Genomic DNA, 57,671 nt, shown 5'->3' on the forward strand with positions numbered 1-57,671 from the left:
GGGGGGGGGGGGGGGGGGGGGGGGGGTGGGGGGGGGGGGGGGGGGGGGGCGGGGGGGGGGGGGGGGGGGGCCCGGGGGGGGGGGGCGGCGGGGGCGGGGCGGGGGGGGGGCGCTGGGGGGGGCGGGGGGGGGGGGGGGGTGAGGGGCTTTTCTCGCCCCCGCCGCCCCTTCCCGTTCCCGACCCCGGGGGCTCTGCCCCCGGGCCCCCGCTCCTCAAACGCCGGAGGGGCTGGATGGTGCGGAGGGGGTCGGGGGGTGCGGCGGGGAACTACAGGCGGACCCTGGCCAGTTGGCGGGACTGGGCCACCAGGCGGTCCTTGCTGTCCCAGACCTCCGCGTCCTCCTCCAGGAAGCCGCCGGCCAGGTTGCGGGTGGTGACCGAGACGCGGAGGGGACCCGGGGCGGGGCGGCTGCGGACGTGGACCGTGAGTTCCACCGTGGGGACCCAGCCGGACAGGCCCAGTTCGAAGGCGGTCGGGGGCAGCGCGTCCACCGCCAGGAGCAGTGCGAACGGGTCCGGGTCCCGGCCGTCGGCGAGGCCGAACCACGCCCGCATCTCCCCCTTGCCCGACGGCTGTCCGAGCGCCCATCCCAGGGTCGACGGGTCGAGCTTGAGCATCAGGCGTTCGGTGATGGCGGAGCTGCCGTCGACGGGGGCGGGACCGTCCTCGGGGCCGAAGCACTGTTCCATCGGCGGTATCGCGGGCGGCTCGGCCGTCGTACGGACGTCGTCGGGGAGGGAGTCCAGGTCGCCGTAGGAGGCGAGGACGCGGATGCGCTCCACCTCGCGGCCTTCCTCGTCCCTCTGGAAGAGCGACGCCTGGCCGGTCGACAGTGTCCGTCCCGTGCGCACGGTCTCGGTGCGGACGACCGCCGGGCCCGGTTGGGAGGCGGTCAGATAGTGCGCCGAGATGGTGAACGGGTCGGAGTGCGGCAGGGCGTCCGCGAGCGCGCGGCCCAGGACGGCCAGCAGATAGCCGCCGTTGACGGCGTTGATGATCGTCCAGCCGGCGGAGAGGTCGATGTCGTAGACGCCGGGCTCGCGCGGGGTGACGGCGGTGTCGCGGTCGAACTCACTGGCGCCGATGGAGGCCCGGGTGGGCTGGGCGGAGGCTGCTTCTGGCATGACTGAACAGTACAAGAGGATAATACTAAGCGGTAGCTTTCCTCCTGTGGTCCGGCGGACTACTCCTCACTGACCGTCGAACGGCGGTGCCAGGCCCGAGGGGCCCGCCAGTGGTAGCGCATCGCGAGCAGCCGCAGCATGAACGCCGTGACCACGGCGACGGTGCTGGTCGCGGCGTTCAGCACGTCGAGACGGATGCACAGCGCGGTCAGGGTGGCGCCGACGATGGCCGGTACGGCGTACAGGTCGCGGTCCCAGCGCAGCAGCGACGGCACCTCGTTGGCGAGCACGTCCCGCAGCACACCGCCGCCGACCGCCGTGGCCAGGCCGAGGCAGACGGAGGCGGTCAGGCCGAGGCCGTAGTCGTACGCCTTGGTCGTGCCGACGACGCAGAACAGGCCGAGGCCGGCCGCGTCGAACACGTTGACACCGGTCTGGATGCGCTCCACGTGCGGATGGAGGAAGAAGACCAGGACCGTGGCGAACAGCGGGGTGATGAAGTACCCCAGGTCCGTGAAGGCGGCCGGCGGTACGGCGCCGATGACCAGGTCACGGAAGAGCCCGCCGCCGAGCGCGGTGACCTCCGCGAGTACGGCGATGCCGAAGACGTCGAAGTTCTTGCGGACGGCCAGCAGGGCGCCCGAGATCGCGAAGACGAAGATGCCGATCAGGTCGAGCGTATGCAGGACGGACGGACTGAACAGTTGCTGGAGCACCCTTACATTCTCACCCAACAAGAACCCCTCGCCTTGCAAAGCAAGGCGAGGGGTGAGGGGGACATGCTGCCCTCGGACCGATCAGCGGAGCCGTCCGAAGGCCCGGGAAGTACGGCGGCCGGTCAGGCGGTCTCGCCCGCACCCTTGCCGGACTCGTCCGGCGCCGCGGCGTCGAGGTCCTTCGCGGCGGCATCGGCCGTTCGGTCGCCCGGGGCGTCGGCCTCCGTCGGCATCTTCTCCTTGACCACCGCGGCGTCCGGCTTGGTCGTCGAGTCGGCCGGCAGGAGTGCCGAGGGAACCTCGGCCTCGGCCTCGGTCGGCTCGACCACCACGTCTTCTCCCGCCGTGACGGCCTCGATGCCCGTGGGCCGGGTCAGTTCCAGCGCCCCGGACGCGATCTCCTCGGCGAAGTGGCAGGCCACCCGGTGGCCGCCGCCGATCTCCCGCAGTTCCGGCCGCTCCGTCGCGCAGCGCGAGGCCTGTGCCCACGGGCAGCGCGTGTGGAAGCGGCAGCCGCTCGGCGGGTTGGCCGGCGAGGGCAGGTCGCCGGTGAGGAGGATGCGCTCGCGCTTGTCCTCCACCTCGGGGTCCGGCACCGGCACGGCCGACATCAGGGCCTTGGTGTACGGGTGCTTCGGCTCGGCGTACAGCGCGTCGCTCGGCGCCTCCTCGACCAGCGAACCCAGGTACATCACACCGATGGTGTCGGAGATGTGCCGGACGACGGCGAGGTCGTGGGCGATCACCACATAGGTGAGGCCCAGCTCCTCCTGGAGATCGTCCAGCAGGTTGATGACCTGCGCCTGCACCGACACGTCGAGCGCGGAGACCGGCTCGTCGCAGATGATCACGTCGGGTTCGAGGACGAGGGCGCGGGCGATGCCGATGCGCTGGCGCTGGCCACCGGAGAACTCGTGCGGGTAGCGCGCGAGCGCGTTGGAGGGCAGGCCGACCTTGTCCAGGATCGACTTGATCTTCTCCCGGCGCTCTTCCTGGTCCTTGCCGATGCCGTGGGCGACCATGCCCTCGGACAGGATCGACTCGATGTTCTGCCGGGGGTTGAGCGAGCCCAGCGGGTCCTGGAAGACCATCTGGAGCCGGCGCCGGAACCGGCGCATCTCCTCGCCCGGCAGCTTCGCCAGGTCGGTGCCGTCGAGGACGACGGACCCCTCGGTGATGTCCACCAGCCGCAGCACGGACCGCCCGAGGGTGGTCTTGCCGCAGCCGGACTCGCCGACCAGACCGTAGGTCTCGCCGGCCTCGACCTTGAGGGACACCCCGTCCACGGCGTAGACGTGACCGACCGTGCGGTCGACGAAGACGCCCTTCTTGATGGGGAAGTGGACCTTGACGCCGTCCAGTTCGAGCAGGCTCATGCGCTGACCTCCTCGGCCTTCGCGTCGTCGAGTACGGGGTTGACACACCGCACCTGGTGGCCGGCCGCGCGCGGCTCGGTCAGCTGCGGGGTGCCGGTCAGGCAGCCCATCTCGTACCGGTCGCAGCGGGGGGCGAAGGCGCAGCCGTCGGCCCAGGCGATGCGGTCGTTGATGGAGCCGCGGATGGGGGTGAGGGGTTCGCCCCGGGGCGCGTCCAGCCGCGGGATGGAGCCCAGCAGTCCGTGCGCGTAGGGGTGGGTCGGGTGACCGAACAGCTCGCGGCGCCCGGCGGACTCCACGGTCTTGCCCGCGTAGAGCACGTTGACCTGGTCGCAGAGACCGGCGACCACACCCAGGTCGTGGGTGATCATCAGCAGGGCGGTGCCCTCCTGGTCCACGAGTTCCTTGAGCAGCTCCAGGATCTGCGCCTGGATGGTCACGTCGAGGGCGGTGGTGGGCTCGTCGGCGATGAGCATGCGGGGGGCACAGGCCACCGCCATGGCGATCAGCGCGCGCTGGCGCATACCGCCGGAGAGCTGGTGCGGGTACTCCTTGAGCCGCCGGGTCGGGTCGGGGATGCCGACCCGGTCCAGCAGCTGCGCGGCCTCCTTGCGGGCGGCCTCGCCCTTGAGCCCGCGGTGGCGCTCCAGGATCTCGGTGACCTGCACGCCGATCGGCACGACCGGGTTGAGCGAGGACAGCGGGTCCTGGAAGATCATCGCCATTTCGCTGCCGCGCAGGTCGCGGCGGGCGGACGAGCTCATCGTGAACAGGTCCGTACCGTCGAACTCGGCGCGGCCGCCGATGGTGACGCCCTTGTGCGGGAGCAGGCCCATCAGGGCCAGGGAGGTGACGGACTTACCGCAGCCGGACTCGCCGACCAGGCCCACGACCTGGCCCTGGTCGACCTCGAAGGAGACGCCGTCGACCGCCCGGGACTCCTTGCGGCCACGGCCGCCGAAGGTGATGGTCAGTTCGTCGACAGTGAGCAGAGACATGGTGGTTCAGCCCCTCAGCTTCGGGTCGAGGGCTTCCCGCATGGCCTCGCCGAGGAGGGTGAAGCCGAGGGCGGTGATGATGATGCCGACGGCGGGGTAGACCGCCATCATCGGCGCGTTGTCGAAGAACCGCTGCGCCTGCGTGAGCATGACGCCCCACTCGGGGATTGCCGGGTCGGGGTTGCCGAGGCCCAGGTAGGACAGGGCGGCCGCCTCGATGATCGCGGTGGCCAGGGAGAGCGTGGCCTGCACGATCACCGGGCTGAGCGAGTTGGGGATGATCTGCGAGAGGACGATGCGCCGCTTGCGTACACCCAGGGACCTGGCCGCGAGCACGTACTCCGCACTGCCCTGCGCCAGCATGGAGCCGCGCAGCAGCCGGGCGAACACCGGGATCTGGACCACACCCACCGCGATCATCACGGTGGTCAGCGACTGCCCCATCACCGCGGCGATGGACACCGCGAGGAGCAGTGACGGCATGGCCAGCATGATGTCGATGAAGCGCATGATGACGGAGTCGATCCGCCTGCCGGTGTCGCCGCCGAGGGTGGCGAAGGCGCCGGCGAGACCGCCGATGACGAAGCCGATGACCAGGCCGATCAGGGTGGCGACGACGCCGACGAGCAGCGTCTGACGGGCGCCGACCAGCATGCGGGAGAACATGTCCCGGCCGAGGTGGTCGAGCCCGAACCAGTTGTCGGCGCGCATGTTGACAAACTCGCCCCGGTTGGGGAAGACCTCGTTGCGCCAGGTCTGGGCGGTCGGCGAGTACGGGGCGATGTACGGCCCGACGATCGCGAGAACGACGAACAGGGCGATGACGACCGCGCCGATGATCGCCATCTTGCTGCGCTTGAGGCGTCGGAACGCCTCACGCCAGAGGCTGGCGCCGGTGCTGGTCTCCTTGGTGGCGGCCAGTTCCGCGAGCCGCTGGATCTTGTCGGTCTTGGTGGCGACGCTCATTAGTGCACCCGCACTCTCGGGTCGATGAGGCTGTACGCCAGGTCCACCAGCAAGTTGATCAGGACGTAAATCAGCGCGATGAACATGATGAAACCGACGAGCACGGGGTAGTCACGGCCGTCGATCGCGGTCCGGATGAAGGAGCCGATGCCTCCGAAGGAGAACACCGACTCGGTCAGGACCGCGCCGGACAGCAGGGAGCCGGTGAGCAGACCGACCGCGGTCACCACGGGGAGCATCGCGTTACGCAGCACGTGCCGGCTCCGGATGACGCTCCGCTTGAGACCCTTGGCCTCGGCGGTGCGGACGTAGTCCTCGTCCTGCACCTCGAGAACGCTGGCGCGGGTCATGCGCACGATGACGGCGAGCGGGATGGACGCCAGCGCGACGGACGGCAGGATCAAGTGCATGATCGCGTCCCAGGAGGCGTCCAACTCCCCGGTGAGGACGCCGTCCAGGACGGCGAAGCCGGTCACGTCGGTGGCGTTGATACCGGTGTCCTGGCGCCCGAAGGCGGGGAAGATGCCGAGGTTGACGGCGAAGACCTGCTTCAGCAGCAGGGCCAGGAAGAAGACCGGGATGCAGATGCCGATGAGTGAGCCCGAGACGGACGTGACGTCGAGCCAGCCACCGCGGTTGCGGGCCGCGAAGTAGCCGAGGGGCACACCGACGGCGACCGCGATGAGGATCGCGAGAAGGGACAGCTCCACGGTCGCGGGGAAGCGCAGGACGAACTCGTCCCACACCGGCTGACCTGTCTGGGTGGAGGTGCCCAGGTCCAGCTGGAAGATGCGCTTCAGGAAGCGCCAGTACTGGACGTAAACGGGCTGGTCGAGCCCGAGCGCACGGTTGATGCGCACCACTTCGGCCTCGGTGGCCTTCTCCCCCAGGATCGCTGAGGCGGGCCCACCGGGCAGACGGTCGAGCCACAGGAAGAGCAGAACCGACAGGCCGAGCAGCGTGGGTATGAGCTGGAGCAGTCTTCGTACGACGAGACGCAGCACCCCGCATGCCCCTTTCTTGCGTGATCTCTTACATGAATGGACCCGCCCGGTCGCCGAGTTGCGACGACCGGGCGGACCCCCCGTTTCTGGATTCCTACCGCTGTTCGCTTACTTGAAGGAGGTCTCCGCGAAGACTTCCTGCGTCAGCGGCGAGACGTTCGGCGGGTTCACGTTCTTGGCGAACGCGATGGCCGGCGGGGACGACGAGATCGGCACACCCGGGATGTACGCCATGATGGCCTCGTTGGCCTTCTCGTACGCGGCGGTGCGCTCCTCGGCCTTGCCGAGCTTCGAGCCGGCGTTCACCGCGTCGAAGACCTTCTTGTCCTTGAAGCCCCACTGCTTGTCGTACCCGGCGAACCAGGTGCCGATGAAGTTGTAGCCGTCGTTGAAGTCACCGGTCCAGCCGAGCATGTGCAGGGCGCAGGAGCCCGCCTCGGTGGCGTCGATGTAGTCCGGGGCCCACTTCATGGCCTTGGCCTTGACGGTGATGCCGGCCTTCTCCAGGTCGGCCTTCATCAGCTCGAACAGGTCCTGCGGGGCAGGCATGTACGGGCGGGTGACCTCGGTCGGGTAGCAGAACTCGATCTCGAGCTTCTCCTCACCGGCCTTCTTCAGGAGACCCTTCGCGGCGGTGGTGTCGAAGGGGTACTGCTTCACGTTCTTGGAGTAGCCCGCGATGGTGTCCGGCATGAACTGGTCGGCGACCTTGCCACCCTCGGGCAGCTGGGTCTTGACCAGGTTCTCCTTGTCGATCGCCTGCGCGATCGCCTGGCGGACGTCCTTCTTCTTGAGGGCCTTGTTGGCCTCCTGGCTCATGCCCACGTAGAAGAGGTTGAAGACGCCACGGGTCGGGACAACGTAGCCCTGGTCCTCGAGGGTCTTGACGTCGGCCGGGGCGACCAGGTCGTAACCGTCGATGTCACCGGCCTGGAGCGCCTGGCGGCGGCCCTCTTCGGTGTCGATGGTGCGGAAGACCAGGTTCTTGATCTTGGCCTTCTCACCCCAGTAGTCGTCGAAGCGCTCAAGGGAGACTTCCTTGTTGCCCTTGTTCCACTTCGTGATCTTGTACGGGCCGGTACCGGCGACCGTGCCGGCCTCCTGGCTGTACTTGGGGTAGGTGATGGCGTCGCCCTTGGCGGTCGCCTCTTCCTTCGCGTACGCCTCGAGGGCCTTCGGCGAGTGGATCGCCAGGGCCTGGAGGGAGAAGCCGCCGGGAAGGTTGGCGGAGGGCTCCTTGACCTCGATGACGGCGGTGTTGTCGTCCTTCGCGGTGCAGGACTTGTAGTTCGCCTTCGGCGTCTCCTTGTCCTCGTTCTTCGCGAAGCCACCCATGATGGTCTGCCAGTAGTACGAGACCGCGCTGGACTGGTACGTGCCCGTCCAGTTGAACCAGTGGTCGTAGTTGGCGCAGACCGCCGCGGCGTTGAACGCCTCGCCGTCGTGGAACTTCACGCCCTTGCGGAGGTTGAAGGTCCAGACGGTGCCCTTGTCGTTGCTCGACCAGGTCTCGGCGAGACCGCCGACGAGCTTGGTGCCGCCGGACTCGTGCTCGAGCAGGGCCTCGAACGCCTGGCGCGTCACGCGGAAGGTTTCACCGTCGCTCGCGAGGGCAGGGTCCAGGGAGCCGGGGTCACCGGCGCCGGCGAAGACGAAGGTGTCCTTGTCGCCGCTGCCTTCGTTGTCAGCGTCCCGTTCGCTGGAGCAGCCCGTGGCGATCAGACCGACCGCGACCGCGGCCGTGATCGCCCGAGCGGTTCGGGACTTGAATATGCGCATACTGGGGCCACTCCGGGTCCGCTATGTGGATGCATCTTGACCGGCCGAACACTACAGACGTTCGCAGTCGGTCAGGAACAGTCCGGATACCGGTGATACAGACCTGAGATCTGAACAGTTGACATATGGGGCGGTTCAGGCATCCCCCCGTGAAGATTTAACCCTTCGGTTACATAGATCGTGTGCAGGTCGCGCCCGGGAGCGTGAAGAACGGGTGAAACCGCAGGTGACGGGCGGTCATCGGGTGGTCGCGGGGCGCGCACGGCCGAAAACGTGGCCGGAAGGCGCCGGTTCACGCAGAGTGACCAAGGTCGTGGATCCCGGTCGGGTCACTGTCCACCTGATGGACAGTGACGGACCGTCAGCAGGGTGTCGTACGGGCTGATCAGCCCCGGTGCGCCGGCGGGTAGCCGTAGGCACCCGCGGGGGGCGCGGCGCCGTGCGCCTCACGGTCGTAGAACGGGCGGGAGTTGGCGCGCAGCCACATCGCGACCGGATCGTGCGCGTCGGACATCGCGACGGTCGACACGGGCAGTCCGTCCGGGACCGCGCCGACGGACTGCTGCATCATCGCCCGTACGGCGTCGACCGCGGGCGGGGAGGTGTCGTACACGTCCAGGCCGATGGCGAGGTAAGGGGCGCCCAGGGCGGGTTGCACCCAGGCGCGGCGCAGGGCGCGGACGGCGGGGGTGCGGTGCGCGTTCTGTGCGAGGAGGGCGTAGAACTGCGGGATCTCGATGGCCGGTTCGGACAGCCGCAGCGGTCCGGCGGGCCTGCGGTCCAGGCCGCCGGCGATCCGGCGCAGATCCAGCCAGGGGATGCCGACGCCGCCGCCGGGGGCGTGCGGGTTGAGCCAGAGTCCGAAGTGGTCGGGGTACAGCGCGCGGGCGACTTCGAGGCCCTCGACCACCTCGTACGACCGGTGCCAGCCGCTGGCGGAGAGCTCCTGGGCGGAGGTGACACAGGGGGCGTAGCCGAGGCCGTCGACCTCCATGTTCCCGTACTGGGCGTCGGGGGAGCCGGCCTGGCCGTGCCAGAGCAGCATCCAGACCTGGCCGGACGCGGGGGTCGCGAGGGCGCGCAGCAGGGCCTCGTACGCGTCGTAACGCCCGGGCGTCACCTGGCGCAGCATGTGCTCGACCTGTCCGGTCGCCGCGGTGCCAGCGCTCACTTGTATCGCCCCTCCGTACCTCGCCATCGGATGGGCCTAGCTTAAGCCGATGCCTGTGCGGTGCGGTGCGCGGTGAGTGCCCGAGAGTTCGGGACTTCGGCGCCGTGGCGAGTGCGGGGGGTTGGGGTTGAGCGCGCCCGCGCGGCGGAGCCGCATGTCGATACAGCCCCGCGCCCCTGGGGGGCGTTGTCAGCGCTGGTAGAAGGGGGTGACCCTGGTGCGGAGGTAGTCGGCCACCGGGTCCTGGGTCAGGTCCAGGGCGATGAGGTTGACCGGCCAGGGGGGCGGGGATTGGGCCAGGGCTCGGCCCAGGGCGTTCAGGGGGAGGGTGCGGGGGTCTCCCTCCCAGGAGGAGAGTTGCACGCCGATGAACAGGGCCGGGGTCGCCGTTTCGATCGCGGCGAGGCAGCGGCGGGCCGTGGTGACGACGCCGATCGCGTCGAACTCCGCCGACGCCGCGGCGAGGAAGTCCACCGGGTCGTCCTGCCAGTCGGGTTCGAACAGCCGGACCCGGCCGCCGGCCGCCGTGCCGGCCGGCATGGCGCGTCCGGCGCGGCAGAGTTCGGCCACCGCCGGCGGCGGCAGCGGGATGCCGACCACACCGCCGGGGTTCACGGCGATGCCGACCTGCGGCGGCAGGCCGCGGGCGAACTCCACGGCGGGCGCGATCGTGTACGACAGATGGGAGCCGGCGACCTGGCGGAACTGCTCCTCCGAGCTGAAGACGGGGACGTAGGCCTGGCCGTCGAGTTCCATGGTGGGCAGGTCCAGGTCGGTGCTGTCGCGGCCGCCGCCGTTCGGCAGCGGGATCCAGACGAAGCTGCGGCCCAGCACCTCCACGACCCTGCCGCCCGCCGAGGGGACGCCGAGGGAGGCGGAGAGCACCTCCTCCAGCTCGTTGCCGGGCCATCCGCCGTGCGGGTGGGGGTGTGTCTGCGCCGGGAAGTCCATCTGCCTACCGCCTGCTGCCTGGAACCACTGCTGTGCCCGAAAGGCTATCCGGTCATCCGGTGAAGCCGACCCGGTGCAGCGCGTCGGCCGCGTCCCGGTCGATCAGGACCGCCGATCCGCAGCCCGCGGGCAGGCCGCCGCGCTCCACGTCGCGCAACAGCCGCTCGCTCGCGGAGCGATGGCGCAGGAACGCGTACCGGGAGACACCGCGCCCGCGTTCGCGCTGGCCGGCCAGGGCCTGCTGCGGCGTGACGTCCAGCAGCAGCAGATGCAGGTTCGCGCCCCGGCGGCGGGCCTCGCGGGCCAGCCAGCGGCGCACCCAGGCCTGGGTGCCGCAGTCGTGCACGACGACGGGCGTGCCGGAGCGCAGGGCGCGACGCAGTCCGGCGTAGTGGGCGAGGCGGACCAGCGGGCGGTACACCGCGTACGGCAGGAGGCGCGGCATACGGCGGTCCCAACGGTCGCGGGTGTCCTGGGAGTCGACACGGCCGCCGTGCACCGCGCGCCGCATCAGCGTGGACTTGCCGCTGCCGGGCAGTCCGGTGACCACGACGAGGTCGCGGGGTCCGAAGAGCAGGGCACGCGGGCTCCGGCCGGCCCGGGCGCGCAGATCGCGGACGACGGGCGCCGGCAGCGCGCCGCGGGCCCGGCGGGCCTGCGCGGCCGGCTGCTGGGGCAGCGTGACGCCCGTCGTGGTGGCGCACGCCGTGGTCCTGTTCACCGTGATCGTCCTCCCCTGGGGCCGGTACGGATACCGATCCCCCGCTGAGTGTAAAGAGAAGGTAATGCCGAGGTCTCTCGTTTCCGTCCGTTTCCTGAAACAGGCCTGTCACAGCCCGCCGTGACCGTGCCCGTACGCCCCGTGCACCCCCAGGGAAGGGTCCCCCTGCCGCACCCCGACAATGCGTGCAATGATGTGCGCGCCAACTGCATACCGGCCGTTCGAATCCGCGCGGGAGAGTCCCCGGCACTGTTTGCCGCCGGGGCGCCGAAGGAGCAAGTCCCTCCCTTGAATCTCTCAGGCCCCGTTACCGCGCGGGCGAGGCACATCTGAAAAGCGGGCCGCCCGAGGGCATGCAGCAGTGCTCCGGTGGTCCCACCCAAGGTGCAAGTCAGGACGCCCCGCGTGGGTGGTCATGGCGAACCTCTCAGGTTCCGATGACAGATGGGGAGGAATCGCCCTCGCCCGTCATGCCCTTGGGAGACCCGACCGATGAGCAGTACCGAACCCCGTCGGACCGCGCTCGACGCCCTGCACCGTTCGCTCGGTGCGACGATGACCGACTTCGCCGGCTGGGACATGCCGCTGCGCTACGGCTCCGAACGCGACGAGCACAACGCCGTGCGCACGAAGGCCGGCCTGTTCGACCTCTCGCACATGGGCGAGATCGCCGTCCTGGGACCGGCGGCCGCCGCGCTCCTCGACCACGCCCTGGTCGGCAACATCGGCGGGGTGAAGCCCGGCCGCGCCCGCTACACCATGATCTGCCGCGAGGACGGCGGCATCCTGGACGACCTGATCGTCTACCGGCTCGGCGACACCGAGTATCTGGTGGTCGCCAACGCCTCCAACGCGCAGGTGGTCCTGGACGCGCTCGTCGAGCGGTCGGACGGCTTCGACGCCGAGGTCCGCGACGACCGTGACGCGTACGCGCTGCTCGCCGTGCAGGGCCCCGAGTCCGCCGGCATCCTCGCCTCGCTCACCGACGCCGACCTGGAGGGCCTGAAGTACTACGCCGGCCTGCCGGGCACGGTCGCCGGTGTGCCCGCGCTCGTCGCCCGTACCGGCTACACCGGCGAGGACGGTTTCGAGCTGTTCGTGAAGCCCGAGCACGCGGTGGAGCTGTGGCAGGCGCTGACCAAGGCCGGCGAGGCGGCCGGGCTCGTTCCCTGCGGGCTGTCCTGCCGGGACACGCTCCGTCTGGAGGCGGGCATGCCGCTGTACGGCAATGAGCTGAGCCCCTCCCTCACGCCCTTCGACGCCGGTCTCGGCCGGGTGGTGAAGTTCGAGAAGGAGGGCGACTTCGTGGGCCGTACGGCGCTCGCCGAGGCCGCCGAGCGTGCCGCCGCCGTGCCGCCGCGGGTGCTGGTCGGTCTGGTCGCCGAGGGCCGCCGGGTCCCGCGCGCCGGGTACGCGGTCGTGGCCGGCGGCGAGGTGGTCGGCGAGGTCACCTCGGGCGCCCCCTCCCCCACGCTGGGCAGGCCGATCGCGATGGCGTACGTCGACGCGGCGCACGCGGCGCCGGGCACCGAGGGTGTGGGCGTCGACATCCGGGGCAGCCACGAGCCGTACGAGGTCGTGGCGCTGCCCTTCTACAAGCGGCAGAAGTGACACCGTCGGACGACGGCTTTCCGGACGACGGCGTTCCACGCACGAGGTGAGCGGGCCGTCGTGCCCGCTCACGGGTGCCGTACGCAGTCCCCTCAGTCATCAGCACTCCCCCCGTACAGGAGAATCCAGGCCATGAGCAACCCCACGCAGCTGCGTTACAGCAAGGAGCACGAGTGGCTGTCGGCCGCCGAGGACGGCGTGTCGACGGTCGGCATCACGGAGCACGCGGCCAACGCGCTCGGCGACGTGGTCTTCGTCCAGCTCCCCGAGGTCGGTGACACCGTTTCCGCGGGCGAGACCTGCGGCGAGCTGGAGTCCACCAAGTCGGTCAGCGATCTGTACTCCCCCGTCGGCGGTGAGATCACCGAGATCAACGAGGACGTCGTGAACGACCCGTCGCTGGTGAACTCGGCCCCCTTCGGGGGCGGCTGGCTGTTCAAGGTGCGTGTCACCGACGAGCCGGCCGACCTGCTGTCCGCCGCCGAGTACGACGCCGAAATCGCCGGCTGAGGAGTCGTAGCCGCATGTCCGTTCTGAACACGCCCCTGCACGAGCTCGACCCCGCCGTCGCCGCCGCCGTCGACGCCGAGCTGCACCGCCAGCAGTCCACCCTCGAGATGATCGCCTCGGAGAACTTCGCCCCGGTCGCGGTCATGGAGGCCCAGGGCTCGGTCCTCACCAACAAGTACGCCGAGGGCTACCCCGGCCGCCGCTACTACGGCGGCTGCGAGCACGTCGACGTGATCGAGCAGATCGCCATCGACCGGGTCAAGGACCTCTTCGGCGCCGAGCACGCCAATGTGCAGCCGCACTCCGGCGCGCAGGCCAACGCCGCCGCGATGTTCGCGCTGCTCAAGCCCGGTGACACGATCATGGGTCTGAACCTCGCGCACGGCGGGCACCTGACCCACGGCATGAAGATCAACTTCTCCGGCAAGCTCTACAACGTGGTGCCGTACCACGTCGGCGACGACGGCCAGGTCGACATGGCCGAGGTCGAGCGGCTCGCCAAGGAGAGCAAGCCGAGGCTGATCGTGGCCGGCTGGTCGGCGTACCCGCGTCAGCTGGACTTCGCCGCGTTCCGCCGGATCGCGGACGAGGTCGGCGCGTACCTCATGGTCGACATGGCGCACTTCGCCGGTCTGGTCGCCGCGGGCCTGCACCCGAACCCGGTGCCGCACGCCCATGTGGTGACCACCACCACGCACAAGACCCTCGGCGGTCCGCGCGGCGGTGTGATCCTCTCCACGGCCGAACTGGCCAAGAAGATCAACTCCGCCGTGTTCCCGGGGCAGCAGGGCGGCCCGCTGGAGCACGTGGTCGCCGCGAAGGCGGTCGCCTTCAAGGTGTGCGCCTCGGAGGAGTTCAAGGAGCGCCAGCGCCGTACCCTCGAGGGCGCCCGCATCCTGGCCGAGCGCCTGGTCAAGGACGATGTGAAGGCCGTGGGCGTGGACGTGCTGTCCGGCGGCACGGACGTGCACCTGGTCCTGGTCGACCTGCGGAACTCGGAGCTGGACGGCCAACAGGCCGAGGACCGCCTCCACGAGGTCGGCATCACCGTCAACCGCAACGCGATCCCGAACGACCCGCGCCCGCCGATGGTCACCTCGGGTCTGCGGATCGGCACGCCCGCCCTGGCCACCCGGGGCTTCACGGCCGAGGACTTCACCGAGGTCGCGGACGTGATCGCCGAGACGCTGAAGCCGTCCTACGACGTGGACGCGCTCCGGGCCCGGGTCACGGCACTCGCCGCGAAGCACCCGCTGTACCCCGGTCTGCAGTAATTTCGTACGCTTTTCTTTGTACGGACATCCGGGGCATCGCGCACACTGGGGCAGTGAGCGCGGTGCCCCGCACCATGCACCCGCAGGAACGATCCCTCTTCTCTGTGCACCACCCCTCCCCGGTGGACAGCGTCGTCCGCCGAACCCTTAGGAGTCCCCCCGTGGCCATCTCGGTCTTCGATCTGTTCTCGATCGGCATCGGCCCGTCCAGCTCGCACACGGTCGGCCCGATGCGGGCCGCCCGGATGTTCGCCCGGCGGCTGCGCAACGAGGACCTGCTGGACTCGGTCGCCTCGGTCCGCGCGGAGCTGTACGGCTCCCTGGGCGCCACCGGGCACGGCCACGGCACGCCCAAGGCGGTGCTGCTGGGCCTGGAGGGCGACTCGCCCCGCACGGTGGACGTGGAGTCGGCCGACGAGCGGGTGGAGAAGATCAAGGACGGCGGCCGGATCCGGCTGCTCGGCGAGCACGAGATCACGTTCTCCTTCGACGACGACATGGTGCTGCACCGCCGCAAGGCGCTCCCGTACCACGCCAACGGCATGACCCTGTGGGCGCACGACGCCTCCGGTGCGGAGCTGCTGACGAAGACGTACTACTCGGTGGGCGGCGGTTTCGTCGTCGACGAGGACGCGGTGGGCGCGGACCGCATCGTGCTGGACGACACGGTCCTGAAGTACCCGTTCCGCACCGGCGACGAGCTGCTGCGCCTGACGCGGGAGACCGGCCTGTCCATCTCCGCCCTGATGCTGGAGAACGAGCGGGCGTGGCGCGGCGAGGAGGAGATCCGCGAGGGACTGCTGGAGATCTGGCGGGTGATGCGGGCCTGTGTCGACCGCGGCATGTCCCGCGAGGGCATCCTGCCGGGCGGTCTGAAGGTCCGCCGCCGCGCCGCGAACACCGCGCGCAAGCTGCGCTCCGAGGGCGACCCGAAGGCTCTCGCCATGGAGTGGATCACCCTGTACGCCATGGCCGTGAACGAGGAGAACGCGGCCGGCGGCCGGGTCGTCACCGCGCCGACGAACGGCGCGGCCGGGATCATCCCCGCCGTCCTGCACTACTACATGAACTTCGTCCCCGGCGCCGACGAGGAGGGCGTGGTCCGCTTCCTGCTGGCCGCCGGCGCGATCGGCATGCTCTTCAAGGAGAACGCCTCCATCTCGGGCGCCGAGGTCGGCTGCCAGGGCGAGGTCGGTTCCGCCTGCTCGATGGCGGCGGGCGCCCTAGCGGAGGTACTGGGCGGCTCCCCCGAGCAGGTGGAGAACGCGGCCGAGATCGGTATGGAGCACAATCTCGGCCTGACCTGCGACCCCGTCGGCGGTCTCGTCCAGATCCCGTGCATCGAGCGCAACGGCATGGCCGCGGTGAAGGCGGTCACGGCGGCCCGCATGGCGATGCGCGGCGACGGCTCGCACAAGGTCTCCCTGGACAAGGTCATCAAGACGATGAAGGAGACCGGCGCGGACATGTCGGTCAAGTACAAGGAGACGGCGCGGGGCGGGCTCGCGGTGAACATCATCGAGTGCTGAGGGTCCGGCTCCACGCCGCCGGACCGGCCCGGCGGTGCCCGTGCCTATGCGCCGAGTGCCTCGCGCAGGGCCGGGACGAGCTTCCGCGCCCACGCGTCCGAGGTCTCCCGGGCCGGGTCCGCGGTGATCACCCAAGCGATCATGGGGCCGACACGGACCCAGGTGTAGACGTAGCCGGGCTGAGTGCAGGTGAACGCCTCGTCGCCGATGTCCACCGGTCCCGCGTCCGGCAGACAGCCGTACATGATGCGCAGGGCCGCCATGGAATCGACGGCATCGGCGGTGGCCGTCCGCGTGCCGGACGCCTCGACCGCGGTCAGGTCGATGGCGACCCCCTCCCCTCCCGCGCCGAAGTCGGTGATCTTCCCCGACCCGTGATGCTCGTACGGGTCCGGGTCGTCGAGGTCCCAGCACTGGCGGCGGGCGATGCTGGTGAGGTTCATCCCCTCGGCGGACTCCGTGGCCCATCCACCGTCCGTCCAGCCAGAAGGCATCTCAAGACTGCCGAGAACGTGGTCGATCTCCTCGGCCCCCAACGGTCGTTGGTCCGTGGCCGGGGTGTCGGAGTCCTCGGGTTCCGTCGCGTCGCCGCCGGGCGGCCGGGCGGCCGGTTCGTCCCCGGAACCCGGCGCCCGGCCCGCGACGCCGGGTTCCGTCCGGGACGGCGGGTCGTCGCCCTTGACGGCCCGGGACACTCCGTACACGCCGAAGACGAGCGCCACGACCAGTACGACCGCGAGCGTCACGAGCGTCGCCCGGGCCGCCGGCGTGTTCTGGATCGTGACGGGCCCCAGGGAGATCGTGTTCCCCCGTAACTTCGCGCCCGCCCCGATCTGTATGCCGTTGTTGACCGAGGACTGCGGGCCCTTCACCGCCACTTCGAGCTGGGACCTGAAAGCGGGATCCGCGGCGACATGCGATTGGAGTGCTTCCTCCAGCCGCGCGGCCGTCCCGGGATCGGCGGGATGTTCGTCGAGCGCGGTCAGGGCGGCCTGGCCGTCAGGAGTACCGGCGATCCGGCGCCGCACCATGTCGGTGACCAGCTGGCCCACGCCCGAGCCCACGGCTGACGCGGCTCCACCGGCCACCCCGGTCATCACTCTGACCGCTTCCACCACCACAGCGTCGAACGACACCGCACCCCCAGCGCATGTGCACGACAACAGAAGTCGAGTATGCAGCAACTCGGCGATTCAATCGAGGAGTTGTCGCCGGAAGCGGGTGGCCAGCAGTTCGATGTTCCAGGAGGCCGTGCCCTGCGCCGCCAGAAGGTCGGCCAGGTGGCGGACGGCGGTGCGGTAAGCCTCGCCGGTGCGGCGCCAGTCGGTGAGTACGGCGTCCGGTTCGCCCGGCAGGAGCAGGCCGAGGGCCGTGTGCCATGTCTGCGTGGCGTTCCGGGTCGTGGGCTCGAAGTCCGTGAAGGCCGTGTGCCAGATGCGGCGCGCGGTGGCGGCCAGGGCCGTTTCGAGGGCGGCCGGCCAGGGGGTGGGGCGGGACATCAGCAGGCGGATCTGGTCCGGTGGGGGCAGGGCGCCGGCCCGGACGCCTCCGCCCAGTCCCGCCTCGACCTCCATTCCGGGGGTGATCGGGATGCCCGCGTTCCGTAGTTCGGTGAGGGTGACGGTTTCGGTGAGGGCGGGCAGGTCGGAGGGGGACACCTGTTCCGCGATCCACTGGCGGTGGGACTCCTCGTCGCCGGACGTGATGATGTCGGGGGTGGGGCCCGAGTGCTGTTCCGGGCCGAGGTCGCCGGGGTCGCTCGCGCTCCACTGGCCGAGGGACTCGCTGCCGAAGGCGCGGTCGTCGGTCGCCGCGATGTGATGGTGCCCCGGGTCGGGGTGGGGCTTCGGGGCCGCGTCGCCGCTGTGCGACCACAGGGTGCTGCCCTCCCGTGCCGCCGCCGTGCGGGACGGATCCAGTCCCGGGTCGGCGAGTCGGCGGCGCTGGACCGGGTCGGTGATGTCCCGGTTGCGGTGCTCGAAGGCGACCCGGGGCCGGGGCGGCGAGGGGGCTGGAGGCGCGGCGGAGGCGTCGGGGCCGGACACGTCGGAGGCCGTCAGCCCGCCCGTGCGGGCGGCGTGCAGCAGATGGGCGAGCAGGCCGGGGGTGAGGGTACGGTCCCAGCCGTGCCGGGTGGCGTACTGTCCGGCGATGTGCTGGAGCCCGCCCCAGGTGAGCAGGCCGGGGTCGCTGTTGCCGGCCGCCTGGAAGCGGAGCCGTTCGAGGGCGCCGAAACCCTCGATCAGCCCGTGGAACTCCGCCTCCCGGGCGGGGTCGGAGTCGATGTGCGCGCCGTGGGTGAGCCGCAGGGCCCGTACCCAGTGCAGGGCGCGGTCGGTGCGTCCCGGCAGGCCGTCGGGCAGTCCGCCGAGGTCGGCGAGCGCGTCGAGGGCGACGGTCCTCGGCTCGGGCGGGAACTCCCCTATGTGACCTGCGGGGTTGTCGGGGTCGTCGTACACGATGAGGTGCGGCGGCAGACCGCCGGCGGCCTCGCTCGGGGTGATCTGCCGGTCGACGGTGAAGACGGTGCGGCGGACCTCGTTGGCGACGTACTGGGCGGAGGAGGGGTGGGTGAGGAGGTCCTGGTCGGGGCGGGTCATGGACAGTTCGCAGATCAGCAGCCACACCGGTACGTCGGGGGCCAGCGTCCGGAGGCTCTTGCGCCGTGCCAGGACGCGGCCCAACTGCTTCGGATGCACCGCCTGGTTGGCGCCGGTGCTGCGGCGGGCCAGGGTGGTGCGTCCGCTGTCGCCGTGGCCGACGGCGATGTAGGAGTCGGCAAGACCGCGCGGCAGGGGCAGCGGGCCGCTCTCCTTCCCGGCGTACACACCGGGCAGCCCCTCCATGACGAGGATGTGCTGCTGGATGGCGGACACCACCCGCATGGCCTCGTCGCGCATCGCCATGTCGTGCGCGTCGAGGAACACCCGCCCGGTCAGTGTCTGTCCGTCGACCGTGACCAGCGGATACGAGTGGATGTCGGTGTCCGGGAAGAGGGTGTTGTTCGCCGCCCTGACGGTGGCCTCCGGATCGTCCGGGACCAGTCCCGGGTCGGCGGGGATCCAGGCCCCGGCCGGTTCCCCGGAGGCGGGCGCGGCCAGCACGGGCACCCGGAGGCCGTCCGGGGCCGTCTCCAGCCGCAGATCGCCGTAGCTGAACCAGGCACGCGTTCCGGTCCGGTCGGCGACGATGCGGGCGAGGGTCTCGTTGTGGCCGTCCTCGTCGGCGATCAGGATCACCACGGGCGTGCCGGGCCGCCGCGTGGGGTCGTGCAGCACCAGTTCGGCGAACTCCTCTTCCGACACCGGGATTCCGCCCGCCAGCAGCAGTCCCTCCTCGTTGCGCCGGCCCAGCACCGCGTGGGCGGTCGGCCCCCAGAGCGAGGGGTGGACGCCCGTCGGGTCGGCGACGACGTCCATGTGCAGGCGGATGCCGGTGCGTCCGGTCCAGTTCCTGCCGTACGGCGTGTTGTCGGCGCCGCTGAGGAGGGTCTGCTGCGGGTAGCCGTGCTGCCGGGTCAGCCCGTAGGCGGCGATGGCGGCCAGGCTGCCGACCCGGCCCCTGCGGTGGGCGCTGCTCGCGAGGGTGAAGGCGTCGTAGTGCCGGGCCGCGTCCACCGGTTCGTCCGGTGCCAGATGGAGCAGGGTCCGGGTGATGCCGTCGAGGTCCAGGGCGCCGCCGAAGCGGGGGTGTCCGGCACGCGCCGCCTCGATCACGCGCAGGGAGTGGAACAGTCCGTTGCGCAACTCCTGTGTGAGCGGCTGGGATCCGAAGGTGGCGTCGACGACCGCCCACAGTTCCCGAAGCCGCCGCTGTGCCGCGCCGTCGGTGGGCGGCGGCGCTGCGGCAGGCTCCGTGGGCGGTACGGGGGTGGGGTGCGGCAGCGGCAGCGGCGCGGGGGTGTGCGGCTGGGGTGTATGGGTGCCGGTGGTGCCGTCCCACAGGGCGCGGACGGCCACGTAGGCGTCGTCGCCGTCACCCCGCCGGCCCTCGGCGACGTCCCACAGCGCGCGGGCGCGGGCCAGCGCCTCGTTCTCGACGTCGGTGGCGTCGACGGGGTTGACCTCGGCGGCACGCACTCCGCGCGGCCGGGCGGCCGCGACACTCCGCGGATGGCGGGGGCGGGGTTCGGGACCCTCGCCGTACAGGCGGCGCAGCAACGGGTACAGGTCCGGGTGGTGTTCGCGCACCCACTCCGGGCCGTCGTTGTGGCGCGGCAGCCCGGTGTACGGGTCGAAGCCGCCGTTCGTCATCAGGTAGACGTTGGTGAGCTGGGCGAAGAACTCGCGCTCGTCGCGGCTGCTGTAGTTGGGGGCGCTACGACGGCCGTCGGCGTCCTGGCCGTGGAGGGCGCCGTCCGGCCAGGCGCCCGCCTCGCCGATTCGCCGGGTGGCCTCGTAGGCGTCGGTGACGCGCCGCTGGTCGACGGGGTCCAGGCCGTACAGGTGGATGGTGTGGGCGACCTCGTGCACGGTCGTCGAGTAGCCGTCGGCCTGTGCGTCCTCAGCGTCCGGGACGGTGGTGCGCTCGCCCAGCAGGTTCTCCTCGGTGACGGCAGCGCTGCGCAGGCCCGCGCCGCGCACGGTCTCCCAGGGGCGGCCGTCGTCGGTGAGTCCGCCCCGCAGATGACGGAAGGCGTCCTGGGCCGTCATGACCTCGCTCCTGGGCACCACCACGACCCGCGAACCGCCCTTGAGCAGCCGCGCGGCGACATCCGGGTCCTGGAGCAGCCTGGCCACCTGGGTACGGGCCCGGCCACCGGCGGAGACGGGCTGTTCGACCCCGTCGGGCACCTGTGTCAGCAACTGAGCGGCGACCACAGCGAATTCGGCTGAGGGAAGGGCGTCGCGCAGGGCGTCGACGAGTACGGGGTCGGCGGCCAGCCGCTCACGGTGCGCGGACGGCAGCAGCGCCAGCGCCGCGTCACGGTCGGCGGTGGACAGGCCGGGCAGGCGCGCGGCGAGCGAGCGGACCGGGTCGGTGGTGACCTCCGGGAGGGCTCTCAGTTCGTCGGCCAGGGCGGTCAACTCGGCGCGTATCTTCGCGAGTTCGGATTCGGTGATGCCGAGGGCGCGCCAGGTCCGCTCATGGCGGGCCAGGGCGTCGGGGTCGAGGGCGGCGGAGTCGAGCAGTTCGCTGAGCCGTACGGCGAGGGAGCCGGAGCGGTAGGCGTCCTGGTGCGCGAGGACCGATGTGTCCGTGCGCGAGGCGCTGTCGGCGTGCCGTGCCCACAGCAGGTCGAGGAGGTCGCGGCCGCGCAGGTCGGGGTCGGTGCCGGTGGCCAGGGCGAGGGCGGCGTCGGCCACGGAGTCGGCGGGGGCCGGCAGGGTGAAGCCGTCGACGGTGACCGTGCCGGCGGGCGGGCGGTCCGTCGCCGTGATCGTGATGTCGACGCCGTCCATCGACACGTCGAGGACCCGGGCGCCACCCGTGCCGGGCCTGATCCGTACCGACGCTCCGGGCAGCGCCGCGCGGATCGTGGCGACGGGGGGCGGTGCGGGCAGTTGGAACTCCACGGCGCCCAGCGGCCGGGACTGCCCGAACTGCACCCGGCCGCGGGCGGCTCCGGCCAGTACCACGGGGTGGCCGAGGCCGTGCAGTACGGCGCCGACCCGGCGGGCGGTGTCCAGCTTCCCGGTGTCGTCGGTGGGCGGGGAGGTCTGCGTGGTCGTGCGGGACGAAGGCGGGGGCGGGGCCGCGGGCGGGGGGTCCTTCGGCGGGGGCGGGGCCGTCTTCACCTGGTCGGTCCGTACGACGACGCCCAGCCGGGCGCTGAACAGGGCCGCCACATTGGTCAGCCAGTCGGCGGCCGCCGCCGCGTCCAGGCCCGGGCGGACCGTCTCGCTCATATAGCGGCCCGACTTGTCGTTCACCACCCAGGCCCCCTGCTCCGCGCTCCACCGGAACTCACCGGACACCCGGCTGCGGCCCGGCAGCGTCCGGCCGGCGTCCTCCTCGCCTTCGGTGACGAAACCGGCGGCGATACCGGTGTGGCCGAGCCCGTCCAGCGCCCCGCGCAGCGACTCCGCCGTCAGGTCGGGGTCCTTCTCCCGCATGCCCGCCAGCAGCGCGTCGAACTGCTCCGGCGTGATGATGCCGCTCAGGGCCTCCGTACCGAGGATCACCCTCCCGTCATCGGTCACCGTGTACAGCCACACCGCGTCCCGGTTGCCGGTGATCAGCAGGTTCGGGTCCGCCTCGTCCAGCGGCACCCACAGCGGGTTCAGCCGTACGTCGCCGCCCTGGTCGCGTTCCTCGTCCTTGATCCGCTTCGGGAGGACCGGGTCGCCGAAGCGGTCGCGGGCGCCGGCGTCGCTGCCGTCGTAGTGGTTGACGCCGTTGTAGTAGACCTCCGTCCAGCGGGTGGCGTTGTCGGGTCCGGCGCCGCTGACCCGGCGGGCGCCCTCCGGGAATGACCGCACCACGTCGACCCGCAGGTCGAAGGCGTGCGCGAGGAGAGGCAGGAAGACCTCACCCTCCGGTGTCCCCCAGCGGTGCTCCCAGTTGACGACGGCGTCCATCAGCCGGGCCGACTCGGTGTCGTCCAGCGGGGCGGTGCTCTGGGTGTAGGCGGTGGCGAGGAGGCGGACGAGGGCGGTGTCGTCGAGGTCGCCGGGGGCGGGCAGCAGGCCGTTCCGCTCCAGGTGGTCGAACATCTGGCGCGGGCTCAGGTTCTCGGCGTCCGCCCCCAGGACGGCCCTGGCGTCCTCCGGGGACATCGTCGGGTCGGCGGGGCGGGCGGCCATACGTGCGTCGACGTACCGTCGCGCCAGGTCGGCGGGGTCGAGGGCCTCGGCCACGGGGACGCGCCGGATGCCGTGGTGGGCGAGGAGGGCCAGCATGCCGGGCCGGTCCATGCCCCGGACGCGCGTCTCGAACTCGGTGGCGACCGTCTGCCGGAACTGTCCGACGATCTGCGGGTGCAGCCGGCCGCCGCTGCGGCCCACGTAGCCCTCAATGGAGGACCGCATGGCCCGCAGGGCGACACGGGAGGGGCCGCTCCCGGCGCCGGACGCGGACAGCCTGCGCAGCTCGCCGCGTACGGCGTCGGGGTCGCCGAGCCAGTCGTGGGCGGCGGGGTCGGTGGCGGCGAGACCGGGGAGCCGGGTGCGGATGTGTGCGGGGTCGCCGGCCATGAAGGAGTAGAGCAGACACTCCCCCGTCCCGGGCACGGGCACGCGCCGGCCCCGCGCCGGGGCGGATTCACGCTCCGGCTCGAAGGGCTTCTCGGTGTCCTTCGGGGCGGGGGTGCCGGTCTTCTCCGGGACTTCCGTGCTTGTGGGGACGGAACCCTTGGTGAGGGGTTCCGATTCGCCCTTCGGGAGGGGGTCTGCCGCCTTCGGGAGCGGGATCGTGGGCTCGGTGAGCGTCCCCGTCCCCTTCGGAAGGGGTTCCGTCCCCTTCGGAAGAGGTTCCGTCCCCTTCGGCGCGGGATCCGTCCCCTTCGGCGCGGGATCCGTCCCCTTCGGCGCGGGATCCGTGCCCTTCGGCGCGGGATCCGTGCCCTTCGGCGCGGGATCCGTGCCCTTCGGCGCGGGATCCGTGCCCTTCGGCGCCGGCAGTGGCTTCGGGGGTGGGGGTGTGGTCGGTACCGCCGGCTGGAAGTGGCGGTCGTCCAGGCTCAGGATCACCTGGGCGTCGGGGTGGGGCGACGTGCCCGTGAGGGTCGGGTCCGTCGTCGGGGGTGTCGGGGTGAAGTCCTGGAACGAGCCGTCGGCGGTGACCACCGTGACGCGTACGCCGAAGGTGCGGGCGGCGAGCAGCGGGAGCAGGTCGGAGGCCGCGTGGTTCCAGCCGGACTCGGACGCCGCGTCGCCCCGGCGCAGCAGCTGGGCGACGGCGAGTTCGGCCCGTACCTCGGGCGTCAGGTCGGCGGCGTGCGGCATCAGGCCGCCGAGGCCGTCGAACTCACGGCGTGCCGGGGTGTCCGTGCCGAGGTCCACACCCGCCGCCGCGATCTCCTCGGGGGTGAAGGTGTCGGTGTGGTCGGGGGTGACGGCGGCGAGGAGTTCCGCGTCGGCGTGGTCGGTGAGCCAGGTGGCCATCCTGCGGCGCAGGTCGGCCATCGCCCGTGGGTCGGCGAGGTCGATGCCGTGCGCGGCCAACAGCCCGGGGGCGGCACGTTCGAGGCCCCGCGCGAGCGCGCGGAAGAACGCGTCGCCGTCCCTGGGCACGTCCTGGAGCGTGTACGTCTCCCCGGTCGGGGAGGTGAGACCGGTGGCGGTCCTGGTGTAGCGGGGCGGCGCCGGGGGCTTGACCACCGGGGCCTTCGGCGGGGCCTGGTAGGTCACGGCGGGCGGCTCGGCGAGGCCGTCCAGTTCGGCCCGGCCCTCCGGGGTGGCGGCGAGCCGGTGCCAGCGGGTGAGCTGGTCCGCCCCGGACCGTACCCGGTGGTACTCGGCGGCCGCCTTCTCCGCCGTGTCCCGGAGTGCGTCCAGTTCACCGCGTCGCTTGTCGAAGGCGTCGCGCGCGGTGTCACGGAGGTCGGTGGCCTCGTCCAGGGCCCGGCCGGGCGCGCGGGCCGACAGCAGGGTCGCGTCGAGCCGCGCGTCGGCCGCCGCCTTCTCCGTGCGCGCGGTCTCCAGCCGCAGCTCGGCCGCCGCCCGCAGCGTCCGGGCGGTCTCCTTCGCCTCGGCGAGCCGGACCACGGCGGCGTCCTGTTCGTCCCGCAGAAGCTCCGCCCAGCCGTCGTGGTCGGGTTCGGCGTACATGTCGTCGGCGAAGGCGTCGACCTCGGCCTGTGCGGTGGCCACGGTCGTGTCCGCGATGCCGCGGTCGCGGCGCGCGTCGGACTCCGCCCGGCTCAGCGTGGTGTCCGCGGTGTCGACGTCGGTCCGTGCCAGATCCACGGGCCGATGCGCAGCGCGGGCGATTCGGGCCGCCCGGTCCACGACGGCCTGCGCGGCGTCGAGGTCGGCGCGCAGCCCGCTGGAGGCGCGCCGCTTCTTCCAGTACGCCTTGTCCGCGTCGACCCACGCCTTGCTCGCGCTCTCCACCGCGTCCCACGCCTTGGACACGCTGTCGGGGAAGTCTGCGTCGGTGATCAGCCGCAGGTCACGGGCCACGTCCTCCCGGATCCAGGTGACGACGTACGCCTCGGACTCCATGGCCTGCGGACCCGAGCGGGCCTTGGCGAAGGTGCCGCCCCTGATCCGGTTGGCGAGCCTGGAGTCCACGATGCCGCGGTGCACGTCGCCGACGCTCAGCCAGGTGGCGGGGACGGCGAACAGGAAGGAACGGCCCGTCTTGGGCTTGAGGTTGCGCGAGGTCAGATGGTCGTCGCCGACCGGCAGCACATCGGCGTCGAGGTCGCTCGGGCCGGGGACGAAGACCCCGATCTGGTTGAGGCCGGCGTTGGCGGGCGAGTCGTAGAGGAAGCCGCCGCCGACGTTCGCGGACTGGCTGTGCTCGACGGACGACGATGTGCCGGCGTTCTCCCCGTACCGTCGGAGCACCTCGAGCTTCTTGCCGTCGGCGACCGTGAGCAGCAACGCGCGGCTGAAGTCGGGGGCCGAGCGCAGCGTCAGCCGTCCGGTGTCGGTGCCGACGAGGGACTTCTCGGTCAGCCCCGCCACCTGGTAGCCGCCCGGTTCGGTGGTACGGGGGAAGAACGCGGTGACGGCCGTCGAGCTGGTGCCGTCCTCCAGGGCTTGCGCCGAGCCGGTGCCGAGGCGGGTCAGCCCGGTGTCCCGGGTGGTGCGCAGGAGTTCGGTCAGGGTGTCCTCGTCGGGACCGTCCTCCGCCTCCAGGGCACGCAGGGAGAAGCCGACGTCGTACGCCTTGGTCAGCAGGAGGTCGCCGGCCATGCGGATGTTCTCGATGCCGATGATCCCGCGGGGGTGCATGCCGTTCTCGGGGAACGTGAACGGCCGTACGACGCCGTCCCCGTCCAGGACCGTCAGTGCCTCGCCGTCCTTGGGGACCGGTACCGGCCGGGGCGGGCCGGACAGGGCGGGGTCGGCCGCCGGATCGGGCGCGGGCAGCAGCCGGGCGGCTCCTTCCGTCGTCGCCACGGGCTCCATCAGGCTGAGTGGCAGATGTTCGCGCAGCTCACCGACGTCGTCCTCCTCGACGAGGGTCAGCCGGCCCCGGAAGCGGTCGAGGGCCGTGGACTCCGCTTCCCTGAGGCCCGGTTGGGCCGGTGCGCCGGTGTGGGGGGTGTCGTCGGCCTCCAGGGTGACGCGCATCCGGTACGGGGTGACGATCTCCGCGTGCGGTTCGGTGGACGCCGCCCGGTAGATGGTGACGGTGGTGACCGTGTGGCTGGACGCGACCGTCTTGCGGTTCGACCCGGTCTCGGTGTATGTCGGTCCGGCGCCCGGGACATGGGGGTCGCCGGTGTGCACCATCTGGCTGGTGAGGAATCCCAGGTCCGCCCCGGCGGAGGACTCCGAGTTCCGCTGGGCGGTCTCGATCGCCCGCCGGTTCTCCTCCAGCTCGGCGCTGTGGTCCAGCCCCTCGAACTTCGGTGTTCCGGGCAGCAGTTCGACGCGTACTCGTACCCTCCGGCTGCCGATCCGTACGCTGTCCCAGCCCCAGCCGCCCGCCTTGACCAGGGTCGACGGGCCGGTGGTGGTCATCTCCCCCTTCAGCGCGCGGGTGGCGCGTGCCGTCACCAACTGCCGTATCCGCTCCCGGCTCTGGTCGTCCAGCCCCAGCTTGCCGATCCGTGCGTCGAAGGCGAGCAGGACGTCGGTGGGATCGAGGGCGTTGACGGCGTAGCTGCCGAAGGCGGCGCCACGCATCCAGGGCTGGGGCGTCCAGGGCTGCCGGGTGTAGCGGGGGACGTCGCCGAAGCCGTCGTCGATGAGCCCCATCCGGTGGGCGCTCTTCTCCGGCAGATGACCCAGCAGACCGCCGGGGCTGGTCAGTTCCGTACCGGCCGCCCCGGCGAGGGTGCTCGGCACCAGTGAACTGCCCGCGGCGGCCTTGCCGATCCGGCCCGTGCCCAGCCGGCTCGACGTCAACGCGAACCAGTGCTGGACGTCACCGGCCACCAGCACCTGGTGGGTGAACCCCTTGCGGTTCATGTCCGCGACGACGGTCCGTACGACGCTGAGACTGTGCGTGCCGGTTCTGGAGAACGGGTTGGCGACGATGCCGTATCCGCCCATGATGCCGTGTCCCGGGTTCTGGGCGACGGAGTAGATCAGCTGGCCGCCGAAGACGAAGCTGGTGCCGGCGCTGAGCTTGCCGGCGGCCTGCCGGGTGCCGCCGAGTGTCATCTCGGTGTCCATGGACATCGGCGGAGTGAGAGCGCGCAGGCCGCCGACCGTCGTCGTGTAGCGGAAGGTTCCCCACAGTTGGCCGTACGGCCCCTTGCCGAGCAGGCCGCTGCCCACCATGCCCAGCGGGCCCGAGCTCTGGTCGAAGCTCGACGTCAGATACTGCGGGGTGAAGGTGCGGACGATGGCGTCGCGGGTGGGGGCGCCCTCCTTCACCAGCTGCCAGGCGCCGCCGGACGCGGCCCGCAGGACCCGGTCGACCTCGGCGACGAGGGCGGGCGACAGCACCATGTTCACGATGACGAAGGGGTGTTGGCGGAGTTCCCTGAACTGTGGTGTCCCGCGGTCGGCGAGCCGTACGGTGCCGGTGCCGTCAGGGAGTTCGAGGTCGCCCCTGGCCAGGGCGAGGGCCCGGTCGGTGGGCATGGGGGTGGGGTCGGGCTCGTCGGTCAGATACGGGTTGAGGGCCCCGTCGGCGTACGGGTCGGCGTCGGGGGTGTGCTGGACGGGGACGCCGAGGAGGACCTGGCCGGTCATGGGTCCGCCTCCGCGCAGCCGGCCGAGCGCGTTCCGGCCGAACAGCACATTGACCGGCTCGTCGAGGACCAGCAGTCCCGGCAGTCCGAGGCCCAGGCCGCGGACCAGGCCGCGGGGCCGCCAGTAGCCGCTCAGGCTCGCGGTGAGGGCGAGGTCGTAGCGGTAGAGGTGGGTGGGCTGGTTGCTCACCGACATGGGCTCGTTGGTGACGGTCGAGCCGAAGGTGGTCTCCGCCTCCCACTGCCAGCCCTGTCGGGCGCCCAGGGTCAGCCCGAGGGTGTTGCGGGGCAGGCCCGCCAGTTCGTCGCGTTCGTTGTCCCGGCCCGAGAACGTGCCCTCGAAACCCAGGTCCACGCCCTGCTTGACGCTGATCTGGCCGTCCAGCCGGTCGATGCCCTGAGCACTGAAACGCATGCCCTCGTGGACGTCCTTGCCCTCGTAGCGGCGCCGGGTCAGCGTCCCGTGCACCCGCAGGGTGTAGTAGACCGTGCCGAGGGAGTCGGGGTCCGTGAGCCGGACCGGCAGGCCGACGGTGGTCAGCGCCTCCAGGTTCGCGGTGACGTTCTGCTGGGAGAGCACGCCGAGCACCTGGAGGGTGTTCTGGAGCGCGATCCGGTAGGTGACGGGGTCGGTCCACCGACGCGGCACGGGCAGGCTCTGGGCGGCCTTCAGCACCTGGTCGGGGTCGCGTCGGAGCAGGTCGTCGAAGCGGGCGCGCCAGCCCTTGGGCAGGTTCGGCGGCAGCAGTTGGTCGAGCGGGACCACGAGCCCCTGGTTGAGATCGCCGATGGCCTGGACGACCCCGTCGGCGAACGCGTCCAGCAGGGTGCGGCCGACGCCGTCCGCCGTGTCGGGGGTGACGCGGGTGCGCAGACCGTCGTCGAAGGTGAACTCCTTCACCCGGTGCATGCCCAGGGTGCGCGGGCGGTCCACGGTCAGATAGGCCGGGACGTGCGGCGGGGCGGCGCCGCTCCGCAGGGCGAGCGCGGTGCCGTCGTCCCATCCGGCCAGCCGCCGGGCCTCGGAGCTGGTCATGCGGTCCAGGCTCCAGGTCAGGAAGCGCGTGGGCGGTCCGTTGTCACCGGCCCGGCGCACCCGTACCGACTTCACCACCAGGTAGAGGGCGGTCCTCGGGCCCTTCACCTGTCCGGCGGAGCGCATGGTGCCGGCCGCGCCGAGTCCGACGGACCAGGTCTTCGCGTACGAGTACTGGGCGGTGGGACCGAACTGGAGCCGCAGGTCGAAGGGGGCCGCGCCGGGGTCGTGGACGTTGAAGGCGGGTCCGGCGACGGCCTGCAGCAGCAGGCTCCGGCCCTGGGCCCGGCTGCGTTCGCTGCGGACGGTCGAGGTGTTGATGTCGCGCATCTCGGCCTGGTCGGTCTCGCCGACGAGCACGGCGGCCCGGGGGATCAGCTCCTCCACGACGAAGACGCCCAGCGGTGACTTCCTCCTGTCGTCGGCGAACAGCGGCGGGGTGGTGATCCGGCCGCGCGCCATGGTGCCGGCGTGCCGCTGGAAGCTGTCGCCGGAGAAGAAGATGTCCAGCTCGGTGTAGGCGGAGCTGCCGGGCAGCGCGCCGATCTGCGCGGCCGCCCAGTCGCGGATCGCGGCGACCGGGCCGAAGCCCTCGATACGGACGAAGCGGTACTGGGAGTCGCGGTCGAGGGTGATCGAGCGGGGGATCCTGCCCGGCTCCGGGATCTTCGTCACGCTGTCGGGGAGGCGTACGAGGAGGCCCTTGCGGACGCCGAAGGAGAACCGTGCGGGGGCGTCCGGGTCGGTGCCGGTGCCGGTGACGAGCCGTCCGGCGGTGTCGGTGACGCGTATCTCGTAGTGGACGTCGTCCAGATAGGCCCGGGACTTGTCCAGGGTGCGGGTCTCCATCTGGTTCATCCGCTGGTCGGTGAGCGTGTAGCCGACCTTGTTGATGAAGCCGAACCGCAGGGCGATCCGCCCGAAGCCGCCGAACGCCGCCGCGCCGGCCGGGCCGATCGGACCGCCGAGACCGTACTGGGAGTTGGCCTGCATGTTCTTGGTCAGCCCGAAGGTGGCGGCCGCCCGGTGCATGCTGTCGATCTTCGTGGAGTCGCCGATGCCGTCGTCGAAGGGGGCCCAGGTGCCGTAGTGCCGCGCCCTGATCCACAGGACGCGGGTCCTTCCGTCGGCGTTGACGTACGGGAACGGGCGGCCCTGGCCGTCGGCGAGGGTCTTGGGCTTGTCCTGCAGCGTCTGCCGGATGTCGTCGAGCAGCCGGGTGCCGTCGGCGGGGCGGGCGTCCGGCCTGGCCGCCAGTTCGCGGTCGATGGTGTCCAGGGCATGCTCGGTGCCGCGCAGCACGACCGTGCTCTGGCCGAACGTGCTCGGGTTGGTGAGGAGCTGGTCGACCTCGGCGGCCGTGAGGCCGGTGGGGAGCAGTGACTGGAGGTCGTCGACGTACGCGGGCATCCGCCGGCCGTCGGTGAAGCGGGCCGGGGTGCGGCGGGTGCGCGCGGGTGGCGGGGGCGTCATGGCGGGGTCGAGGAGCGGGCGGTCCGCGGGGAGCGGGTCGGGCTCGGTGGACGGCGGGACGGCGACGGTCGTGGTGGTCTCGGCCGCGAAGGTGGTGTCGGGGGTCGTGGGGTTCGCCGGGGGCGCCTGCCGGGTGACCGTCCAGTCGTCGGCCCGCTGGCGCCGGCCGTCGGCCATGGGGAGCAGGGCGAGGACGTGCGGGTCCGAGGGATCGCTCTGGGCGAGCAGGTCCACCGGGCCCGGTGAGGTCCACACGCCTCGGCCGGTTCCGGCCGTGAGGACGTCCACGGCCCCCGGCGACGCGGACGTCGTGGTGGAGGCGAGGACGACGTCGGCGGCCGGCGGGCGTGCGCCCAGCCCGGGGTCCCTGGCCAGCAGTTCGGCGACCTCCTCGTACGGCACCCGGACGCGTACTCCGCCGGGCAGGGTCATCACCAGGTGGTCGGGCCCGCTCTCGCCCCGCACCAGATACGGCGCCGGCCTCGTGGTGTCGGCGGTCCACGGCAGCTTCGCCCGGCGCAGGGGGCGGTGGCCGCCGTCCGGGGTCGCCGCCATGACGAGGGCGCTGTCGGCGTCCACCGACCGCCCGGACGGGCCCGGCGCCCAATGACGCCCGGCCGGGGCGCCCTTGTCGTCGTACAGCAGGGTCTCCGGGGTGAGGGCGCCCAGCGACTCCAGGTGGTAGGCGCCCAGTTCGGTCAGGTCGTCCAGGTCCACGCCGGCGGCCGCCGCCCGGGTGACGAGGTCGAGCAGGTCGGTGCGCAGGGCCGGGTCCGGCAGGTCCAGGTGGAGCAGGCGGGCCGTGAGGGCGTCCGGGTCGGGGGTGCGGCTCTCCCACTCCAGGGCCTTCACCATCGCCCAGAACAGCTCGGCCCGTTCGGCCCGTCCGACGACCGCCGTGTACGGGTCGAGGCCCAGGACGCGGACGGCCTCGTCGTTCACGTCCTGCTCCGGGATGCCGGCCATCCCCTCGGCCACGGTGGTGATGTGCGGCAGGGTCACGAGGTCGCCGAGGACGGCGCCGGGATCGCGGCGCAGGGCGTCGGCGGCCCCGGCCAGCAGCTGCCGGTAGGCGTCGGGCGTCAACGCGCCGTCCGTGACCCCCTGTTCGGTCGCGCGCATCTCGCGGGCGGCGCGCTCGAACAGGTCCATGGAGAACGGGCCGGCTCCGCGCAGCACCGGGTCGGCGTGCAGCATGGTGTCCAAGGCGCCGATGGCTGCGAGGAGTTCGCCGTAGCGGCTGTCGTCCTCGATGGCCGCCCCGAACGTCAGCCGCAGCGCGCGTACCAGCCGCAGCGTCCGCTCACGGATCTCCCGCGACGCCGGCCCCACCGGGTCGGTGTGCAGTCCGGCGGCTCGGGCGCGGTCGTCCAGCAGGGGCCCGGCGGGTTCCGGCCGGTGCGCCACCCACTTTCCGCGCCGGCCCCGCGAGTCGGTGTGCATGACGTGGACGGGGGCGCCGTCCCGCCGGCTGATGCCGACCGTGTGGGTGCCGCCGTACACGGTGCGTCCGGTCTCGTTGGCGACGTGCTGGCTCTCGCTGACGGCGCCCAGCGGGTCGGGGACGAAGGTGTCGTCGACGCCCCGGCGGGTACGGACCAGGCCCGGCAACGCCCCGCTGGAGCACGCCTCCATCAGCACGGCGTGGTCCTTGGGCAGCCGCGCCAGGCTCGGCCGGCGTCTGAGCATGCCGCCGGTCCGCTCCCGCCGGGTGCTGTGGTCCGGGTTGGCCGCGGTCGGCACCCGGGTCTCGCCCGGCTTGGCGTGCGCGGCGAAGACGTACAGGGGGTTGCCGGTGAACAGGACGGGCTCGGCGTCCTTGTGCCACTCCCCGGTGACCTTGTTGTAGTGGTAGAGGTCCGTCGCCGTCGTCGCGTACCGGAGGTTCCTCATCGTCTGCGGGGGCTCGGTGTCCTTGAAGACACCCCGGCCGATCGGCCCCTGGTCGGTGACGATGGTGTGGGACAGCGTCTCCTGTTCCCAGTAGGGCGCGTTCGCGGCCTGGGCCGGGTCGAGCACCTGGCCCGGGATACTGCGGATCCAGTCGGCGCGGTGCAGCCCCCGGCCGCCGCGCAGGGAGACGACGTACGGCTGGGCCGGATCGTCCCGCGGGGTGACGTCCACGCCGCCGTTGGCCGACCAGACGTCCCTGCCGATCCGGTCGGCCGCCCGGCGCGGCAGGTCCAGGCCGCGGCCGCCGGCGTCGGAGACGAGCAGCACCACGGGCACGTCCGCGGGAAGCCCGGCCGGCTCCGGATCGAGGGCGAGCAGTTCGGCGAACACGTCGAGCGGCACCGCGCGCGGGGCGCCGTCGTGGCCGCGTACGACGATGTGCCGGTGGGTGCCCTCCGCCCGCACGACGTACGGTTCCGGCTCGCCGGGGCGGTGCCAGGGCGCGGTGTGCACATCGGCGCGGTCCAGGCCGCCGTCGGAACGGAGGGTCGACTTCCCGGTGGTCGTGAGATCCAGGTCGGGCACGACGGTGTTCGTCCAGTCGCGGCCGCGGATCCGCCCGTCGGGGGCGGTCATGGTGTGGGTGGGTGACAGCACGCCCTGCCGCTGGAGCTGGAGCGCGGCGAGGCCGGCCAGGCTCGACACCGACGCGGCGGCCTCCGAGGTGACGAGGCCGAGCACCCGGCTGCGCTGTACGTCGGTCACCGGGGCGGTGTGGTCCAGGAGCAGCACCCGGCGGACCACGGCGTCCAGGTCGAACGGGCGGGGCGGGCCGCCGGGCAGCAGGCCGAAGCTCACCTCGGGGTCGTCTCGGCGGAGTCGGTCGAGGCGGGTGAGCCCGTCGCGGAGTTCGGGGTACAGGGGGCCGGTCAGGATGCCGGGGCCGTAGAGGTCCGTCAGCAGTTCCTGCTGCCGGACCTCCTCCGGGCCGATCTCCGTCATCGGGTCGCCGGCCGCCGCGTCCTCCAGGTGGTCCGGCAGCGGTTCACCGAGGTCGGCCAGCAGGCCGTCCAGGTTCGGCAGCGGGGTGCCGAGCCCGCCGGCCGGTCCGGGGTCGAGGAGGCCGACGAGCGCGGCGGGCGGCTCGGGCTCGCGCCGGTCGGCGAAGGTGACGTCGTCGGCCGGCGCGGTCGCGGGCCGGACGGCCGCCCAGTCGGCGGCCACCGGGCGGCCGGGGGCGGCGGGGAGCAGGGTGGGGACGTACGGCCGGTTCGGGCCGGTGCCGGCCAGGGCGACGTTGCCCCGCGAGGCCCATACGGTGCGGCCGGTCCCGGCGCCGATCACGGCGCGCGGATCGGGGGCGGTGCCGGTGGCCGGTGTCGTGGCCGCCTTCGACACCGCCAGGACGATGTCCGTGCCGCTCGCCGGGCGGGCGTTGAGCTCGGGGTCGCGGGCCAGCAGCTCGGCGACCTCGTCGTAGGGCACGCGGGCGCGGAAGCCGCCGGGGAGGTTCAGCTGCAGGTGGTCGTGGCCGCCCCCGGCCCATACCGTGTACGCCGGAGGTCCGCCCGGCGTGCTCCACGGCGGCCGTTCCTGGGCCACCGGCTGGAAGCCGCCGCCCTGCTTCGGGGCGGCGACGACGACCCGGTCGGTCGCCATGGTCGCGTTCGGCGGCGCCTGCGCCCAATGACGGCCGACCGGGGTGCCGTCGGCGCCCCGGAGCTGGGTCGCGGGGTCGAGGGCGCCGAGCGTCTCCAGGTGGAAGGCGCCCAGTTCGGTCAGGTCATCCACGTCCACGCCGACGGCGGCCGCCTGCGCGACCAGGTGGAGCAGGTCGCCGCGCCGGGCCGGGTCGGGCCGGTCCAGGTGCAGGACGCGGGCGGTGAGGGCGTCCGGATCGGGGGTCCGGCTCTCCCACTCCAGGGCCTTCACCATCGCCCAGAACAGCCGCGCCCGCTCGGGCTCCCCGACGGCCTCCGGACGGTCGTCGAGACGCAGGACGCGGACCGCCTCGGCGTCCAGGTCCTGGTCCGAGAGGCCACCCAACCGCTGTGCGGTGGCCGCGACCCTGGGGAGGCCGACGAAGTCGGACAGTACGGTGTCCGGCCGGAGGCGTACGGCCTCGGCGGCGGCGAGAAGCACGTCCCGGTGCGCGTCGCCCCCCTGATGCGCGTGGGCGGCGCGGTCGAACAGGTCCATGGAGAACGGCCCGAGGTCGCGCAGCGCCGGATCGGCCGCCCGCATGGTCTCCAACGCGCCGATTCCGGCGAGGAGTTCGCCGTACCGGCTGTCGTCCTCGATCGCCACGCCGAAGGCGAGCCGCAGGGCGCGCACCAGCCGCAGGGCCTGTTCCCGGGTCGCGTCGGTGACCGGCTGCGCCGGGTCCGTGTGCAGGCCCGCCGCCATGGCGCGGTCGTCGAGAAGCGCGCCGGCGGGTTCCGGCCGGTGCTCCACCCACGTGCCTCGCCGCCCCCGCGAGTCCGTGTAGAGGCGGTGCGCCAGCGACCCGTCCGGCAGCGTCGCGAAGCCGACCATATGGGTGCCGCCGTACGCCGTGCGCCCGGTCTCGTTGGCGACGTGCTGGCTTTCGCTGACGACCGCCAGCGGGTCGGGGACGAAGGTGTCGGCGATGCCCCTGCGGGTGCGGACCACACCGGGCGGCTCCGCGCTGGAGCACGCCTCCATGAGGACGGCGTGGTCCTGCGGCAGCCGGGCCAGGCTCGGCCGCCGCTTGAGCATCCCGCCGGTCTCCTGCCGGCGGGAGTAGTGGCCGGGGTCCGTCGCGGTCGGCGTCCGGGTCGCGCCCGGGACGGCGTGGGCACTGAAGACGTACACGGGCTTGCCGGCGAACGGCACGGGGTCGTCGTCCTTGACCGACGTACCGGTGGCCGGGTCGTAGTGCCACAGTTCGGACGACTCGGTCGCGAGCTTCAGCGCGACGATCCGGCCCGGCGCCTCGGCGTCCTCGAAGACGCCCCGGCCGATGGTCCGGCCCCCGTCGTCGACGACGCTGTGCGACAGCACCTCCCGCTCCCACTCCGGCGCGTTCTCCCGCTCCGCCGGGTCGAGCACCTGACCGGGCTCGCTGCGGATCCACTCGGGGTTCGGCCTGCCGTCCCCGTACAGCAGGGAGGGCAGATGCGGCAGCGAGGGGTCCGGCTGCCGGAACACCAGCACCTTGCCGTTGGCCGACCAGACCTCCCGGCCCACCCGGTCCGCCGCCTGGCGCGGCAGATCCAGGCCCCGCGCGCCGGCGTCGGACACGAGCAGCACCACGGGGGTGTCCGGGGGCAGCCCGGTGAGCCGGGGGTCGCGGGCCAGCAGCTCGGCGAAGACGTCGACCGGGACCTGGCGTGGCGCGCCGTCGTAGCCGCGTACGACGACGTGCCGGTGGTCGCCCTCCGCCATGACGACGTACGGCGCCGGCTCGCCCGGCCGGTGCCAGGGCGCGGGTTCCGGCGCGGCCGGGTGCAGACTGCCGTCGGGCTGCCGGACCGCGCCGCCCGCCTCGGTGAGGCCGGTGTCGGGGGGTGCGGTGTCCGTCCAGTTGCGGCCCCGTACGCCGCCGTCGTCGGCGGTGAGCTCGTGGCTGACGGAGAACACGCCCCGGAGTTCGAGGTGGAAGGCGGCCAGCGAGGCCAGGCTGCCCGCGTGCTCCACCGCCGGGTCCAGCGCCACCCGGAACAGTTCGCCGCGCTGTGCGTCGGTCACCGGGGCTGCGGGGTCCAGGAGCAGCACCTCGCGGGTCACGGCGTCCAGGTCGAGCGGACCGTCGCGCAGCGCGGGGACGGACTGCCGGAGCTGGTCGAGATGGGACAGCGCGTCGTGGAGGGCGGGGTGGAGGGGGTTCGTCGAGATCGCGGGGCCGAACACGTCCGTGAGCAGCCGCTCGTACCGCTCCGCGGTGGACTCCTGGTCCTCCTCCCAGTCCATGATCATGTCGAGCGAGTCGGGGGAACCCGGGTCCGAGTACGTCCCGGTCGGAATCCCGGACGGCGCCGGGGAGCTGAACGGCGTCTCGTCGACGGCCGGCGGCTGCACGGACTCGGTGCGGACGGACCGGTAGGGGTCCGGGGCGTCGGATCCGACGGTGGCGGGCCTGTTGACCGGGAGGGAGGAGTCCGTGTCCCCGGTTCCGTCGGCGCCCGGGGTCCTGGTCGACGACGGGTTGAGGGTGGAGAAGACGGTGTCGGGGTCCGTGCCGTCCGCGGAGGAGTTCCGGTAGGTGTCGTCGTCGTACGCGTTCGACGCGGCCGTGGAGTACGGCGGGGTCGTGGAGTACGACGGTTTGGCCGCGCCCGTCGCACCCGTCGCACCCGTCGCCCCCGGGAGTCCGTACGGGGTGGCGGTGTTGCCGCCTCCGCCGGTCGTGTCGTGGCCCGAGAAGGAGGACGCGGACGACACGTCGCTGATGTCGCTGAAGACGGATGCGGTGTCGCTGTCGCTGTAGACCGACGAGGTGTCGCTGAAGTCGTCGGTGCGGGAGAAGGAGTCGCCGCCGGGCGGCCGGTACGGCGATGTGTAGGAGGAGCTCGGGTCGGTGTAGGTGTCCTGGTACGGCGCGGGGTCGTCGTAGCGGTTCTCGTAGCGGAACTTGCTGCCGCTCGCGCTCTCGTCATCGTCGTACCGACTGCCGCCGCCCGGCAGGTCGTTGATGCCGTCCGGACCGAGGTCGATGTCCTTGAAGTAGTTGTTGTACAGCCATTTGCCGCCGAACTCGACCCCGCTGGAGGCCCCTTCGAAGATGAGGCCGCTGAGGCCGGCGCTCAGGAACGTGCCGGGGTTGAGGGTGAACGTGCCCAGGAAGATGAGGCTGGTGAAGGCCTCCGCGAAGGTTTCCGCCTGGCCCTCGTTGACGAACGCGAGAGGGAGGTCGAACAACTCCTTCCAGGTCCGGTTGTTCTTGAAGATGTTCTTCACGATCGGGCCGGCGAACTGGGAGAAGATTCCGCCGAAGAGTCCCGCGAAGGCGCCGGCGACCGCGGACTGGCCGATGTCCGTCCAGTCGAACTTGTTGCGCCGGCGCTCCGGGTCGTCGGGCGCGGTCATGGAGATCAGCTGCGAGGCGAACGCGACGAACGCCTCCTGGATCGCCTCCAGCAGCACCGACAGGGGCGTGGGGATGGCCCGTCCCAGCCGCTGGAGGAGCAGCAGGATGGTGAGGGCGGTGCGCGCCTTCTGGATGGCGATCTCGGTGAGGGACGTACCGCCGGTGAAGACGGACAGGGCGGCGATCAGCGCCAGTTCGATGTTCATCAGGATGAACTCGATGAGGATCTGGTACTTCGCCTCGGACAGCTTGATGGAGCGGTCGATCTGCTGGGAGCCGATGTCCCTCAGCTCGTCGGAGAACTTCTGCAGATGGTTCTGACCGTTGTCGTCGACGAAGAGTTTCATCGCGGCGACGAACTGGTCGGCGATCCGCGGCGGGAGCGAGTTCCCGGCGGTGGAGATCGCTCCCTTCATCGCGTCGGACAGGTCCCTGACGTCGTCCGCCAGCCGCTTGTACGGGTTGCGGCTGTCGAAGCCCAGGTCCTCGTTGCCGGTGGCGACGCTCGCGCCCACATAGACCTGGAGGAACTCCCGCAGGGCGGGCGCGAACATGATCGCCATTCAGCGCCTGGTCTCGCTCTCCGAGCCCTGCGCCTCGATGTCGTCCAGCGCCTGGACCTGCGGCCGCTGCACATGGTCGGCCTCGGCGGCTACCGCGTCGACCAGCGCCATGAAGCCGCTGGTGATGGCCAGGACGGTGGCCGTCACCTGTTCCTGTTCGCGCCGGACCTGGGGGCCGACGGAGTTGGCGAAGTCGTCGTCGCCGCCCTCCTCGCCCCACCAGCCCGAGTAGCGGGCGTTGCCGGTCTCGAACCGGGGCAGCATCTCGTCGCCGTAGCGCACGGCGTCGGCGAGGTGCCTGGAGCCCTGCAGAATCGCCTGGATGTCGGCGGAATAGTTGCCGGCCATGACTACGCGCCCTCCTGTCGTCCGTCGTCCGTGCCGCGGGCCGTTCCGTGCGGGGTGGCGGGCTCCTCCTCGTCCTCGACGATCTCGTCGCGGAGCCGGCTCATCGCGGTCGGCCCCTCGGCCACCGACGTCTCACTGAGCAGCGAACCGAACAGTGACTGCCAGTCGACGCCCATCCGTTCCGGGGCGGCGCCCCGGGCGGTCATCCGGGTGAGCGGGTCGAGGGTGGCGACGACCCGGCGGGCCATGTCGGCGCGTGCCCTGTTCGCGGCCTCCAGGACCGCCGCGGACAGCTGCGGGGCGGCCATGGTCCTGTACTTGCCGTCGAGGAACTCCAGGGAGGTCAGTTCCCCCTTGGCGCCGACGGAGACGCGGACCGACCGGTCCGCCGAGAGCGCGGTGACCGAGGCGGCGTCCAGGTCGGCGCGTGCCGAGGCGGCGGCTTCCTCCGCCGCCTTCAGGTGGGCCAACGCCTGGGCCACCCGGTCCTCCATCGGCCGGCTCATCCCGGTCCCCTCTCCCTCAACGCCCCAGGGCCTGCGGTGCGCCGCCCTCGTCGGTGCCCCAGACGTCCTCGTCCTCGGCGAGCCATGTGGTCCGTTCCCTGTCCCCGCTCTCCGTCTGCGGTCTGCCTTCGCCCGCTCCGCCCATGCCTCCCATGGGCGGCATGAAGGGGGTGCTGCTGCTGGTCTGCGTGGACCGGGGGGCGACGCGGTGCTCCTCGTCGACGGTGGTCGTGGCGGCCGTACGGGAGGAGCGGCCGACCGACGGTTCGATGACGTTCCTGGTGCGCTCGCCGGAGCCGCCGCCGCCCGCCTCGCCGCCGGCGCCCCGCATCATCGGCGGGACCATGCCCGGCGAGCCCGCGCCCCCCGAGCCGCCGGCGGAGGCGCCCGTCAGGGCGTCGCTCTGCGGGCGGCCGAGCGCGGAGGCGAGGTCGTCCTGGTTGTAGAGGTTGTCGCTGAACACCGACGAGTAGGCGGAGCCCGCGGATCCTCCGGAACCGCCGCCCTGGTTGTAGGCGGAGAGGTCGGGGGGCTCGGGGAGATCGGCGATGCGCCGGCGGATCAGCTCGTCGATGTCCTTGTCGCCGGCGCCGATCCGGTCGTACTCGGCCTGGATGTCGGCCATCCGCCGGTCGTAGTCGGCCTTGGCGTCCTTGCGGGCCTGTTCCGCCTCGCCGCGCGCCTCGTCCCGTTCCGCCTGGACGTCGGCCTTCGCCTCGTCGTACTCCGCCCGGGCGTCCGCCTCGGCGGCGTCGGCCCGTTCCACGGCCTCCCGCTCGGCGGCGTCGATCTCCGCGATCCGGCGGTCGTACTCCTCGCGGGCGTCGCTCTCGTCGCGGCCTGCGGCGATCTCGCGCTCGTACTCCTGGCGGGCCTCGGCGCGTTCCCGCTCGGCGTCCTCGCGGGCCTGGTCCCGCTGCTCCTGGGCTTGTGCCTTCTCCTGCTCGTACTCCTGCCGGGCCTGCTGCTCCTGGCGGTCGGCGTCCTGGAGGGCGGCGTCGCGCTCGGCGCGGGCCTCGGCCTTCTGCTGCTCGTAGTCGGCCTGGGCGTCGTCCTTGGCGTTCTGGGCGTCCAGCCGGGCCTGCTGCCGTTCCTGGAGGGCCTCGCGGCGGGCCTCCTCCTGCTGGGCCTCCGCCCTGGCCTGCGCGTCGGACTGCTCCTGCTTGGCGGCCTCGCGCTCGGTGTCGGCCTCCGCCTTGGCGGCCTCCTGCTCCGCCTTGGCCTCGGCCTTCTCCTTCTCGGCCTCCGTCTTCGCGGCCTCCTGCTCGGCTTTCGCCTCGGCCTTCTCCTTCTCGGCTTCCGCCTTCGCCGCCTCCTGCTCGCGTTTGGCCTCGGCCTTCTCGGCCTCCTGCTCGGCCTTCGCCTCGGCCTTCTCCTGCTCGGCCTCTTCCTTGGCGGCGGCCTGCTCCGCCTTGGCCTCGGCGCGGTCGGCTTCGGCCTGGGCGGCGGCGCGTTCGCGTTCCTTGTTCGCGTCGTCCTGCGCCTTCTGGTTCTGGGCGAGGATGAACTGCCGCTGTTCCTCGGCGTCCTGCTTGGCGGCGGCCTTCTCGGCCTGCTGCTCCGCCTTGGCTTCGGCCTTCTCCTTCTCGGCGTCCGCCTTGGCGGCCTCCTGCTCGGCCTTCGCCTCCGCCTTGGCTGCCTCCTGTTCGGCCTTGGCCTCCGCCTTCTCCCGTTCGGCCTCCGCCTTCGCTTCGGCCTTCTCCTTGTCGGCCTCCGCCTTGGCGGCCTCCTGCTCGGCCTTCGCCTCCGCCTTCTCGCGCTCGTGCTCCGCCTTGGCTTCGGCCTTCTCCCGTTCGGCCTCCGCCTTGGCCTCGGCCTTCTCCTTCTCCGCCTCGGCCTTCTCCCGCTCGTGCTCCGCCTTGGCTTCGGCCTTCTCCCGCTCGGCCTCCGCCTTGGCCTCGGCCTTCTCCTTCTCCGCCTCGGCCTTCTCCCGCTCCCGCTCGGCCTTGGCCTCCGCCTTCTCCCGCTCGGCCTCCGCCTTCGCCGCGGCCGCCTCGGCTTCGGCCTTCTTCTTCTCGGCGTCGGCTTCCGCGTCGGCCGAGATCTCGGAGAGCGGGCGGTCGTCCCTGTCGGTGATGCTGGTGTCGAACGCCTTCTCGGCGGCCTTGAACGCGTTGTGGATCGCGACGATCGCCTCGGCGCCCGCCGTACCGAGCCAGTCCTGTACGGACTGCTCCCACCGGCGCACCGCCTCGTCGGCGATCGCCTTCCACGTGGTCATGTCGCTCGGCTTGCCGTACGACTTGTCGCCGATGAGGATCTCGTTGCGGAAACCGGAGGTCGACACCACATAGTTGTGCCAGGAGGTGGCCATCCCGGAGCCGCTGGACACCGTGTCGATGTCCGTCTTGTCGAACTGTGTGTCGAAGAGCTTCAGCCGGGCGTCCTGCAGCATGTCGTAGAGCCAGCGCTGCGGATTGCTTTCGGCCTTCCACGCCTCCCAGGCGTTGTAGAGGTTCTGCGCCTGGGTGAGGATGACCCGCTGGGCCTCGGCGAGCGCGCGGGCCGGCTCGGACGTCACCGTCACGTCGTCGATGGTGACCGCGACCTCGTCGCCGCCCTTGCCGGCGACCTGGTCGGCGTACCCCTCGTAGTTCCGCGCCAGTTTGTGGATGAGCTCCTTGAAGATGACGGCCGAGGTGCCGTCCCAGGCGTCACTGCCCTCGCCGATGTTCTCGGTGTCCCACTTGCCGATGGTGACCGCGCTGTCCTCGAAGAACTTGACCACCCGGTCGAACGCCCTGGCCGCCTCCGTGAAGGTGCGCAGATCGACGTAGTCGGCGTCGTTCACCGGGATGCCGCGGTTCTCGAACCCGTGGGTGGAGTACGGCCACATCGTCAGATGGGAGAGGGCGGCCTTGGAGCCGTAGAGGTACTGGACCAGGGGGTTGGTGTCCCAGTCGAGCTTCTCGCCCTCGCTGTTGGTGCCGCCCTTGTCCTTGAGCTTGTCGCTCGTCTTCGTGTAGCCCGGGATGATGTCGTCACCGCTGGGCGGCCAGGACTGGCCCGAGGCGAGGAAGGTGATGTAGACGCGGTACTGGTAGAGGTAGCTTCCGTCGGACACCTCCGTACCGTCGCCGGCCGGCCGGTAGTACGGAATCGTGTAGTCGGTGTTGTGCGTCTTCCAGCCACCCGAGGAAAGGAATCCCGAGGAATAGTCCGGACCGCCCTCGTCCTCCACGCGAACGTGGATCAGAGGGATGTCGTCGTTGCCCTTGAGAGTGTCGAACAACGTCTTCCGCTCCGGCAGAACATAGCCGGTGAGCAGGTCAACCGCTTTCTTCCAGTTGTCGTTGTTGTTGTCCTCGGGGTTGGCCATCGCCGAACTCCGTCACTCTTCCTGGTCGTTGCCGCCCGGGTTGTCGAGATCACTGTCGACATCCTCGAAGATGTCCATGAAATCGTCGGCGGTGATGCTTTCGAGGTTCTTGCCCTGGCTCTTGGCCAGCTCGTCGATGGTGTCCCACAGCGCCTGCTCGAGGTCCTCGAACAGGATGGTCTGGTCGTCCAGGATGCGGACCACCTCGCCCGCGCCCTGCTGGATGACCTTGTTCAGGGCACCGCCGCCGACGGAGCTGTTCTCACCGGCCATGAGGCCGATGACGAGCGGCTTCGCGGAGTCGATCGTCGTCGTGGAGATGCTGTCCGCGATGAACGAGATCGCCGGGCCGGCGGTCGGACTGTCCTTGAGGATGTTCTCCAGCGTCGTACGGAATCCGTCGATCTGGTTGTTGATGAAGTTCTTCAGGAATGCGCTGTCGAGGACCGTGACGGCCACGAGATCACCCTTCCGTCACCGGCCGGCGTCAGCGGCTGCCGATCCTGATGTCGCCCCACCGCTGCGACAGGTTCTGCTCCGTGTAGCGGTAGTTGGAGGAGATGTCGGTGAGCAGGCTGGAATGGTTGGCGAGCAGGTTCTTGATGTTCTCGACAGCGTTGTCCCACTTCGCCTGGACCTCGCTGTAGACCTCCCTGTCGTCACCGATCCAGCTGTTGCGGAGTTCGGCCAGTTCCATCTCCAGGTTGGCCAGAATGCTCATGATCGCCTGGGACTGGCCGACCATGTCTTCCGACGCGCCTTCGGCATGGTTGTAGTCGACGTAGATATAGCCGTCGGAGAAGTCCATCAGAGTCCTCGATTCACCGGGAGAATCACGAGAGTTGAAGGGCTACGGGTAAGAGGCGGCGGGGTCAGCCGGCCGATGTGCTGGTGCCGTTGAGCTCGTCGAACACGGCCGTGGAGCGGCTGTACTCGGCGTCGATGGCGTCACTGGTGGACCCCTGCACCAGGCCGTGCTCCCGGAGGGTGCCGTTGAGCTCGTCGACCATCCGGTCCAGGTTGATCAGGATCGTGTCGACATGCTCGTCCCACTGCTCCAGCAGCTTCTTGTACTTGCCGCCGTCCGCGCCGCCGTAATTCGAGGCGAGCGTCTGCGAAGTGGTCTGAACATCCTGCTGACAGCGCTGAACACCGGTGAAAGCCTGTTCCAGCGCCATGATCCCATTACGGGTCGCGGTTTCCTCGGACTGCTGCATGGCCATGAGAGAACTCCCTTGTCGGCGAAACTCACCGGTCTGCGGCCCCCGGCGTCACCCTGCGGGCAGACAGGGCGCCCCGCGATCAGGACTGACTCACCGGGTTGCTGGGGTGGCCAGATGCTATGCAGGCTGCAACTTATTTGGCAATTGCTTGCGGAACGCTGAACTCCCCTATGCAAAAGCTCGATTGAGCATTCCCCGGCCATTCACGGCGCTCATGTGAGCATCGCGGGGAATCCGGCCGGACAGACCGGACATCGGGGCCGCCCGACTGAACTCCAGGTGACCGCGCGGATCCCAAAAGTTTCCCTTCCGGCCGACCGCCGGGGACCCCCGCCTGCCCCTACTGCCCGGGACACCGCAGCGTCACATGCGCCTCGCCCTCGGACGCCGACTCGGGGGTCAGATCGGGGCCGCTGGGCAGCATGGCCAGCATCGGGGACGGCATCGTCCGCGCCGAGACGCCCTCGTAGCCCAGTGCCTTCACCGCCTCCTGGGACAGCAGCCGGTACTTCACGCCCGCGTCCGTCACCAGGTACGTCGTGTCGCCCAGCGCGCTGCCGCTCGCGCTCAACGCCCTGACCAGCGCGCCCTTGCCCGCCCGTACGGCGATGGAGTCGACCTTCAGACAGCCCGGTTCGACCTCGGGCGCCGGTGTCTGCACGGTCTCGGGCAGGGCACTCTCGGGCAGCACCGAAGTACCCACCCGTACACCGGAGTCGGTGGAGTCCACCGCCGCGCAGGCCACGGAGCCGGGGGCGGCCGTGACCGCCTTCGGGGGCTTCGCCGGCAGTCTCGCCGCACCCGGTCCGGAGGCCTGCGCGCCGGGGGCGAGATGCCCGGCCAGGGTGTCCGCGCCGAGCGTCACCACCGTCGCGGACCCGCCGCCGTACGCCTTCTCGCGGGTGCGCGGGTCGCCCAGCAGGAGGGTCGCCCCGGTGTCGGTCAGCGGGACCAGGCCCTCCTGGGTGAGCAGGTGGTAGCGGGCGGCGGAGCCGGGTACGCCGACCTTGAAGAGCTGCCCGATCGTGGTGCTCCGCCCGCCCAGTTCGGGGCCCTTCTCGCCCCGGCCGGGTACCTCGGCGGGGGCCAGGTCGGGGCCCAGGGGGAAGGCGTCGAGGAACGCCGCCGAGACGGGGCGCGGGGTGATGTCGCCGTAGCCGAGCGCCTCGGCCGCCTTCACCTCGGCGTCCAGGCGCAGCCGGCTGCCCTGCCAGAGCAGATAGATGGCCTTGTCCGGGCCGGTGACGAGCATGCCCTCGTCCTCGCCGAGCCGTCGGCCGCCGGGCACGTCCCCGGCCGCGTCGGCGCCGAGGGCGAGGGTGGTGGTCGCGGTGACGACGCCCGTCGTACGGGGGCGGACGGCCGAGCACACCAGCCACGGCGCGCGGTCCAGGTCGCCGGTGCCGGGCAGGGCCTCGGGGCCGTCGGGGATGCCGATGGGTGTGCCGTGCGGGGTGCCGGCCAGTGAGGACGTGCCCACCGTCGTGACGCCGATGTCACCGCCGGCGACCAGCCGGGCCGACGCGTAGTTGCGCACCGGGCGCAGCCGCCCGTCCAGGTACAGGTAGCGGGCGCCGGTCTCCTTGTCGACGACCAGGTTCTCCCCCGACCGCCACGAGTCGTTGCCGCCGGGCTTGATCAGGCCGAACACGAAGGCGCCCGCGCACACCAGCACCGCGATGACGACACCGATCGCGGCGCCCCGGTTGGTGCGGCCCAGCGGGCTCTCCGGGGCGTCGGGCTCGGCGCGCAGCATGGCCGAGGCGAGCCGTCCCATGATGAAGAGGTGGGCCTGTACTTGGTCACGTTTGCTGTGCATGTCGCCGTGTCTCCCGGTCAGCCGTTGATGCCGCGCAGCCGGCCGTAGACGCCCATGGACCAGAGCGTCAGCGGCAGGATGGCGAGGGCGGCGAGTGAGTGCAGCAGCTCGGCCGCGCGTCCCCAGTACGGGACGAGCCGCCGTCCGGGCACGGTCCACGAGGCGATGGTGAGCGCGGCGGTCAGCCCCAGCAGTCCGGCCGTCAGGGTGAGCCGGTCGGCCGGGGCGAGGGAGCGCGCGGACGCGAGCAGCAGCAGGACGACACCCCAGGCGCCGGCCGTGGTGAGCGCGAGGCGCTGCCAGACATTGCCGAGGCCGCGGCTGTGCAGCAGCAGGAGCAGGGACAGGGCGACGACGGTGAGGATCTCGGCGGGACCCGGCTCGGTCAGCAGCGCCGCCGTACAGGGCAGGCAGACCACGCCGATGGCGCTGTAGAGGGCGGTCATCCAGCCGTCCGCCAGCGCCGAACGGGCGTCGACGTCCGTCGAGGAGTACGGGTCGATGCCCTGCTGAAGCTGCTGCACATTGGTGGGCAGGGGCGGCATCCGCATGCCGGCCAGCCGGAACGACAGCGACGGCACGAACCCGCCGAACAGCACCACCACGACGGCGACCACCGCGGCCGCCTGCTGCGGCGCCAGGTCCAGGGTGATCAGGGCGGCGCCGAGCGCGCCCGCCGCCGCGACGACGGCCGCGCCGATGAACAGCGCCGCATACACGCCGACGGCGGCCAGCGCGAGCACCGCGCCGGCGCCCGCGGCGGCGGACGCGGCCAGCAGCCGGGCGCCGAGGACGGCGTCGCCGTCGGCGCCTCCCAGGTCGCCGCCGGGCAGCAGCCAGCCGGCCAGGGCGAAGTAGGGGGCCGCCGACAGACCGAGCACCGAACCCGCCCCGGCGTCCCCGACCGCGCGGGAGGCGGAACCCGCTCCGGCGATGAGCAGCAGTCCGGTGGCCGAGGCGGCGACCGCCCGTATCCAGTCCGCCGTGCCCGGCACGGCCAGCAGCACGAGGCCCAACGCCAGGGTGGCGGCGGCCAGTCCGAGCAGCAGCCGCCGGCCGGCCTCGGGGCTCCAGCCGTGCGGGCGGCGGCTCATGCCGTCGGCGATGCCGTCGACCAGGTCGTCGATGTGCACCTCGGGCAGCGCCTCGGTGCGCGGGCGCAGACAAAGCTCCTCTCCGTCCCGCAGACCGAGGGAGTCCAAGGTACTCTCGGGGTCGAGCGGTGGACCGCCGAGGCGTTGGAGTACCCAGCCTCCGTGCTCCAGGCCTGATTCCTCCAGGTCGTCCCCTCCGTAGCCGATCACTGTGGGCAGCAGATCGGCGACGGGGACATCGGAGGGCACGGCCAGGTCGACGGTCCTGGCCGGTGCGCGTACGGTGACGCGGCACAGGTTTGCCGTCTGAATCTCAGTCATGGGTTCGGGTTTCACACTTTCTGGCGGACCACGGCATGCGCGGTGGCTGGAAGGTGGCAGCGGCACACCGGTCGGTCGCCGAACGCGACGGAAAAGTCGGACGGGGCATGCGCCGACGAGTTTGACCCGACGCCGGGCTTTTCGCAACATCACTCCGGGAGTTCAGCGTCAGGGAACCCCGTGGTCATTCTCCCGCCGCCGTCGCGCGAGAATCTGACTCTTTACGACATGACCCGCGACGTTCTCGCGACGTTCCCGCGGAATTCCTTCCGAAATCATTGAGGAGGACGTTCGTTGAGCGTGATCCTGTTCCGCCGCCCGGCCCGCCGCAAGGGGCCGGAAATGCCGTCGGGGGAACTGAGTCTTCAGGAGCCGCCCACACTTCCGGAAGTCGTGCCGGACAGTTCCGCGGTATGGACGTATCTGCCGATGGCGCTGATGTCGGTGTCCATGATGCTGATGTTCATGCGGCCGGGAATGAGCCGCAGCAGCGGCGGATTCATCTACATCGCGCTCGGTGTGATGGTGATCGCGTCGGCGGGCATGATGCTCGGTCAGGTCATGCGGCGCAACGGCGAGCGCAAGCAGCGGATGAAGGGCGAGCGCCGGGACTATCTGCGCTATCTGCGGCAGACCCGGCGCATCGTGCGGACGTCCATCGTCGAGCAGCAGCGCGCGCTGGCCTGGCGGCACCCGGAGCCCGACGCGCTGTCGTCGCTGGTGCGCAGTACCCGGCTGTGGGAACGGCGGTCGTCCGACGAGGACTTCGGCGAGGTGCGGATGGGCGTGGGCGACCAGCGGCTCGCGATGAAGCTGACGCCGCTGTCGACCAAGCCCGTCGAGGATCTGGAGCCGCTGTCGGCGCACGCGCTGCGCAGCTTCACCCGCGCCTACTCCACCGTCCGCGACCAGCCCATCGCGATCTATCTGCGGGCCTGGTCGAAGGTGCTGTTCCGCGGTGACGAGGAGCGGATACGGGCCCAGGTGCGGGCGCTGCTCGCGCAGTTGGCGGTGTTCCACTCCCCCGACGACCTGTGGATCGCGCTGTGTGTGTCGGACGAGCGGCGCTCCGAGTGGGAGTGGGCGAAGTGGCTGCCGCACAGTCTGCACCGGCACGAGGAGGACGGCGCCGGTCCGGCCCGCATGATCGCGTCGGCCTTCACCGAGCTGGAGAACCTGCTCGGCGCCGAGTTCCTGGAGCGGCCGGGCGCCGACCCGGACGCGGTACCGGGACGTGAGGAGCCGTACACGGTCGTCGTGATCGACGGCTGCACCGTGCCGGCGGGGCACCGCTTCGACGGGCACGGCTTCCGCAACGCGGTGGTCCTCGACCTCACCGGGGCGGCGCTCTCCTGGAAGCCGGGACGGACCACGCTGCGGCTGGAGGTGGACGAGGGCGGGGTCGCGCTGGTGCGTACCGACCGGGACCGCAAGGAGCAGTCGACGGTGCTCGGCCGGCCCGACGGGCTGGGCACGGTGGGTGCGCTGGCGCTGGCCCGGCTGCTGGCGCCGTACCGGATGAGCATGGGCGGCGACGACTCCAGGCCGCTCGCCAACGACGTCGAGCTGACCTCGCTGCTGAACATCCCCGATCTGCACCGGCACGACCCGGCCACGCTGTGGGAGAAGGCGACCGGCAGTGCCCGGCTGCGGGTGCCGATCGCGGTGAGCGGTGAGGGCCGGCCGGTGGAGCTGGACATCAAGGAGTCCGCGCAGGGCGGTACGGGGCCGCACGGCATGCTGATCGGCGCGACCGGCTCCGGCAAGAGCGAGCTGCTGCGCACGCTGGTGCTGGGCCTCGCGCTGACGAACTCCTCGGAGACGCTGAACTTCGTCCTCGTCGACTTCAAGGGCGGTGCGACCTTCCTCGGCCTGGACGAGCTCCCGCACACCTCCGCGGTCATCACCAACCTGGCCGACGAGGTGGCGCTGGTGGCCCGTATGCAGGACGCCCTGCACGGGGAGCTGATCCGGCGCCAGGAGCTGCTGCGCGCCGCCGGGAACTACACGTCCGCGCTGGAGTACGAGAAGGCGCGGCAGTCCGGTACGCCGTTGCAGCCGCTGCCGAGCCTGTTCGTGGTGGTCGACGAGTTCAGCGAACTGCTGGCCTCGCACCGCGACTTCATGGAGCTGTTCGTGATGATCGGCCGGCTCGGGCGCAGTCTCGGCGTGCATCTGCTGCTGGCCTCGCAGCGGCTGGACGAGGGCCGCATGCACCAGCTGGAGAGCCATCTGTCGTACCGGATCGGTCTGCGGACGTTCTCCGCGATGGAGAGCCGGGGTGTGCTGGGGGTGCCGGACGCCTACGAGCTGCCGGCGCAGCCGGGTGCCGGGTTCCTCAAGAGCGGTGTCGACGCGCTGACCCGGTTCCGGGCCGCGTATGTGTCGGGGCCGTACCAGCGGCGGCGGGCGGTGGCGCAGGCGCAGGTGGCGCGGCAGGTGGTGCCGTGGACGGCGGAGTGGGTGGTGCCGCGTGCCCCCGCCGACCCGGATCCGGCGGGCGGCTCCGAGGAGCCGGAGCCTTCGGAGGAGGGGGACGGCGGGGAGGAGACGCTGCTGTCGGTGGCGCTGGAGCGGCTGCGCGGTTCGGGGCCGCCCGCCCACCAGGTGTGGCTGCCGCCGCTGGGCCGGCCGGCCACCCTGGACCAGATCCTGCCCCCGCTGGCCCCCGATCCGCGCTACGGCCTCACCACGGCGGACTGGCCGCGGCGCGGGCGACTCACCGTGCCGGTGGGGGTCGTGGACCGGCCCTTCGACCAGCTGCGGGACCTGCTGACGGTGGACCTGTCGGCGGCCGGCGGCCATGTCGGTATCGCCGGCGGGCCGCAGAGCGGCAAGAGCACCCTGCTGCGGACCCTCATCACCGCACTGGCCCTCACCCACACCCCGCGTGAAGTCCAGTTCTACTGCCTGGACTTCGGCGGCGGCACGCTCGCCGCACTCGACGAGCTGCCCCATATGAGCGGGGTCGCGGCGCGGGTCGACACCGAGCGGGTGGGCCGTACGATCGCGGAGGTCACCACGCTGCTCGCGCGGCGGGAGCGGTTCTTCCTGGAGCACGGTATCGACTCCATGGCGACGTACCGCAAGCGGCGGGCGGCCGGGGAGTTCCCCGACGAGCCGCACGGTGACGTGTTCCTCGCCATCGACGGCTGGGCCACCGTGCGCCAGGACTTCGACCGGCACATCCCCACGTTCAACGCGCTGGCCGCGCGCGGGCTCAACTACGGCGTCCATCTGATCGTCACCACCGCCCGCTGGGTGGAGCTGTCGTCGTCCGTGCGTGACCAGACGGGGACGCGGCTCGAGCTGCGGATGGGTGATCCGATGGACTCCCAGATCGACTCCCGGAAGGCGGCGGCGGTCCCGCGCAGCGCGGGGCGCGGTCTCACCTCGGACAAGCTGCACTATCTGTCCGCGCTGCCGCGCGTCGACGGGGTCGAGGACTCCGACGACCTCGCGGACGGGGTCGCCGGGCTGGTCGCCGCGATCGCGGAGAACTGGACCGGGCCGGCGGCTCCGCGGGTGCGGATGCTGCCGGCGAAGCTGCCGGTCGGGCAACTGCCCGAGCCGGAGGGCGAGAACGGGCTGCGGATCGCGATCGGGCTGGACGAGAACGAACTCGAGCCGGTGTGGCACGACTTCAGCGAGAACCCGCATCTGATCGTGGTCGGCGACACGGAGAGCGGCAAGACGAATCTGCTGCGGCTGGTGGCGCGGGGCATCACCGGGCGGTACACGCCGTCCGAGGCGCGGATCATGACGGTGGACTACCGGCGGGAGCTGGTGGAGAGCGTGCCGGAGGCGTACCGGCTGGGGCACGCGGTCTCCCTCGACATGCTGCGGGAGCTGGTGGACGGGGCGGCGCGGGCGGTCAAGCAGCGGGTTCCGGGGGAGGACATCGCTCCGTCGCGGATGCGGTTGTGCGACTGGTGGCAGGGGCCTCGGCTGTTCATTCTCGTCGACGACTACGACATGGTCGGGGGCGGGCCGATGACACAGCCGTTCGCTCCGCTGCTGGACCATCTGGCGCTGGGGCACGAGGTGGGGTTGCACCTCGTGGTGGCGCGGTCGTCTGCGGGGGCGGGGCGGGGGTTGAACGAGGCGTTGCTGCGGCGGTTGCAGGAGGTCAATACGCCGGGGCTGTTGATGTCGTGCCCGCCGAGCGAGGGGTATCTGTTCGGGAGTGTGAAGGGGCGGGAGCTGATTCCCGGGCGGGCGGTGCGGATTGCCCGGCGGAAGACCTTGCAGGTGCAGACGGGGCTTGTCGAGGGTGCGCTGTGACGTGGGCGGGCGTCGGTTGGGGTGAGCGGGGTGCGGGTTGCCGCGGTGGGGCGGGTTGCTCGGCCCGGCGTCTGCGGGGCGCGGCTCGCTGTGGTGGGGCGGGGGGACGTTGCGCAGCCCGGCGCTCGCGGGGTGCCGCCGCGCCCACCCGTGCCGCCCTGGGGGTCCCCCCTCTGGGGGAGGCGCGATTGCCCGCGGACAAGCGGGGTGGGCGTCGGCCGCTGCCCGCGGGCGGTGGCAAGCGGCTGGTCGCAGGCAACGCGGTGTGGGTGCTACGGGGTTGTCGGGGGGCGCCAGTCTCTGGTGCGGCCTCGGGGGATCACCGCTGCCAGGGCTGCCAGGAGGAGGACCATGGCGAGGGCCGTCGCCGCGATGGTCAGGGAGCGGTTCTGGGGGGTGGGGTTCGGCGCGGGCGGCATGTCGGCCGGGGAATCGGGGCCCGCGTGGGACGTCGCCCTGTCCTGGAGGAGGGACAGGGACGCGTACGGGTCCAGGCGGGGGATGTCGGACGGGTAGGCCGAGTCGAGGAGCCGGCGGGTGACCTCGGGGGCCGTGAGGTCGGGGTGGTAGGCGCGTACCAGCGCGGCGGCGCCCGCTACCGCCGCCGCGGCCAGCGAGGCACCGGAGCCGATGTAGTGCCCGGAGCCCTCGGGGGCGACGCTGACCATCTCGCTGCCGGGCGCCGACAGGGCGGGCCGGTAGGCGGGCGGCGCGCTCTTCTGCCGTACGCCGCCCGGCCCGAAGTCCACCACGGCGAGCGCGCCCGGCGCGGCGGCCGGCCAGTACGGCCCCTCCGGCATCTGACCGTCGGGGCCCAGTTCCTCGCGGGGTACGGCGTCGGGGGCCGCCGGGGCGATCACCAGCGCGTCCCGCCGGGTGGCGTGGGCGACGGCGGCGGTGATCCGGGAGCCGATGGGCAGGACCTGGCCCACGTAGATGACCTGTGCGCCGCGGTCCGCCGCCGTACGGATGCCGTCGGCGACCCGCTCGGCCGAGGGGACCCCTCGGTCGTCCGTGCCCCGCAGGGCGAGGATCTCCGCCTCCGGGGCGATCCCGGTGATACCGCTCCCCTTGCGCGGTGCCGCCGCGATCAGGCCCGCTGCGAACGTGCCGTGGCCCACGCAGTCCTCTTCCGCGCCGCCGACGTGCGTGACCCTGCCCTCCAGGCCGGGCACTTCGGAGGCGACCCCGCTGTCCACCACCGCGACGGTGACCCCGGCGCCCCGGGAGATCCGCTGGGTCCGGGACAGCCCGAGCGCCTTCTGCGACCACGCCGCCCCGGTGGCCGTCCGGTCCGACGCCCCGGTGCACGCGCTGTCCTCGCCGAGCCGGACGGGCAACGGTGGCAGCAGTGTGGCCCCCGGCTCGTCGGCGCCCGGCAGCACGGCCGGCGCGGCGAGCGCCGGCCCGCCCATGACCGGCAGCACCGCCACGGCGACCGCCAGCACCAAGCCCGCACCCCGACGTTTCATGACATTCCGCATACTGCGCATGATATGCACACAACATGTCCGGCGCACAACGCCAACTACCGCAGAGCACAAGGAGGTTCGAGGCGTGGCACGCCACATACTCACCGTCGACCCGGAACGGTCGGACGGCTTCCAGACGATCGGTGAGGCCCTGGCCCAGGCGCGTACCGGGGCGGTGATCCGGGTCCGTCCCGGCCGCTACGCCGAGAACCTGGTCATCCGGCACCGGGTGACGATCGTCGGCGAGGGCGAGCCGGGCACCGTCGAGCTCTGCCCGCGCGACGGCACCGCCGTCACCCTCATGGCCGACGCCGTGATGCTCAGCGCCCTCACCCTCCGGGGCCGCGACAAGGAGGCCGCGGTCGTGGACGTACCGGCCGGTCAGGCCGCCCTCGACGACTGCACCGTCACCGGTTCCGGATGGACGGCGCTGCTGGTCCGTGGCAAGGGCTCGCTGGCCGCGCGCGGCTGCCGGATCGCCAACCCGGGCGGCGCCGGGCTGGTCGACTCGTCGGAGAGCGAGAGCGTCGTCGAGGACTGTACGTTCGAGAACTTCGGCACGTCGGCGGTGGTGCTCGGCGAGACGGCCGGGCCGCTGATCCGCGACTGCCGCATCCGGGGCGCGCGGGCCAACGGCGTCCTCGCGAGCGGTGAAGCCCGGGGGACCGTGGAGGGCTGCGACATCTCCGGCACCGACAAGCCTGCCATCGCCCTGGAGGGCCACAGCTCGACGCGGGTGCTGCGCTGCGCCGTGCACCACACCTCGGTCGGTCTGCTGGTGACCAGCATGTCCCGCCCGGAGATCGAGGAGACGTCCTTCGAGTCGATCGGGCAGAGCGGCATCGTCATCTCCGGCGGAGCCGACCCGGTGCTGAGCGGCTGTGTCACCCGGCGTACCAGGACCAGCGGACTGCTGGTCCTGGACCGCTCGCGCGGCACGCTGGAGGGCTGCTCGTTCCACGGCTCCACCGAGGCCGCCGTACGGGTCGTCGAGGGCAGCGCCCCGCTGCTGCGGGACACCGTGGTGAGCGACTGCGCCGACACCGCCGGGGCGGTGCAGCTGTGGGACGACTCCACGGCCGAGTTCGAGCATCTGGAGGTCCTGGACGCGGCCGGCGTCGGCGTCTCCGTGCGTACCGCCGCGAACCCGCTGCTGCGCCGCGCCCGGATCACCGGCGCGGGCGGTCACGGTGTCGAGTTCACCGACGACGGCCGCGGCCGGCTCGAGCACTGCGAGATCGAGTCCGCGGGCGGCTGCGCGGTGAGCATCGACGACGACTCCGACCCCGAGATCAGTGACACCGTACTGAGCTCCGCCGCCCGCTCGGGCCTCGTCGTCGGCGAACGCGGCCGGGGCACCCTGCGCGACTGCGAGATCGGCGACAGCGCCGACGCCGGCGTGGGGGTGCGGGACGGCGCGGAGATCACCCTGGAGCGGGTCCGGGTGCACGGTTCGCGGGCGCACGGCGTCCAGGTCTCGCGCGGCGGCCGGGCCACCCTCGACTCCTGCGAGATCAGTGGCAGTACGGGCGACGGCATCCGGATCGACAGTGCCGAACCCGTCGATGTCACCCGGTGCGTCGTACGCGACAACCGTGGTGCGGGACTGCGCCAGAGCCGGGCGAGCGAGCGGCTCACGGTCGAGGTGCTGACCAGCACGGACAACGGACTCCAGGACAGCTGGGGCGAGACGGCCGAGACCGGCGGCGAGGACGGCGTCCCGGGCGGCCCCGGCAGGAAGGAGGAGCCCGAGGGCCCGCTGGCCGAACTGCGGGAGCTCGTCGGCCTGGACAACGTCAAGCACCAGGTGAGCACACTGGTCAATCTGAACCAGCTCGCGGAGCGCCGGCGCCGGCTCGGCATGCCGGTCCCGTCGATGAGCCGCCATCTGATCTTCGCCGGGCCGCCCGGCACCGGCAAGACCACCGTCGCGCGCCTCTACGGCAGCATCCTCGCGGACCTGGGCGTGCTCAGGAGCGGGCATCTGGTAGAGGTCGCGCGCGCGGATCTCGTCGCACAGGTCATCGGCGGCACGGCCATCAAGACCACCGAGGCGTTCAACTCCGCTCTGGGTGGCGTGCTGTTCATCGACGAGGCCTACACCCTCACCCCCGAGGGGGCCGCGTCCAACGACTTCGGCCGGGAGGCCGTCGACACCCTGCTGAAGCTGATGGAGGACCACCGCGAGGACGTGGTCGTGGTGGCGGCCGGCTACTCCGGCCAGATGGAGTCGTTCCTGACCGCCAACCCCGGTCTCGCCTCCCGGTTCACCCGCACCATCGAGTTCGGGAACTACGCGGTGGAGGAACTGGTCACGATCACCGAAAGCCTGTGCCTCAGGCACCAGTTCGAGCTGGGGCCGCTGACCCGGGAGGCCCTCGCCGTACGCTTCGAGCAGATGACGCGTGACGCGACGTTCGGCAACGGACGTGCGGCGCGGGCCGTGTTCGAGGACATGGTGGACCGGCAGGCGTTCCGGCTCGCGGCGATGGCCGACCCCGCGGAGAACGACCTGACCCTGCTCCTGCCGCAGGACGTCGGCGACGCGGAGGCGGCGGCCGTCGGCGTCGGCGAACCGGCTTCGCCGGACGACGACACCTCCGACCCGATGGCCGAACTCACCGCCATGGTGGGGCTCGCGGCCGTGAAGCGTGAGGTCGCCGACCTGGTCAGCCTGCTCACCAACGCCCGCCAGCGGATCGCGGCGGGACTGCCCGCGCCCCGGATCAGCAACCACCTCGTCTTCAGCGGCCCGCCCGGCACCGGCAAGACCACGGTCGCCCGCCTCTACGCCAGGCTGTTGCACTCCCTCGGGGTGCTCCCCCGCGACTCCCTGGTGGAGGTGGCGCGCGCGGACCTGGTGGGCCAGTACGTCGGCCACACCGCCCAGCGCACCAAGGACGTGTTCACCGGCGCGCTCGGCGGGGTGCTCTTCATCGACGAGGCCTACACCCTCACCCCCGAGGGCTCGGCCAACGACTTCGGCCGCGAGGCCGTCGACACCCTGCTGAAGCTGATGGAGGACCACCGCGACGAGATCGTGGTCGTCGTCGCCGGATACACCGAGGAGATGGAGCGCTTCCTCGCCTCCAACCCCGGACTGACGTCCCGGTTCTCCAAGTTCGTGACGTTCGAGGACTACAGCACGGACGAACTGGTCACCATCCTGTCCAAGCACGCCGCGGCCTCCGGTTACGAGTGTGCCGACGCCACGGTGGAGGCGCTGCGCGCCCATGTGGACGCCATTCCGCGCGACCGGTCCTTCGGCAACGCGCGCCTGGCCCGGCAGTTGCTGGAGTCGATGATGACGAGCCAGGCCCGCCGGCTGGGCGGCCTGAGCTCGCCGAGCCTCGCCGACCTCACCACACTGCTGCCGCAGGACCTCCCGCCCGCACGCCGCCAGGAGGCGGCCCTGTGACCCGCTGACGGCCAACGCCCGCCGGCCGGGATGTACCGGCGGGCGTTCGCCGTACCGCTCACACGGTGAACCGGACGGCCTCCAGCCAGACCTTCGGGTCCGTGGACCCGCCGAAGATCCAGCCCTGCGGCTGTTCGCACGCCAGCCCGCCCCAGCCGTGCTCGCCGAGCTTGTTGTTCTGGCAGACGTTGCCGGACTCGACACCGATGGTGAAGCCGCTGAGGTTCGGCGCGTTCGAGGCGGCGCTGCCGAGGGTCAGATCCGTTCCGTCGGCCGCGCCCGACCACGGGGTGGTCCAGCCGTCCTTCTGGACGAACTCGTTGCCGTTCACCCGCTTCGCGTCCGCGACCGCGATGTTGATGGCGGTGATCGGCCGCCCCGTGCCCTCGTGCCCCGCGGTGGCCCCGTCGCAGACGGGAGCCGTCCAGCCTGCGCCCTTCACATGGACCCGGTAGCAGATGTGCCGGCCGGGACTGGACGCGGCCATCCGCTGGACGGCGTACCCCGCGGTGTTCGGCGGCAGTTGGGGAGCCTTGTGCTCCTTCACCTGTGTCTCCGCCTTCTTCGTCTCCACCGGTTCCTTGCTGACCGGGGCCGAACTCACCACCGGAGCAGGCTTCTTCGCGACCGCGCTCGCCTTGGCGGACGGCTTCTCGGTCGAGGGCTCCGGGGTGGGCTCCGCCGGGGCGTAGTCGCCCTTCGGCACCTCCAGCGGCTCCTCCTCGAGCAGTGTGTCGGAGCCGGCGGCCACCGTCACGTCGTCCTTCTTCTGCCGCGAGTCGTCCGTCGCCCAGATCAGCAGCGGTACGGCGAGCAGGACGACGCCCGCGATGCCGGCGGCGGCGAGCAGGGGCTTCCTCGGGTTCCCGGACGGGGGCTCGTCCGCGCCGGCCCCGGCTGCGGCCGTGGCGCCGACTCCGTGGGCGGCCTCGGCATCCGTGGCGCTCCGGCTCTCGGCCTCCGGGCGCTCCTCGGCAGCGGCGGCGGAGGCGGCGGCCGTGGTCTCCGCTTCCCCGGTGGCGGGCTGCTCGGGGGCGGCGGTCCCGCTCTCGGGGGCCCGCTCGGGTTCCGGCTCGGCCGTACGCCGTGCCGCCGGGGCCAGCATCGGGCCCGGGTCGGCCGCCGCCGACCCGAGGGAGACGGCCCTGCGGACGGACGAACCGCCGGCCGCGCCGTCCGGCCCGTCGGGAGCGGGCGGCTTCTTCTCGCTTGCCATCGTTCTCCTCGGTCTGTGGGGAGTGTGGGGTGAGGGATGGTCGTACGCGCCCGGCTCAGCCGTCCTGGCCCACGGGCCCGGCGCAGCGCTCCGGCCACCGCGTGCCGTCGCCGGCGCGGAAGCCCTTGGCCAGCGCCTCTTCGAGATGCGTGCGGGCCTTGACGTCCAGCCCGGTCAGTTCCTCCGAACCGTCCATGTAGGCGGTCGCGTTGCCGGGGAGTTCACGCAGCAGTACGACGGACGGCCCCGTGGGCACGGTCCGTACCCCGAGGACGCGGAAGCCGGTCCCCGGCACGAAGACGATCTCCTCGCACGGCTCCGGGGAACCGCCCGGACGGTCGAGCAGTTGGCGCACCTTGCGCCCGGTGACGGACCAGATCGCATACCGTACGGACGCCCCGGAGGGCAGCGCGGAGGTCCCGGCGAGGGAGCTGACCGGGGCGGGGTCGTGCAGCAGCGTGCCGACGGCGGGCTCGGGTACGCCGGCGTCCCCGCCGCGCAGGGCGACGCCCCGGTACGACGGCAGCCGGCGCAGGGCGGACGCGAGACAGCCGCCATACGGCAGCAGGCGGCCCTCGCCGGTGTGCAGGTCGCGGATCAACTCGCGGTGGTGCAGGGGGCCTTCGTCGGCGGTGAGATAGGCGTGCGCGGCGATCAGATCGGTCCGCGCGGCGTCCAGCTCATGCCCGCGCAGGGCGGGCATCCGGGTGAGCACCCGGGAGACGGCGGCGGCATGCCCCTCCCAGTCCGCACCGGCAGCCTCCCGGAACGCGGCCCGTTCGGCGGCCCCGCTGACATGCCCGGGCACAAACGGAAGACCGACCCGCACGGTCCCGGCGCCGCCCCGGTCCTTCGCAACGGCCCCGGCCCCGGGCTCCGGATCAGCGACAACCCGGGCCGCCCGCGGAACCGGCCCAGAACCCTCGGCCCCACCGGCATCCAACGCCGATTCACCCCGCTCGCCGACGGACGGAGTCTTCGCGACAGGCGCGGAACCCTCCGACTCGTGGCCACCGGGCACCGGTCCGCCCTCCGGCTTCGGCTCAGCGGCCGCGTGGCCCGCGGAGACGGCCCGAACCGGCGCGCCGGGATCGGAGCCTTCCGGCTCGCCGGCTTCGGCTACCCACCCACCCGCCGGTCCCG

At 72.0% G+C, this 57,671-nt stretch carries 29 protein-coding genes and 1 riboswitch (1 of these 30 running past the window's edge); of the genes, 6 read left to right on the plus strand and 23 right to left on the minus strand.

Features of this window, described 5'->3' with window-relative positions; genetic code table 11:
* Positions 1 to 268: 268 nt before the first annotated feature.
* The 10 genes from ACGFR9_RS33745 to ACGFR9_RS33790 all read right to left on the minus strand — a co-directional run bounded on the left by ACGFR9_RS33745 (position 269) and on the right by ACGFR9_RS33790 (position 10,808).
* On the minus strand, positions 269 to 1,126 hold the full coding sequence (locus tag ACGFR9_RS33745; RefSeq protein ID WP_393216462.1) for a thioesterase family protein: 858 nt from the start codon (positions 1,124 to 1,126) through the stop codon (positions 269 to 271).
* Between the two features lie 59 nt (positions 1,127 to 1,185).
* A complete protein-coding gene (locus ACGFR9_RS33750; protein ID WP_393216464.1) occupies positions 1,186 to 1,842 on the minus strand; it encodes a trimeric intracellular cation channel family protein in 657 nt (218 codons plus the stop codon).
* 122 nt (positions 1,843 to 1,964) lie between these two features.
* A complete protein-coding gene (locus ACGFR9_RS33755; RefSeq protein WP_393216466.1) occupies positions 1,965 to 3,218 on the minus strand; it encodes an ABC transporter ATP-binding protein in 1,254 nt (417 codons plus the stop codon).
* Positions 3,215 to 4,216 carry an ABC transporter ATP-binding protein gene (locus tag ACGFR9_RS33760; protein ID WP_393216468.1) on the minus strand — a complete coding sequence of 334 codons (1,002 nt, stop codon included), beginning with the start codon at positions 4,214 to 4,216 and terminating at the stop codon, positions 3,215 to 3,217. Before ACGFR9_RS33760 ends, ACGFR9_RS33755 begins: the two co-directional genes overlap by 4 nt.
* Before the next feature lie 6 nt (positions 4,217 to 4,222).
* Complete coding sequence (locus tag ACGFR9_RS33765) at positions 4,223 to 5,182, minus strand: ABC transporter permease (RefSeq protein WP_393216470.1); 960 nt, start codon at positions 5,180 to 5,182, stop codon at positions 4,223 to 4,225.
* The gene (locus ACGFR9_RS33770; RefSeq protein ID WP_311648926.1) at positions 5,182 to 6,186 is read right to left on the minus strand and encodes an ABC transporter permease; all 1,005 of its coding nucleotides are present in this window, start codon (positions 6,184 to 6,186) and stop codon (positions 5,182 to 5,184) included. The genes ACGFR9_RS33765 and ACGFR9_RS33770 overlap by 1 nt, the downstream gene beginning before the upstream one ends.
* A 108-nt stretch (positions 6,187 to 6,294) precedes the next feature.
* Entirely contained in the window at positions 6,295 to 7,965 is a 1,671-nt protein-coding gene (locus ACGFR9_RS33775) for an ABC transporter substrate-binding protein (protein WP_393216473.1), read from the minus strand.
* 385 nt (positions 7,966 to 8,350) lie between these two features.
* A complete protein-coding gene (locus ACGFR9_RS33780) occupies positions 8,351 to 9,097 on the minus strand; it encodes an enhanced serine sensitivity protein SseB C-terminal domain-containing protein (RefSeq protein WP_393216559.1) in 747 nt (248 codons plus the stop codon).
* Positions 9,098 to 9,325: 228 nt separating this feature from the next.
* Entirely contained in the window at positions 9,326 to 10,087 is a 762-nt protein-coding gene (locus ACGFR9_RS33785) for an enhanced serine sensitivity protein SseB (protein WP_393216475.1), read from the minus strand.
* 52 nt (positions 10,088 to 10,139) lie between these two features.
* A complete protein-coding gene (locus ACGFR9_RS33790) occupies positions 10,140 to 10,808 on the minus strand; it encodes an AAA family ATPase (RefSeq protein WP_393216477.1) in 669 nt (222 codons plus the stop codon).
* 222 nt (positions 10,809 to 11,030) lie between these two features.
* A riboswitch (glycine riboswitch) is annotated at positions 11,031 to 11,131 on the plus strand.
* A gap of 169 nt (positions 11,132 to 11,300) precedes the next feature.
* On the opposite strand from ACGFR9_RS33790, the gene gcvT reads away from it, so the two are divergent.
* The 4 genes from gcvT (at position 11,301) to ACGFR9_RS33810 (ending at position 15,732) form a co-directional block, all read left to right on the plus strand.
* Positions 11,301 to 12,419 carry a glycine cleavage system aminomethyltransferase GcvT gene (gene gcvT / locus ACGFR9_RS33795; protein WP_393216478.1) on the plus strand — a complete coding sequence of 373 codons (1,119 nt, stop codon included), beginning with the start codon at positions 11,301 to 11,303 and terminating at the stop codon, positions 12,417 to 12,419.
* Between the two features lie 132 nt (positions 12,420 to 12,551).
* Positions 12,552 to 12,929 (plus strand): glycine cleavage system protein GcvH, encoded by a 378-nt coding sequence (gcvH, locus tag ACGFR9_RS33800; RefSeq protein ID WP_393216480.1) that lies wholly within the window; start codon positions 12,552 to 12,554, stop codon positions 12,927 to 12,929.
* 14 nt (positions 12,930 to 12,943) lie between these two features.
* The gene (gene glyA, locus ACGFR9_RS33805; RefSeq protein ID WP_393216482.1) at positions 12,944 to 14,203 is read left to right on the plus strand and encodes a serine hydroxymethyltransferase; all 1,260 of its coding nucleotides are present in this window, start codon (positions 12,944 to 12,946) and stop codon (positions 14,201 to 14,203) included.
* 161 nt (positions 14,204 to 14,364) lie between these two features.
* Positions 14,365 to 15,732, plus strand: a complete 1,368-nt coding sequence (locus ACGFR9_RS33810; protein WP_393216484.1) for an L-serine ammonia-lyase — start codon at positions 14,365 to 14,367, stop codon at positions 15,730 to 15,732.
* A gap of 44 nt (positions 15,733 to 15,776) precedes the next feature.
* Here the strand turns inward: ACGFR9_RS33810 and ACGFR9_RS33815 are convergent, their stop codons facing one another.
* The 10 genes from ACGFR9_RS33815 to eccD all read right to left on the minus strand — a co-directional run bounded on the left by ACGFR9_RS33815 (position 15,777) and on the right by eccD (position 46,138).
* On the minus strand, positions 15,777 to 16,868 hold the full coding sequence (locus tag ACGFR9_RS33815; RefSeq protein ID WP_393216486.1) for a hypothetical protein: 1,092 nt from the start codon (positions 16,866 to 16,868) through the stop codon (positions 15,777 to 15,779).
* Between the two features lie 57 nt (positions 16,869 to 16,925).
* Positions 16,926 to 37,508: a lonely Cys domain-containing protein gene (locus ACGFR9_RS33820; protein ID WP_393216488.1), complete on the minus strand. Its 20,583-nt coding sequence runs from the start codon at positions 37,506 to 37,508 to the stop codon at positions 16,926 to 16,928.
* Positions 37,509 to 37,856: a hypothetical protein gene (locus ACGFR9_RS33825; protein WP_393216490.1), complete on the minus strand. Its 348-nt coding sequence runs from the start codon at positions 37,854 to 37,856 to the stop codon at positions 37,509 to 37,511.
* Between the two features lie 2 nt (positions 37,857 to 37,858).
* Positions 37,859 to 38,362 (minus strand): YbaB/EbfC family nucleoid-associated protein, encoded by a 504-nt coding sequence (locus ACGFR9_RS33830; protein WP_393216492.1) that lies wholly within the window; start codon positions 38,360 to 38,362, stop codon positions 37,859 to 37,861.
* 16 nt (positions 38,363 to 38,378) lie between these two features.
* On the minus strand, positions 38,379 to 41,681 hold the full coding sequence (locus ACGFR9_RS33835) for an AAWKG family protein (protein WP_393216494.1): 3,303 nt from the start codon (positions 41,679 to 41,681) through the stop codon (positions 38,379 to 38,381).
* A gap of 12 nt (positions 41,682 to 41,693) precedes the next feature.
* Entirely contained in the window at positions 41,694 to 42,140 is a 447-nt protein-coding gene (locus tag ACGFR9_RS33840; protein ID WP_393216496.1) for a type VII secretion system-associated protein, read from the minus strand.
* Between the two features lie 28 nt (positions 42,141 to 42,168).
* On the minus strand, positions 42,169 to 42,489 hold the full coding sequence (locus ACGFR9_RS33845) for a WXG100 family type VII secretion target (protein ID WP_030216479.1): 321 nt from the start codon (positions 42,487 to 42,489) through the stop codon (positions 42,169 to 42,171).
* Between the two features lie 64 nt (positions 42,490 to 42,553).
* Positions 42,554 to 42,904, minus strand: a complete 351-nt coding sequence (locus ACGFR9_RS33850) for a hypothetical protein (protein WP_393216498.1) — start codon at positions 42,902 to 42,904, stop codon at positions 42,554 to 42,556.
* Between the two features lie 340 nt (positions 42,905 to 43,244).
* Positions 43,245 to 44,723 (minus strand): type VII secretion protein EccB, encoded by a 1,479-nt coding sequence (gene eccB / locus ACGFR9_RS33855; RefSeq protein ID WP_393216500.1) that lies wholly within the window; start codon positions 44,721 to 44,723, stop codon positions 43,245 to 43,247.
* A 17-nt stretch (positions 44,724 to 44,740) separates the two neighbouring features.
* The gene (gene eccD, locus ACGFR9_RS33860; protein WP_393216502.1) at positions 44,741 to 46,138 is read right to left on the minus strand and encodes a type VII secretion integral membrane protein EccD; all 1,398 of its coding nucleotides are present in this window, start codon (positions 46,136 to 46,138) and stop codon (positions 44,741 to 44,743) included.
* Positions 46,139 to 46,438: 300 nt separating this feature from the next.
* Between eccD and eccCa the strand changes: the two genes are divergently transcribed.
* A complete protein-coding gene (gene eccCa, locus ACGFR9_RS33865) occupies positions 46,439 to 50,422 on the plus strand; it encodes a type VII secretion protein EccCa (protein WP_393216561.1) in 3,984 nt (1,327 codons plus the stop codon).
* Between the two features lie 272 nt (positions 50,423 to 50,694).
* On the opposite strand, the gene ACGFR9_RS33870 is transcribed toward eccCa, so the two are convergent.
* Complete coding sequence (locus ACGFR9_RS33870; RefSeq protein ID WP_393216504.1) at positions 50,695 to 51,894, minus strand: S8 family serine peptidase; 1,200 nt, start codon at positions 51,892 to 51,894, stop codon at positions 50,695 to 50,697.
* A gap of 85 nt (positions 51,895 to 51,979) precedes the next feature.
* On the opposite strand from ACGFR9_RS33870, the gene ACGFR9_RS33875 reads away from it, so the two are divergent.
* Entirely contained in the window at positions 51,980 to 55,312 is a 3,333-nt protein-coding gene (locus ACGFR9_RS33875; protein WP_393216506.1) for a right-handed parallel beta-helix repeat-containing protein, read from the plus strand.
* 58 nt (positions 55,313 to 55,370) lie between these two features.
* Here ACGFR9_RS33875 and ACGFR9_RS33880 read toward each other — a convergent pair whose 3' ends face one another.
* Complete coding sequence (locus ACGFR9_RS33880; RefSeq protein WP_393216508.1) at positions 55,371 to 56,528, minus strand: hypothetical protein; 1,158 nt, start codon at positions 56,526 to 56,528, stop codon at positions 55,371 to 55,373.
* 55 nt (positions 56,529 to 56,583) lie between these two features.
* A protein-coding gene (locus ACGFR9_RS33885) for a hypothetical protein (protein WP_393216510.1) crosses the window boundary here: on the minus strand, positions 56,584 to 57,671 show its 3' portion. 2,212 nt of this gene lie beyond the right edge of the window; the window shows 1,088 of its 3,300 coding nt (coding positions 2,213-3,300); the start codon falls outside the window, past its right edge; the stop codon is at positions 56,584 to 56,586.

Origin of the sequence: Streptomyces sp. NPDC048584 (genome assembly GCF_043199595.1) — a bacterium.
Classification (GTDB): domain Bacteria; phylum Actinomycetota; class Actinomycetes; order Streptomycetales; family Streptomycetaceae; genus Streptomyces; species Streptomyces edwardsiae.

Coding starts and splice junctions, on each gene's coding strand:
- eccB (WP_393216500.1), bottom strand. CDS start 44,723: ATGCACAGCAAACGTGACCAAGTACAGGCCCACCTCTTCATCATGGGA.
- ACGFR9_RS33785 (WP_393216475.1), bottom strand. CDS start 10,087: ATGGACTTCCCGGCGCAGACACACCCCCACCCGCACGGCGGATGGCCC.
- ACGFR9_RS33845 (WP_030216479.1), bottom strand. CDS start 42,489: ATGGACTTCTCCGACGGCTATATCTACGTCGACTACAACCATGCCGAA.
- ACGFR9_RS33850 (WP_393216498.1), bottom strand. CDS start 42,904: ATGGCCATGCAGCAGTCCGAGGAAACCGCGACCCGTAATGGGATCATG.
- gcvT (WP_393216478.1), top strand. CDS start 11,301: ATGAGCAGTACCGAACCCCGTCGGACCGCGCTCGACGCCCTGCACCGT.
- ACGFR9_RS33765 (WP_393216470.1), bottom strand. CDS start 5,182: ATGAGCGTCGCCACCAAGACCGACAAGATCCAGCGGCTCGCGGAACTG.
- ACGFR9_RS33835 (WP_393216494.1), bottom strand. CDS start 41,681: ATGGCCAACCCCGAGGACAACAACAACGACAACTGGAAGAAAGCGGTT.
- ACGFR9_RS33760 (WP_393216468.1), bottom strand. CDS start 4,216: ATGTCTCTGCTCACTGTCGACGAACTGACCATCACCTTCGGCGGCCGT.
- ACGFR9_RS33825 (WP_393216490.1), bottom strand. CDS start 37,856: ATGGCCGGCAACTATTCCGCCGACATCCAGGCGATTCTGCAGGGCTCC.
- ACGFR9_RS33870 (WP_393216504.1), bottom strand. CDS start 51,894: ATGAAACGTCGGGGTGCGGGCTTGGTGCTGGCGGTCGCCGTGGCGGTG.
- eccD (WP_393216502.1), bottom strand. CDS start 46,138: ATGACTGAGATTCAGACGGCAAACCTGTGCCGCGTCACCGTACGCGCA.
- ACGFR9_RS33755 (WP_393216466.1), bottom strand. CDS start 3,218: ATGAGCCTGCTCGAACTGGACGGCGTCAAGGTCCACTTCCCCATCAAG.
- ACGFR9_RS33775 (WP_393216473.1), bottom strand. CDS start 7,965: ATGCGCATATTCAAGTCCCGAACCGCTCGGGCGATCACGGCCGCGGTC.
- ACGFR9_RS33745 (WP_393216462.1), bottom strand. CDS start 1,126: ATGCCAGAAGCAGCCTCCGCCCAGCCCACCCGGGCCTCCATCGGCGCC.
- ACGFR9_RS33880 (WP_393216508.1), bottom strand. CDS start 56,528: ATGGCAAGCGAGAAGAAGCCGCCCGCTCCCGACGGGCCGGACGGCGCG.
- ACGFR9_RS33780 (WP_393216559.1), bottom strand. CDS start 9,097: ATGCTGCGCCAGGTGACGCCCGGGCGTTACGACGCGTACGAGGCCCTG.
- gcvH (WP_393216480.1), top strand. CDS start 12,552: ATGAGCAACCCCACGCAGCTGCGTTACAGCAAGGAGCACGAGTGGCTG.
- glyA (WP_393216482.1), top strand. CDS start 12,944: ATGTCCGTTCTGAACACGCCCCTGCACGAGCTCGACCCCGCCGTCGCC.
- ACGFR9_RS33830 (WP_393216492.1), bottom strand. CDS start 38,362: ATGAGCCGGCCGATGGAGGACCGGGTGGCCCAGGCGTTGGCCCACCTG.
- ACGFR9_RS33820 (WP_393216488.1), bottom strand. CDS start 37,508: ATGGCGATCATGTTCGCGCCCGCCCTGCGGGAGTTCCTCCAGGTCTAT.